56 protein-coding genes and 1 tRNA gene (2 of these 57 running past the window's edge) are annotated in these 54651 nt (G+C 65.3%); 24 read left to right on the top strand and 33 right to left on the bottom strand.

Features of this window, described 5'->3' with window-relative positions:
- The 14 genes from ssb to VH88_RS04605 form a co-directional block, all read right to left on the bottom strand.
- On the bottom strand, window positions 1–483 hold the 5' portion of the coding sequence (gene ssb / locus VH88_RS04540; protein WP_045810203.1) for a single-stranded DNA-binding protein. Its footprint begins 30 nt before the window's first position; only the first 483 of its 513 coding nucleotides appear in the window; its start codon is at window positions 481–483; its stop codon lies off the left edge, out of view.
- A gap of 168 nt (window positions 484–651) precedes the next feature.
- Window positions 652–1074, bottom strand: coding sequence for a hypothetical protein (locus tag VH88_RS04545; protein WP_045810204.1), 423 nt, complete (start codon window positions 1072–1074; stop codon window positions 652–654).
- Window positions 1074–1745 (bottom strand): hypothetical protein, encoded by a 672-nt coding sequence (locus VH88_RS04550; RefSeq protein WP_045810205.1) that lies wholly within the window; start codon window positions 1743–1745, stop codon window positions 1074–1076. The genes VH88_RS04545 and VH88_RS04550 overlap by 1 nt, the downstream gene beginning before the upstream one ends.
- Window positions 1746–1826: 81 nt before the next feature.
- On the bottom strand, window positions 1827–4535 hold the full coding sequence (locus VH88_RS04555; protein ID WP_045810206.1) for a hypothetical protein: 2709 nt from the start codon (window positions 4533–4535) through the stop codon (window positions 1827–1829).
- Between the two features lie 60 nt (window positions 4536–4595).
- Complete coding sequence (locus VH88_RS04560; protein ID WP_045810207.1) at window positions 4596–5474, bottom strand: flagellin; 879 nt, start codon at window positions 5472–5474, stop codon at window positions 4596–4598.
- A gap of 135 nt (window positions 5475–5609) precedes the next feature.
- A complete protein-coding gene (locus tag VH88_RS04565) occupies window positions 5610–5891 on the bottom strand; it encodes a hypothetical protein (protein WP_045810208.1) in 282 nt (93 codons plus the stop codon).
- Between the two features lie 84 nt (window positions 5892–5975).
- Window positions 5976–6707: a flagellin gene (locus VH88_RS04570; protein WP_045810209.1), complete on the bottom strand. Its 732-nt coding sequence runs from the start codon at window positions 6705–6707 to the stop codon at window positions 5976–5978.
- A 111-nt stretch (window positions 6708–6818) separates the two neighbouring features.
- On the bottom strand, window positions 6819–7637 hold the full coding sequence (locus tag VH88_RS04575) for a flagellin (protein WP_045810210.1): 819 nt from the start codon (window positions 7635–7637) through the stop codon (window positions 6819–6821).
- 286 nt (window positions 7638–7923) lie between these two features.
- Window positions 7924–8745, bottom strand: coding sequence for a flagellin (locus VH88_RS04580; RefSeq protein WP_045810211.1), 822 nt, complete (start codon window positions 8743–8745; stop codon window positions 7924–7926).
- 360 nt (window positions 8746–9105) lie between these two features.
- A complete protein-coding gene (locus VH88_RS04590) occupies window positions 9106–9585 on the bottom strand; it encodes a hypothetical protein (RefSeq protein ID WP_045810213.1) in 480 nt (159 codons plus the stop codon).
- The gene (locus VH88_RS04595) at window positions 9582–9965 is read right to left on the bottom strand and encodes a M15 family metallopeptidase (protein ID WP_045810214.1); all 384 of its coding nucleotides are present in this window, start codon (window positions 9963–9965) and stop codon (window positions 9582–9584) included. Before VH88_RS04595 ends, VH88_RS04590 begins: the two co-directional genes overlap by 4 nt.
- Window positions 9962–10231 carry a hypothetical protein gene (locus tag VH88_RS04600; RefSeq protein WP_045810215.1) on the bottom strand — a complete coding sequence of 90 codons (270 nt, stop codon included), beginning with the start codon at window positions 10229–10231 and terminating at the stop codon, window positions 9962–9964. The genes VH88_RS04595 and VH88_RS04600 overlap by 4 nt, the downstream gene beginning before the upstream one ends.
- Window positions 10228–10383 (bottom strand): hypothetical protein, encoded by a 156-nt coding sequence (locus tag VH88_RS15945; RefSeq protein WP_017504138.1) that lies wholly within the window; start codon window positions 10381–10383, stop codon window positions 10228–10230. The genes VH88_RS04600 and VH88_RS15945 overlap by 4 nt, the downstream gene beginning before the upstream one ends.
- Window positions 10380–10928 (bottom strand): hypothetical protein, encoded by a 549-nt coding sequence (locus tag VH88_RS04605; RefSeq protein ID WP_197070992.1) that lies wholly within the window; start codon window positions 10926–10928, stop codon window positions 10380–10382. Before VH88_RS04605 ends, VH88_RS15945 begins: the two co-directional genes overlap by 4 nt.
- Before the next feature lie 24 nt (window positions 10929–10952).
- Between VH88_RS04605 and VH88_RS04610 the strand changes: the two genes are divergently transcribed.
- Window positions 10953–12269 carry a phage portal protein gene (locus VH88_RS04610; RefSeq protein WP_052689493.1) on the top strand — a complete coding sequence of 439 codons (1317 nt, stop codon included), beginning with the start codon at window positions 10953–10955 and terminating at the stop codon, window positions 12267–12269.
- A 90-nt stretch (window positions 12270–12359) separates the two neighbouring features.
- Here the strand turns inward: VH88_RS04610 and VH88_RS04615 are convergent, their stop codons facing one another.
- From VH88_RS04615 to VH88_RS15950, 4 genes are all read right to left on the bottom strand, one after another.
- A complete protein-coding gene (locus VH88_RS04615; protein ID WP_156146752.1) occupies window positions 12360–12773 on the bottom strand; it encodes a hypothetical protein in 414 nt (137 codons plus the stop codon).
- 172 nt (window positions 12774–12945) lie between these two features.
- A complete protein-coding gene (locus VH88_RS04620; RefSeq protein WP_045810217.1) occupies window positions 12946–13284 on the bottom strand; it encodes a hypothetical protein in 339 nt (112 codons plus the stop codon).
- On the bottom strand, window positions 13278–13481 hold the full coding sequence (locus VH88_RS04625; protein WP_045810218.1) for a hypothetical protein: 204 nt from the start codon (window positions 13479–13481) through the stop codon (window positions 13278–13280). The genes VH88_RS04620 and VH88_RS04625 overlap by 7 nt, the downstream gene beginning before the upstream one ends.
- On the bottom strand, window positions 13481–13648 hold the full coding sequence (locus tag VH88_RS15950; RefSeq protein ID WP_156146753.1) for a hypothetical protein: 168 nt from the start codon (window positions 13646–13648) through the stop codon (window positions 13481–13483). The genes VH88_RS04625 and VH88_RS15950 overlap by 1 nt, the downstream gene beginning before the upstream one ends.
- 102 nt (window positions 13649–13750) lie before the next feature.
- On the opposite strand from VH88_RS15950, the gene VH88_RS15590 reads away from it, so the two are divergent.
- On the top strand, window positions 13751–13912 hold the full coding sequence (locus VH88_RS15590; RefSeq protein WP_082064378.1) for a ribbon-helix-helix protein, CopG family: 162 nt from the start codon (window positions 13751–13753) through the stop codon (window positions 13910–13912).
- 359 nt (window positions 13913–14271) lie between these two features.
- Here VH88_RS15590 and VH88_RS04630 read toward each other — a convergent pair whose 3' ends face one another.
- Complete coding sequence (locus VH88_RS04630) at window positions 14272–15084, bottom strand: RNA methyltransferase (RefSeq protein ID WP_045810492.1); 813 nt, start codon at window positions 15082–15084, stop codon at window positions 14272–14274.
- Window positions 15085–15149: 65 nt separating this feature from the next.
- Here VH88_RS04630 and VH88_RS04635 point away from each other — a divergent pair.
- From VH88_RS04635 to mnhG, 7 genes are all read left to right on the top strand, one after another.
- Window positions 15150–15224: transfer RNA gene (locus VH88_RS04635), tRNA-Asn, on the top strand.
- A 219-nt stretch (window positions 15225–15443) separates the two neighbouring features.
- Window positions 15444–18362: a monovalent cation/H+ antiporter subunit A gene (locus VH88_RS04640; RefSeq protein ID WP_045810219.1), complete on the top strand. Its 2919-nt coding sequence runs from the start codon at window positions 15444–15446 to the stop codon at window positions 18360–18362.
- Window positions 18362–18703: a Na+/H+ antiporter subunit C gene (locus VH88_RS04645; RefSeq protein ID WP_039246479.1), complete on the top strand. Its 342-nt coding sequence runs from the start codon at window positions 18362–18364 to the stop codon at window positions 18701–18703. Before VH88_RS04640 ends, VH88_RS04645 begins: the two co-directional genes overlap by 1 nt.
- Window positions 18700–20295, top strand: coding sequence for a monovalent cation/H+ antiporter subunit D (locus VH88_RS04650; RefSeq protein ID WP_045810220.1), 1596 nt, complete (start codon window positions 18700–18702; stop codon window positions 20293–20295). The genes VH88_RS04645 and VH88_RS04650 overlap by 4 nt, the downstream gene beginning before the upstream one ends.
- A complete protein-coding gene (locus VH88_RS04655) occupies window positions 20292–20780 on the top strand; it encodes a Na+/H+ antiporter subunit E (RefSeq protein WP_045810221.1) in 489 nt (162 codons plus the stop codon). Before VH88_RS04650 ends, VH88_RS04655 begins: the two co-directional genes overlap by 4 nt.
- Complete coding sequence (locus VH88_RS04660; protein WP_045810222.1) at window positions 20777–21058, top strand: K+/H+ antiporter subunit F; 282 nt, start codon at window positions 20777–20779, stop codon at window positions 21056–21058. Before VH88_RS04655 ends, VH88_RS04660 begins: the two co-directional genes overlap by 4 nt.
- Window positions 21055–21396 (top strand): monovalent cation/H(+) antiporter subunit G, encoded by a 342-nt coding sequence (gene mnhG, locus VH88_RS04665; protein WP_045810223.1) that lies wholly within the window; start codon window positions 21055–21057, stop codon window positions 21394–21396. The genes VH88_RS04660 and mnhG overlap by 4 nt, the downstream gene beginning before the upstream one ends.
- 119 nt (window positions 21397–21515) lie before the next feature.
- On the opposite strand, the gene VH88_RS04670 is transcribed toward mnhG, so the two are convergent.
- Entirely contained in the window at window positions 21516–22238 is a 723-nt protein-coding gene (locus VH88_RS04670) for a hypothetical protein (RefSeq protein WP_197070994.1), read from the bottom strand.
- A 111-nt stretch (window positions 22239–22349) separates the two neighbouring features.
- On the opposite strand from VH88_RS04670, the gene VH88_RS04675 reads away from it, so the two are divergent.
- Complete coding sequence (locus VH88_RS04675) at window positions 22350–22955, top strand: TIGR00730 family Rossman fold protein (RefSeq protein ID WP_039246470.1); 606 nt, start codon at window positions 22350–22352, stop codon at window positions 22953–22955.
- Between the two features lie 105 nt (window positions 22956–23060).
- Complete coding sequence (locus tag VH88_RS04680) at window positions 23061–23354, top strand: hypothetical protein (protein WP_017504618.1); 294 nt, start codon at window positions 23061–23063, stop codon at window positions 23352–23354.
- Between the two features lie 15 nt (window positions 23355–23369).
- Here the strand turns inward: VH88_RS04680 and gltX are convergent, their stop codons facing one another.
- The 3 genes from gltX to VH88_RS04695 all read right to left on the bottom strand — a co-directional run bounded on the left by gltX (window position 23370) and on the right by VH88_RS04695 (window position 25820).
- Window positions 23370–24704 (bottom strand): glutamate--tRNA ligase, encoded by a 1335-nt coding sequence (gene gltX / locus VH88_RS04685; RefSeq protein WP_045810225.1) that lies wholly within the window; start codon window positions 24702–24704, stop codon window positions 23370–23372.
- Window positions 24705–24780: 76 nt separating this feature from the next.
- Window positions 24781–25215 carry an RNA polymerase-binding protein DksA gene (gene dksA / locus VH88_RS04690; RefSeq protein WP_017504616.1) on the bottom strand — a complete coding sequence of 145 codons (435 nt, stop codon included), beginning with the start codon at window positions 25213–25215 and terminating at the stop codon, window positions 24781–24783.
- A 179-nt stretch (window positions 25216–25394) separates the two neighbouring features.
- The gene (locus tag VH88_RS04695; RefSeq protein ID WP_045810226.1) at window positions 25395–25820 is read right to left on the bottom strand and encodes a flagellar assembly protein FliX; all 426 of its coding nucleotides are present in this window, start codon (window positions 25818–25820) and stop codon (window positions 25395–25397) included.
- 183 nt (window positions 25821–26003) lie between these two features.
- Between VH88_RS04695 and VH88_RS04700 the strand changes: the two genes are divergently transcribed.
- The 4 genes from VH88_RS04700 to VH88_RS04715 all read left to right on the top strand — a co-directional run bounded on the left by VH88_RS04700 (window position 26004) and on the right by VH88_RS04715 (window position 29532).
- On the top strand, window positions 26004–27125 hold the full coding sequence (locus VH88_RS04700) for a flagellar basal body P-ring protein FlgI (protein ID WP_156146754.1): 1122 nt from the start codon (window positions 26004–26006) through the stop codon (window positions 27123–27125).
- 2 nt (window positions 27126–27127) lie between these two features.
- The gene (locus tag VH88_RS04705; protein ID WP_045810227.1) at window positions 27128–27430 is read left to right on the top strand and encodes a rod-binding protein; all 303 of its coding nucleotides are present in this window, start codon (window positions 27128–27130) and stop codon (window positions 27428–27430) included.
- Window positions 27427–27864: a hypothetical protein gene (locus VH88_RS04710; RefSeq protein ID WP_045810228.1), complete on the top strand. Its 438-nt coding sequence runs from the start codon at window positions 27427–27429 to the stop codon at window positions 27862–27864. The genes VH88_RS04705 and VH88_RS04710 overlap by 4 nt, the downstream gene beginning before the upstream one ends.
- A gap of 90 nt (window positions 27865–27954) precedes the next feature.
- Window positions 27955–29532 carry an EAL domain-containing protein gene (locus VH88_RS04715; protein WP_045810229.1) on the top strand — a complete coding sequence of 526 codons (1578 nt, stop codon included), beginning with the start codon at window positions 27955–27957 and terminating at the stop codon, window positions 29530–29532.
- Between the two features lie 6 nt (window positions 29533–29538).
- On the opposite strand, the gene VH88_RS04720 is transcribed toward VH88_RS04715, so the two are convergent.
- Window positions 29539–31149, bottom strand: coding sequence for an ABC-F family ATP-binding cassette domain-containing protein (locus VH88_RS04720; RefSeq protein WP_045810230.1), 1611 nt, complete (start codon window positions 31147–31149; stop codon window positions 29539–29541).
- Window positions 31150–31324: 175 nt separating this feature from the next.
- On the opposite strand from VH88_RS04720, the gene VH88_RS04725 reads away from it, so the two are divergent.
- From VH88_RS04725 to uvrA, 3 genes are all read left to right on the top strand, one after another.
- Window positions 31325–31759, top strand: a complete 435-nt coding sequence (locus VH88_RS04725) for a hypothetical protein (protein WP_045810231.1) — start codon at window positions 31325–31327, stop codon at window positions 31757–31759.
- Between the two features lie 25 nt (window positions 31760–31784).
- On the top strand, window positions 31785–32279 hold the full coding sequence (locus tag VH88_RS04730) for a group III truncated hemoglobin (RefSeq protein ID WP_197070995.1): 495 nt from the start codon (window positions 31785–31787) through the stop codon (window positions 32277–32279).
- Between the two features lie 110 nt (window positions 32280–32389).
- Window positions 32390–35335: an excinuclease ABC subunit UvrA gene (uvrA, locus tag VH88_RS04735; protein WP_045810232.1), complete on the top strand. Its 2946-nt coding sequence runs from the start codon at window positions 32390–32392 to the stop codon at window positions 35333–35335.
- Window positions 35336–35353: 18 nt separating this feature from the next.
- On the opposite strand, the gene VH88_RS04740 is transcribed toward uvrA, so the two are convergent.
- The 9 genes from VH88_RS04740 to flgK all read right to left on the bottom strand — a co-directional run bounded on the left by VH88_RS04740 (window position 35354) and on the right by flgK (window position 45866).
- Window positions 35354–36235 carry a hypothetical protein gene (locus VH88_RS04740; RefSeq protein WP_045810233.1) on the bottom strand — a complete coding sequence of 294 codons (882 nt, stop codon included), beginning with the start codon at window positions 36233–36235 and terminating at the stop codon, window positions 35354–35356.
- Window positions 36236–36329: 94 nt separating this feature from the next.
- Window positions 36330–36980 (bottom strand): ABC-type transport auxiliary lipoprotein family protein, encoded by a 651-nt coding sequence (locus VH88_RS04745; RefSeq protein WP_039246449.1) that lies wholly within the window; start codon window positions 36978–36980, stop codon window positions 36330–36332.
- A complete protein-coding gene (locus VH88_RS04750; protein WP_045810234.1) occupies window positions 36977–37915 on the bottom strand; it encodes an MlaD family protein in 939 nt (312 codons plus the stop codon). Before VH88_RS04750 ends, VH88_RS04745 begins: the two co-directional genes overlap by 4 nt.
- Before the next feature lie 12 nt (window positions 37916–37927).
- Window positions 37928–38704 (bottom strand): ABC transporter ATP-binding protein, encoded by a 777-nt coding sequence (locus tag VH88_RS04755; protein ID WP_039246447.1) that lies wholly within the window; start codon window positions 38702–38704, stop codon window positions 37928–37930.
- Complete coding sequence (locus VH88_RS04760; protein ID WP_045810235.1) at window positions 38701–39816, bottom strand: ABC transporter permease; 1116 nt, start codon at window positions 39814–39816, stop codon at window positions 38701–38703. Before VH88_RS04760 ends, VH88_RS04755 begins: the two co-directional genes overlap by 4 nt.
- A 228-nt stretch (window positions 39817–40044) precedes the next feature.
- On the bottom strand, window positions 40045–41499 hold the full coding sequence (locus VH88_RS04765; RefSeq protein ID WP_045810236.1) for a UdgX family uracil-DNA binding protein: 1455 nt from the start codon (window positions 41497–41499) through the stop codon (window positions 40045–40047).
- On the bottom strand, window positions 41499–42737 hold the full coding sequence (locus tag VH88_RS04770; RefSeq protein WP_045810237.1) for a putative DNA modification/repair radical SAM protein: 1239 nt from the start codon (window positions 42735–42737) through the stop codon (window positions 41499–41501). The genes VH88_RS04765 and VH88_RS04770 overlap by 1 nt, the downstream gene beginning before the upstream one ends.
- Before the next feature lie 67 nt (window positions 42738–42804).
- Window positions 42805–43770, bottom strand: coding sequence for a flagellin (locus VH88_RS04775; protein WP_045810238.1), 966 nt, complete (start codon window positions 43768–43770; stop codon window positions 42805–42807).
- Window positions 43767–45866, bottom strand: coding sequence for a flagellar hook-associated protein FlgK (flgK, locus tag VH88_RS04780; protein ID WP_231576577.1), 2100 nt, complete (start codon window positions 45864–45866; stop codon window positions 43767–43769). Before flgK ends, VH88_RS04775 begins: the two co-directional genes overlap by 4 nt.
- 407 nt (window positions 45867–46273) lie before the next feature.
- Here flgK and VH88_RS16405 point away from each other — a divergent pair, with 407 nt between their 5' ends.
- The 6 genes from VH88_RS16405 to VH88_RS04810 all read left to right on the top strand — a co-directional run.
- Window positions 46274–48181: a flagellar hook-length control protein FliK gene (locus VH88_RS16405; RefSeq protein WP_231576578.1), complete on the top strand. Its 1908-nt coding sequence runs from the start codon at window positions 46274–46276 to the stop codon at window positions 48179–48181.
- A gap of 4 nt (window positions 48182–48185) precedes the next feature.
- Entirely contained in the window at window positions 48186–48914 is a 729-nt protein-coding gene (locus VH88_RS04790) for a flagellar hook assembly protein FlgD (protein WP_045810240.1), read from the top strand.
- Between the two features lie 49 nt (window positions 48915–48963).
- Window positions 48964–50721 (top strand): flagellar hook protein FlgE, encoded by a 1758-nt coding sequence (gene flgE, locus VH88_RS04795; RefSeq protein ID WP_045810241.1) that lies wholly within the window; start codon window positions 48964–48966, stop codon window positions 50719–50721.
- A 172-nt stretch (window positions 50722–50893) separates the two neighbouring features.
- A complete protein-coding gene (locus tag VH88_RS04800; RefSeq protein ID WP_026108337.1) occupies window positions 50894–51178 on the top strand; it encodes a DUF1153 domain-containing protein in 285 nt (94 codons plus the stop codon).
- A 91-nt stretch (window positions 51179–51269) separates the two neighbouring features.
- Window positions 51270–52481, top strand: coding sequence for a tRNA 2-thiouridine(34) synthase MnmA (mnmA, locus tag VH88_RS04805; protein ID WP_045810242.1), 1212 nt, complete (start codon window positions 51270–51272; stop codon window positions 52479–52481).
- 159 nt (window positions 52482–52640) lie between these two features.
- A protein-coding gene (locus VH88_RS04810; protein WP_045810243.1) for a TonB-dependent receptor crosses the window boundary here: on the top strand, window positions 52641–54651 show its 5' portion. The gene runs 323 nt beyond the window's last position; the window shows 2011 of its 2334 coding nt (coding positions 1–2011); it begins with the start codon at window positions 52641–52643; its stop codon lies off the right edge, out of view.

Raw genomic sequence — 54651 nt, forward strand, 5'->3', positions numbered from 1 at the left:
GCTTTCCTTGGGGCCGCTCGGCTTGTTGGCGCCGCCGGTGGAGAAGCCCGAGGAATAGTCGTCATCGCCGCGACCACCGCCGTAGCCGCCACCGCCGCCGCCGTAACCGCCGCCCGACGAGCCGCCTTCCGAACGGCCGCCCAGCATGGTCAATTCGCCCTTGAAGCGGCTGACCACGATCTCGGTCGAATATTTCTCGACGCCCTGCTGGTCGGTCCATTTGCGGGTCTGGAGCGCGCCCTCGATGTAGACGGTCGAGCCCTTCTTTACATAGTTCTCGACCACCTTGACGATGTTGTCGTTGAAGATGACGACCCGGTGCCACTCGGTCTTTTCCTTGCGCTCGCCCGAGGACTTGTCGCGCCAGGTTTCCGAAGTGGCGATGGACAGGTTGGCGATCCGGTCGCCGTTGGGCATGGAGCGGATTTCGGGATCGCGACCCAGATTACCGACCAGAATGACCTTGTTGACGCTGCCCGCCATGGAAACTTCCTTCTCGTGTGAGGCGGCGACGACTTCGCCCGCCTCGTCAATTCAGTCCGATGTCTGACCGGGGCGACGGCTCATCGCCAGCCCTTTCGACAGCGAACCCGCTAAATCAGTGGATAAGCGTTAACCAAATGTTCCACTTCCGTTCCAGCTACGCAAGCCTTACTTGGCGCCAGGGTCGGCCGCGATAGCGACGGGACGGCCCGTCTCGTCGCGCTGGATGGCCCCGGGGATAGCCAGACGGCCGTCGCCGGTGCGGGCCATGGCGAAGAAGTGGCTGCCGTTCAGGCTCTTGCCGATCTTGACCCCCTCGCGGTCCACGAAGATGAAGCGGCCCTGATAGGCGCCGGCGATTTCCTGGTTCGATCCGCCCATGCGCAAGAAGCGAAGGCGCATTTCCTCCAGCCGCGCGGCGCATTGTTCCAGCTGGGGCTGGTTGTCGGCGATTTTCTGCAGGCGTGGCGGCGCATTGTCTGGCGTCGCCACGAAGTAGCAGGCGCCCTCGGCGAACTCATATTTGGGTTCGTTGGAGCAGGCGCCCAGCAGAACGGTCCCGGCGATGGCGGCGAGGGCGACGAAACGCATCAGTTCATTCCCGTGAATTGGCAGTTGCGATCCTGCTCGGCCAGGGTCCTGAAACGGTTGTTGTCATTGGACTGTTCCACCCGGCGCGGCACCAGACGCAGGGTCGTGTCGCCCCAGCGGCCGTATTGGGCGTCGCCCGGGCCGACGCAGGTCCCGGCGTAAAGCGCCTGAACACAGGCGTTCAGGCTCATGTTCGGCGACAGGGTGCGCCAGTCGGAGCCGGTGTGGCGCAGGCACGGGCTGCCGCTGGTCACGGGCGTGGGGCGCGGCGCAGGCGTCTGTTCGACGGAGGTCGGCGGCGGGGTTTCGGCCATCTCGACCTTCGGCAATTCGGGCGGCGGGGCGAAGGCGGCCGTCGGGGCGGCGGCCAAGGCGCCCGTCGCGTCCAGCCCCACATCCAGAGCGTCCGTCGCCAGGCCATTGCGCTGGGCGCAGACCGCCAGGGTCGCCATGCCGACGAACTGACCATCGACGAAGCAGCGCAGTTCCCGCGTCGGTTCCAGCGTGGGCGCCTCGGCCAGATTGACGACAAGGCCGCCCTTGGACGCCGGCGGCGCTTCCGTCGTCTTGTCGCCGCCGCCCGTAAAGATCAGGGCGAGCACGACGGCGATGACGATCGCCACGCCGGCGCCGACCAACAGGATGACGCGGTTGTCTTTCGGAAGGGCCATGAACGGGCTTTCGCGGATGAGAAGGTCAATAACTCCGACCCGGCCTCGGGCGTCAACCGCCTTGACCGGTCACGACCCCGATCAGGCCGTCAGGCGGCTCAGCGCAGCCTGATAGTTCGCCAGCTGCGTTTGCTGGTAAGCGGTCGAGGAGCCGTTGCCGGTCTGGGTGTTGGTTATGCCGCCGGTCGACGGCGCCAGGGCGCGGTAGGAGGACCGGACCGCTGTCATCGCCTGGGCCAGCGAATCGATGGCCGCCTTGATCGAGGCCGGATCGTTCAGGTTCAGCTTGTTCGACAGGTTCAGCCCATAGGTCTTGATCGCGTCCTTGTCCGGCTTCACCGGACCGACGAAGCCGGGCGTCAGGCCCAGCGCGCTCAGGGCGTCCTTGCCGATCGCTCCGGCGGAGATGACGGCGCCGTCCTTGTTGGCCGCCGTCTTGATTTCCAGCCGCTGGACGATGGGTTTGGCCTTCAGGTCGGTGATGACCTTCGCTTCAAGCTGGCGGCCAGAGGCGGCGGTGATCTTCTTGGCCAGGCTTTCCAGCGTGTCCTTGGCGTCGATGGTCACTGTTACGGCGCGGCCGCCGGCTGCGGGGCTGATCGAAAACTGATCCCCGACGCGGGCCGAGGTGGCGACGGTCAGCAGCTTGGAGTCCGCCTGCATGATCTGCCCCTGAGGCAGGCCGAGGCGGTCGAGAACGCTGGCGCCGCCCGCTGCGAAGCTCAGGCTGGTCGGCCTGGCCTGATCGCCGTCCGCGCGCCAGGTTCGGTTCGATTGAACCTGGCCGGTGGCGAGATCGATCTGGGCCAGATAGCCGGATGTGGGGTCGTCCTTGCCGGCGCCTTCCGCCCGGTTCGTGCCGGTAATCCAGACCTTTCCGTCCTTGATGGCGACGTCGGCGGCGGTGTCCGCGCCCGCCCCGCCGAAATAAGTCAGTTGGTCGCTTCCCGACGCCTGAAGGTTCGTCGACAAGGTGGCGATGAAGACGTCGCTGCCGCCGGCATGGGCGTTGGTCACCGTGGCGATATCGAGGGCGGTGTTCTCGGTATGGCCGGTCACGACGACCTTGCCGTTCTCGACCGATATGCCGGCGATCGCGCCGCTGGCGTAGCCAAGGTCACGCGTCGAAGCCAGGCTCGGTACGCCCTCGGCATCCAGGGTGAAGCGGCGCACGACCGCTTTCCCGTTTTCGACGCCCGCCGTGTAGAGGTCGTTTCCCGACACCGTCATGGCCTGAACCGAGTCGTCGCCGCTGGTGCCGAACTGCACGGTCGCGACGTTCACGCCCACGTCCGGACCGTTGATCTTGATCGGCTTTTCCTGGAAGGCCTGAAGATAGGAATCCCAGCCGCCCAGGGCCGCATTGCCCGGCATGGCTGATTTCGACCGTCCGGCGACATAGACCATGCCGTCGGCGCCGAAACGAACCTCGGTCGCCTCGTCGGCCGCCTTGGCGCCGCGCCGCTGGGTCCACAACTCCTGCCCCGACCTGTCGAACACAGAGACGAAACTGTCGGCCACGGACGCGTTTTCGCCGCTCTTGCCAGGTTCAAGCGCCCCGGTCACCGATCCGGCCAGGGCGACCCGGCCGTCGTCGTCGATAGCGATGGAGAAGCCGTTGGCGCTGGAGGCGGCGCCGAGCAGCTTGGTCTGCATCAGATTGCCGGCGGAATCGTATTTCATCAGGGCGACGTCGCGCGCGCCCTTGATCGGCTGACTGGCGTCGCCCGCCGTCAGTTCGGCGACGACCCAGACTGAGCCATCCGGCGCCACGGCGCTGGCCTTCACCGCTGCAACCCCCTCGGGAAGGTCGGCGTGCCCCACCCTGCCCTCGACCCAGAACGGATCGTCGACGCCCTGCTGGGCGGCCGGCGCCGCGCCGCCGTCGGCCTGGAACTTCAGCAGTTGGCCCGCCGTGCCGGTCTTGCCGACCCCTTGCGTCACATAGACGGCGTCGGAGGTGTCGACGGCCTGGAAGCTGATGGCTTCGCCGGTCCCGCCATTGACCTTCAACGCCCACTGATCCGGTCCGGCCGGCAGGGTGATGGTCTTGGTGCCGCTTTTGACCGTCTTCGGCTCGGCGGGGATCAACTGAGCGCTGATGCGCGTCGCGACGCCCGCGTCCTCCAGCTTGCCGTTCATATAGGCGGTGACATTGGCCAACGACCGATCGGTTGCGCCCATTTCGGACAGGTCCATGGCGATCGCCTGCTCCCCGGCCGCCGTCTTGACGGTCACGGAGAACTTCACGTCACCCTCGAACGCCTTGACCGAGGCGGTGGGGTCGCCGTCGTGGATGGGGGCGGTGACGAAACTGGTCGGCGCCCGTTCCAGCGCATAGGTGCTCTTGACCGAGGTCTGGGCCACACCCTGCACCAGTCGCATGTCTTCGAAACTGGCGGTGCTGAGATAGGTCGACAGTTCGGCCAGGCCTTCGCCGAACCGCTTGGACACCAGAGCGGCTTCCGACGCGCTCAGCCCCTTAACGCCAGCACGGTCGGCCAGGGCGCCCAACGTGTTCAGGCCCTGATACAGGGCGAACATCTTGCGGTAGTCGGTGGAGGCGCCGGCCAGATCCAGGCTGACATTGGCTTCATCGATCAGTCGACGGCCGCCCAGAGCTGCACGGACCAGATCGCTGGCCTTCGTCGGCGTCGCGTTGGACGACCAGGGGGCCGTCGGTTGCGTTTTCTTGGTTTTGACAGCCGGGCTGGCGGTCGTGGTCGCGCCTGACGACGACGTCCCCGTCGTCGTTCCGAAAAGACCCAGCAGATAGCTGTTGTTGATCATTCAGACGGCTCCGACCCTATCGTGCGGCGGGCGTCGATAAAGAACCGTTAAGCTGTCGGATCAGCCCTTGAACAGCGACAGGATGACTTGCGGCGCCTGGTTGGCGATCGACAGGGCCTGAACGCCGAGTTGCTGCTGGACCTGCAGGGCCTGAAGGCGGGCGCTTTCCTTGGCCAGGTCCGCGTCCACCAGATTGCCGATCCCCGCTTCCAGCGCGTCCGACAGCTTGCCGACATAGGTGGTGTGGCGTTCCATCTGCTTTGACTGGGCGCCCAGTTCGGAAAGACGGGAGCTTGAGGTCGCGATCGCGTCGTTGATCCGGTTCAGCGCGGCTTTGGCATCGGCTTCAACCAATAAGCTTGGCGCGGTAACAGCAGGCGTGGCCGAAGCGTCGGCCGCAAGCCCCAAGCCTGAAAGTGTCAGGTTTTGACGCTTCAGCTGGATGTTTTCCTGGCCGTCCGCACTAGCGATAAAGTTCAAGTCCCCAAGCGGCGCAGGAGGTGTCGCACCGTCAGTGCGTCCCGCGAGAATGTTTTCACCATCGAAAATGGCGTTGTCTGCAAAAGATTGGATCGACACCAGAAGCGATTGAAACTCCTGATCATACGATTTGCGCGTCGCATCGCTGGCGCTCGGGTCCGCCGCTGCGGTCGCCTTCTGCTTCAACTCGAGCAAGATGTCCGAGATCTGCTCGCCGGCCGCCAACGATACGTCGGCGATGGATGTCGCGCGGTTCAGGCTGGTGGTGACGGCTTCAAGCGACCCCCGATCGGCGCGCTGGCCCTGAGCCACCGCCCAGACCGCGGCGTTGTCGCGCGCGCCCTGAACCTTCAGCCCCGTGTTCACCCGGCTCTGCGTCGCCGCCAACTGGTCGTTGGTGCGGTTCAGATTCTGCAAGGCGATCATCGCCGAGGTGTTGGTGTGGATGCTGGTGGTCATGGCTTCAAGCCCCCGGACGTTCTGTGGGCTACAGCATTAACCATGAGTCGTAATCACATGGTTAACGCGCCGGAAACCATGATTGCGCCGTCCTGCGAGCCGGCGGCGTTAAGGAGTTTGAGCCCTCGCCTGTGCTTAGACGGCGGTATCGACCAGACGACCGCCGCGATAGGTCGGGTCGCTGTTCAGCTTTTCGACATCCTCGCGCGGCAACTGACGGATCACCTCCCCCGTCACCCGGTCCAGGACCTTATAGACGAAGCGGTTGTCGCCGACGGCCTCGATGGTCAAGCGAAAGCGGCTGGCGTCGTTGTTGTCGTTTTTCGCAACCGGCGCCGGCGTCGCCGGCTGCACGGCGATCGGAGCGACGGGAGGAATCTGGGGTAAGCTTACTGATCTCGCGACATTGTCTGTCATGGCTCCATGCGCAGGTCAGCCCACGCCCTCTAGAGAAACAAACGATCAGCCGGAGCGGTCGCGAAACCGCTCCGGCTGCGCGTCTTAGCGGAACAGGCCCAGCAGGATCGAGCTGCCCTGGTTGGCGATCGACAACGCCTGCACGCCCAGCTGTTGCTTGGTTTGCAGGGCGGTCAGCTTGGCGCTTTCCTTGGCCAGATCGGCGTCCACCAGATTGCCCACGCCGGCTTCAAGAGCGTCCTGAAGCTTGTTGACGAAGGTGATCTGACGGCCCAGCGACTTGGACTGGGTGCCCAAGGTGGCCAGGGCGCCGGTCACCGTACCGATCGCCGTGTCCACCGCAGTTGTGGAGGCGGCGGTGGCATCCAGGTTGCCGGCCGTCAGAGTGGACAAGCTGGCCAACGGCGCCGTCAGGCTGTTGACGCTGTCGAACGAGGCGCCGGTGATCGCCGAGGCGATTTCCGTGCCCAAGGCGTTGAAGTCAGCCAAGTAAGCCGTCTGCGCCGAACCGGTCGACGAGGCGATGCTGACGGACAGCGACTTCATCTCTTCCAGGGCGGAGGTGATGGTGTCGCCGGCGGCCAGAGCCACGTCGATGATCGACTGGGTGCGTTGCAGACCCGCGCGAACGGCGTCCTGCGAGGCGGCGTTGGCGCGTTGCGACGTGGCGATCGCGAAGATCGCACCGTTGTCCTTCGCCGACGAGACCTTCATCCCGGTGTTGATCCGGTTTTGGGTCATTTCCAGTTGAGCGTTGGTCTTGTTCAGGCTCTGCAGAGCGACTGCGGCGCCGTAGTTCGTATTGATGCTGGGCATTTCTAGCCCTCCTTTTCACTTCGTGAGAGCCCCGGCGTTTTGCCGGGGTGAGCGTTTTGCTCGGGGTTCAAGGCCACGACCCCGCCGCCGGGACGGCGAGGTCTCCGGGCCTTAGCGGAAGAGGCTCAGCAGGATCGAGCTGCCCTGGTTGGCGATCGACAGCGCCTGCACGCCCAGCTGTTGCTTGGTTTGCAGGGCGGTCAATTTGGCGCTTTCCTTGGCCAGATCGGCGTCCACCAGATTGCCCACGCCAGCTTCCATCGCATCCTGAAGCTTGTTGACGAAGGTGATCGAACGTCCAACCGATTTTGATTGCGTACCGAGCGTCGCTAGCGCGGTGGTGACCTCTTTGATCGCGTCATCGACGTTGGTGCTCGTGAAGTCTGTAATTGTGGTTCCTAAATATTTCGCAAGAGCAGTTTCATCTTTGAGCGCATTAGCCGTGCCAATCGTCTTCGTTTCAGTGGCACCCGTTCCCGTTTGCACGTTCACTGCGGTGCCGCCTGTAGAATCTGTCGTCAGCAAATTGACATTATCGAAAGAAGCTCCGTCGATCGCCGCCTTAATTTCCGCTCCGAGCGCTGAAAAGTCCGCTTGATACGAAGCCAAGGCGGTGCTGCCAGTAGCCGATGACGCGATATTGACGGCGAGCGACTTCATCTCCTCCAAAGCGGAGGTGATCGTGTCGCCAGCAGCCAGGGCCACATCAATGATGGACTGACCGCGTTGCAACGAGTTGCGCACGGCGTCTTGCGCCCCAACGTTGGCGCGCTGCGTTGTGGCGATCGCGAAGATCGCGCCATTGTCCTTGGCCGAAGACACCTTCATGCCGGTGTTAATCCGGCTCTGGGTGGTTTCCAGCTGGGCGTTGGTCTTGTTCAGGCTCTGCAGGGCGACTGCGGCGCCGTAGTTCGTATTGATGCTGGGCATTTCTGGCCCTCCTTGTTCACTTCAGTGATTTCCGGCGTCGTTTTGCCGCCGGGAGCTTTTTGCTCGGTGAGTAAGAAGCAATTGCCGGGCCATTTCTGATCCGCACAAAAGCCCACAACTAACTGATTTTACTGGTTTACCTTTGATTTACCCTCCTTCCTACCCGGCAGCTCTTGCCGGGCTGATCCGCGCACAGGGCAAGATTTGCCGGGTCCACGTCGAGTTGGTCTGCGCCTCCGCGGGTCCCCACACGGCGAAAGGCGAAACGTTCAGCCCTGTATCGGGCTTAGTTGCGGAACAGGCTCAGCAGGATCGAGCTGCCCTGGTTGGCGATGGACAGCGCCTGGACGCCCAGCTGTTGCTTGGTTTGCAGGGCGGTCAGCTTGGCGCTTTCCTTGGCCAGATCGGCGTCGACCAGGTTGCCGATGCCGGCTTCGGTCGCGTCCTGCAGCTTGTTGACGAAGGTCAGTTGACGCCCGACCGACTTGGACTGGGTGCCTAGAGTGGAAAGCGAGGATGTAACCTTCGCGATAGCGTCATCCACCAAGTCAACTGTGACATCAGCCGCTACGATCGTTTGATCTGTGACCGCAGCGATGTCCGTGTCTGCGGCCATTCCACCAGTGGCGGTGAAGCCGACCGACGTCGTTCCGCCAGCGATGTCCGAGACAAGCGCCGTCGGCGTCGCCTCAGTCCAAAGGTTGACGCTGTCGAAACTTGCGCCCTTTAGCGCCTCGTCGATTTCTTTACCCAAGGCTTTGAAATCGGCCAGATAAGAGGTTTCGGCGGCCGAGCTGGCGACGGAGGACTGAATGCTGACGGCCAGCGACTTCATTTCTTCGAGGGCGGCGGTGACGGTGTCGCCGGCGGCCAGGGCCACATCGACGATCGACTGTCCGCGCTGAAGCGAATTCCGAACCGCATCCATGGCGCCCATGTTGGCGCGCTGGGTCGTCGCGATAGCGTAGATCGCGCCGTTGTCCTTGGCCGAGCCCACCTTCAGGCCCGTCGAGACACGGTTTTGCGTGCGCTCCAACATAGCGTTGGTCGCATTGAGGTTTTGCAGGGCGACAGCTGCGCCGTAGTTCGTATTGATGCTCGTAGCCATTTTGGCTTTCCTGTTCACTTCGTGTGATGTCCGACGCCATTTTGGCATCAGGAGCGTTTTGCTCGGTCTTCAGGAGAGCAAGGGCGAGGCCAGTCCGAAAGGCGATGTCAGCCAGACGTCGACACTGATTTCATTGAACTTATCTCGACGGTTTGCGAAACGACCCGGCAAGCCTGCACACCAGGCGGCAGAAGTTGCCGAGTCGTTTTTGCAGGGCGTCAGTCGCGGCGTCGCACCTGCGCGTCCTGCATCGCGCGTTCGGCCAACAAGGTCTCGACCGCGAGCCGCCGAGCCCCATCGCAGGCCACGATCTGGTCGCCGCGCAGCAGATAGGCCGCGTCCAGATCGCCGGCCGTGGGTTCAGCCGGCAGGGTCGCCAGCGCGCACGGTCGTGTCGCCGCCTCCGGCAAGACCAGCCGCGCCGGCGCAACCGTCGAGAGCGGGGGCGATGCGGCACAGTTCGCCGTCATGGTCGCGCAGGCGATCAGCGCGGCGGGTCTCCAAGGGTTGATCGGCATCGACGGCGCTCCTGGCCTGGGCGACGGCGGCCGTGGTCGCCCGGTCCGCCGTCCCCGTCATGTGGTGATAGTGATCGACGCGCCGGGCCTGAGCCGCGGCGCCTTCGGCTTCAATCCGCCGGGCGTCGGCCTGCGCCGCCGCCACGGCGGTCACATCCCGCGCCTGGGTGCGGGCGGCCTCTAGACGCTTGTGCTGCAAGTTCAGCGGATCCCAGCGAAAGCCGAGCCCGCCCAGCAGGACGACCCCCAGCGCCACCACCGCCGCAGCGGCCGCCAACCAGCCGAGCGGCGTCAGCGCCCGCAGTATGGATCCAGCGCTCATGGAAAGGCCTTTCGATCCAGCTCGAAATGCGGACCGTCCCGCAGCGTCTTCCAGTCGCCGCCCCAGATCAGCGGCGTCTTCAGATCCAGCGCCGCCGCCTTGAACGCCTCGGCGATCCGGCCATACAGCGGCCAGTCCCATCGCACCTGGCCTTCGACCAGGGCGGCGACATCGACGGCGTGGCCCGTCAGATGGCGCGAGCGCGTCGTGCGGCTGGCCCCGACCTTGACCAGAGCCGCCTGACGTTCGGCCGTGCGCAGGCCCTCGGTGATCATGAAGTCCACCGGCGTGCGGGTGATGGCCGCCTCAACCACCGCGATCAGGGCCGGATGCACGCCGATCAGCCGCGCACGCGACCGGCTGGACAGACGAAAGCTCATGGTCGGCCTCCGCTGATCCGCAGCCGCGCTGTGGCGATCAGGGTGATCAACTGCTGAGCGGTCGGCGCCACCAGATAGAGCACCAGGATCAAGGCCAGCAGGCCCATCAGCCCGTCCGTGATCCGGGGCAGCATCTCAGGCGGCATCCGCCCGACCGTGCGCATCAACAGCACCCACAGCCCCGCGCTGACAGCGAAGACGTAGAGGCGACGAAACAGCCACCGCCCCTCCGCCAAGGGGATCGCCCCCTGCTTGTGTCGGGTCATCGTTCGTCCTCCTCGTCATAGGTTTCGACGGCGCAGCGACCGTCCCAGCCGGACTGGGCGCGCCATTCCCCGTCGCTGAGGCTGTCGGGCGCTTCCCACGCCTCGGCCTCCAGCACCTCGACCGGCTCGGCCGGATGTCCGCGCCGGCTCATCCGACGACCGTGATCAGAACCGCGCCCGAAGCGCCCGAACCGCCCTGACCGCCGAAGGTCAGGCCCGCGCCGCCTCCCCCGCCCCCGGCCCCGAACAGCGCGCCTGAGCCGCCGGGACTGCCGGCTCCGCTCGCTGATGCATCGCCGCCCCCGCCGCCGCCGCCGACGATCGACAACAGCGGCTTGGGCGAGGCCTGTCCCGCAGCGCCCGCGACGCCGCCGGCCGCGCGAAGGCCCGACCAGCCGCCCACACCGCCCGCGCCTCCGGCATAGGCGACATCCGCTGCACTCAGACCGCCCCCTGCCCCGCCGCCGCCCGGCCCGTCCGAGCAAAGGGTTTCTGCGCCCGTCGCCGCCGTTGCGGTTGTCGAAGAGCTGCCGCCGGAGTTGGCGAGCCGTTGGCCGATACCGCCTGCTCCACCGACGCCAGAGCCGCCTGCGGCCCCGCCCGTCGCGCGTAACAGGACCATGTCGCCTGTCGCGACCTCGCTATCGCCGCCCGAAACGCCACTGATGGCGAACGGGGGCGTGGATATGAACGACATTCTCGTCAACGCAGTGTTCGCCTGATGCGCCTGTGGCAACGCCTGCTAGGGCGCAAGCTCACCGCCCGCGACGGCGAGCTGTACGAAGTCTTCTCCGGTGGTGACACCTGGTCTGGTGAGGCCGTCTCCGCTCACGCTGCGATGAATCTTTCGGCCTTCTGGGCTGGAACGCGCATCACGGCCGAGACGGTGGCGAGCCTTTCTGTTGAGGTTCTGGAGCGCCGTGAGGACGGCGCGCGGGTGCGAGTATCGGACCACCCCCTGCAAGCCCTGCTGGACGACAGCCCCAACGCCGATCAGACATCCATGGAGTTCTGGGAAGGGCGCGTGTTCGGCATGTGCACGACCGGAAACGGGTTCGCCGAAAAGGTCTTCAACAGCCGTGGCGGTCTTCTCGCGCTAAACCCAATGCCGGCGACGACGATGGTTGAGCGCTTGCGGGACGGGGCTTTGAGATATCGGTTCGATGATCGCGGCAAGCTGATCGATCTGCCCGAGGAGAAAGTCTTTCACCTCAAGGCATTTGGTGACGGCGACGTTGGTATGTCTCCCGTCGAGTACGCGCGGCAGACCCTCGGCCTGGCCATCGCGTCGGAAAAAGCCGCCGGTCAGATGTTTAGTAAGGGGCTCCGAACCAAGGGCTTCTTCACCTTCCCGAACCAACTGACGGCGGAGCAACGCGCCGAGGCCCGCAAGAATTTCGCGGAACGCTACAGCCGACCGGATGCGCCAAGCGTCGGACTGCTGGAAGGCGGGATCGATTTCAAGTCGGTCAACATTACGCCCCGAGACGCCGAACTGATCACGTCGCGACGCTTCAACGTCGAGGAGGTCTGCCGTTGGGTCGGTGTTCCGCCCATCGTCATCGGTCACGCGGCTGAAGGTCAGACCATGTGGGGCACCGGCGTCAGTTCGATCATGCAGAGTTGGCTCACGCTGGGCTTGAGGTCTCGTCTGAAGCGTATCGAGAAGGCCATCGCAAAACGCGTGATGACACCTGCTGAACGCGAGAGATTCAAGGTCCGCTTCAACTACGAGGACCTGCTGAGGACCGACACCGAGAGCCGATACAAGGCCCATGAAATCGCCCTGCGCGCCGGTTTCAAGAGCCGGAATGAGGTCCGCCGGATTGAGGGCGACGCCCCGGTCGAGGGCGGTGACACCATCATGACCCAGATGCAGAACGTCCCGATCACGCAGACCCAGGAGGGCGCGCAATACGACAACGCCGTGGAAGCCTGGGGCGAGGAAGGCTGGGCGCGAGTGTCGCGGCTCTGTCGGTTCTTTGAGACGATGGGGATGAAGGGGCTGGATTGTCCGCCGCCGCCGCGACCGGGCTAGGCAAAAGAGGGATTATCCCACCTTTCAGCGTCGAGCCTCGGCTCCGCTACCGAGGCCGCTCCGGGAGACCGGGGCGGCCTTTTCTGCGTTCTAGATCGCCGCCCTCGCGATGCGCTGCATCGTGTGAGGGTTGAAGCCGTCGTCATCCGGTTCGATCAACATAATCTCGACAAGGGCGCTTTCGAGCTTGCCCAGTCGCAGAACGGCTTTGTCGTGGTCTGCCTGAAGGTCGGAGGCCCGTTTCTCGGATTCGACTGACCTAACGCAGGCGCTGTGCGGGTCTCCAAGGGCGAGCGGGCAAACCTTGGCATCCGCTTCCTCCGCATCACGCAAAGCCCGGCTGGCGGTGTATCGCAGCCCGTGGATGGTGCCGACCACATCGTAGAGGTCGGACAGAGGGACATACACCTCGCGGCCGCGCACCAGACGAGACGCCGCCATAGACTGGTCGATGATCGTCTCGATGCGCTGTTCAATGGGACGCAGATCGTTCGAAACGCTCATGGTCATTCCTCCTCATCAGCGGCTATGACCTCGGGCCATTCCGCTCGGATGGTGTCTAGGGCTTGAAACAGGTGAATGGCCCGCTGCGTGTCGCCACCCACCTTCGCCTTCGCCCATCGAGAGAGCAGATAACGATAAACGTTCTGCACCTCCGCCCTTGGGTCGGGCGAGGTCACTTGGCTGAGTTCCTAGCATCCCACTCACGAACCTTGGCGATGCCGTCCTCGACTGTGCTGGTGACGTGAAAAATGTCGGCCATGACCTCCGGCGGAACTCGCTCCCGGATGTCTTCGCCTAGCGCGTCCTCCACGTGGGCGCACCAATCGTCGAAAACCTCCCATGCCGCCGCACTGAATGCCCGCTGAGTGGTGTCATCGCGGAAAATGTGGGCGATGTCATTCGCCAGCGCGTAGGCATCCTGAACCCGGTCCATCCGCCCCTGACCTTCAATGATATCCATGCGCCTGACGAGCAGATCAGTCGCGGCGCGAAGCTGGGTCTCTGTCACCATGTCCTGTTTGCCTTCTTGGGGTTGATCTCCCACGCCTTGCATCGGGCGGCGTCGTGGAGAGACTTAAGATTGATGCCAGTGCGCCGGAGCAGTTCCGGATCATCGCAGTCGGCAAGTGCGTCCATTACTTCGGCCATGAGGCCCTTCAGGCGGTTGTCCCGCAGGTCCAGCAAGTCGGGCCGGAAGGGCAGCCCCATTACAGGGCTACCTCCTCGATTTTGCAGTGCGCAGCGCGCCAGTGGGCCTTGCGAAGGCCGAGGTTCACCTCAACCATCTCAACGCCGTCCCGACGGGTATAGAAGCCCACACCGAAACCACCCTTGCCGGTCTTCAGGTTGGTCACATCAATGATCGTGCGGGCCATCTGCTTGTCTCCGTCTATGCACAAGTTACACAACATAATCTTGCTCATGTCAAGCGACTTGTGTAACTTGCATGTGTGCCGCCGTTGAGGCACGGATGCGTTATGGAGAAAAAGGACGTGCGGGTTCAGTTGGTCATCAGCCCCTCGGAGATCGAGGCGCTGGACGAATGGCGCGCTAAGGAGCGCATCTGGTCGCGATCAGAGGCAATACGCCGCCTGATTGCGGACGGCGTGAAAAAGCCAGCCGAAAAGAACAAGACGTGACGGTCTCACTCGGACACTGGGAACCACGATGGCCCTGCATGGTTGTGGAGTCGGAGCCGGCCTGGGAGGGTGGTGGCCCGGCAATATGCGCCACCCCGCTCGGTGGGCGGTCTATTACGTTCCCTGGGTGAGACCGCCCGCCCCAATCGCCCTCGGTTCACGCCGGGGGCGTTTTTGCTTTAGCGGGGCGGGGAATCTCCGGTTAGGCTGGACCCGAAAAAGCCTATGAATTTCAGTGCTGGTGTGGACCCCGGCAAGACGCTCCAAGCCATTGATATCACGGCATTGCGTGAGTTCCGGTCAGGCCTCCATCGCGACGATACGGACGAAGGCCGCCCCTCGGGGCGGCCTTCGCGTTTTCAGCTACCAGCAAGCGCCGTCGTCGTCAGATGATGAAGGGCAACAGCACTCGTCGCCGCGACATTCAGCGAATCGAACCCGCCCGCCATAGCGATGCCGATCGGCCGGCACCGATCGATCAAATCCCTGGGCAGCCCCGGCCCTTCCGACCCCAGCATCAGAGCGACCGTTCCGACACGCCCGTAGTCCGAAAGCCGCTCGGTCGCCGAAGGCGTCAGCGCCAAGACCTCGACTCCAGCCCGCTGCAGGGCTTCGATAATGTCCGTCGCGCCGGCGACGACGAACGGCGTGCGCAGCACCGCGCCGACCGAAACGCGAATCGCCTTGCGGTAGAAGGGGTCGCAGCAGGTCGGATCAAGCAGCACCGCCCTGGCGCCAAACGCGGCGGCGTTCCTGAACAGGCCGCCGACATTGTCGTGGTTGCCGATCCCGCTGGCCACGACGAACACGTCCTGCGGCCCGATATCCGCCAGCACATCGTCCAACGACAGCGGCTCGGGCTTTTTGCCCAAGGCCAGAATTCCCCGGTGCAGTTCGAAACCCGCAATCCGGTCCAGCACGGCCTGGCCTGCGACATAGACGGGCGTCGCTGGCGGCAGAGACGTAATGACATCGCACAAAGCCGCAAAGCGCTTTTCCGCCAGCAGCAGCGACAGGGGCCGGCAGCGCGACGCCGTCGACGCCAGTCCACGCACCACCACCTCCCCTTCCGCGATGAACAACCCCTGACGCCCCGTTAGATCGCGTTCGCGGATATCGCGATAGGCCGCAACACGCGGGTCGTCAGGGTCGTCGATAAATATCGTTTCGATTGGCTCGTTTTCCCATTGCAAGATCGGAACGGCCGCTGCTATACGCCCGCCTCCCGAGCAGATGTTCCGCAGTAGCTCAGTGGTAGAGCAGCCGACTGTTAATCGGCTGGTCGTAGGTTCGAATCCTACCTGCGGAGCCACTCGGGGTAAAGACTGAGGCCAGACAAGGCGTTAGGTCGAAAACTTTCCTCACAATCTGATCTGTTTCGTACGGCGATCGGGCCATTGGGCGCCGGCGTTCCGCGCTCTGGTGTCGCTTTGACGCACCCGGCTCCTGTCCGTAGATCAAAGCGAACCTTGGCCAACTTTGAGCGTTGGCAAAGTGATCACTCGCGATCCAGGAGAGACGCCCCGCCTCGATGTCCATCAGCTTCCTTCTTGTCGTCATCCTGGTCTTGCCGTTTCTTGGCGCCATCGTCGCGTCCGGCTTGCCGCGTCACGCACGCACCTCGGCCGCCATTCTGTCGTGGGTCGTGTCCTTGGTCAGCCTTGGATGTCTGGCCGCGCTATGGCCGATGTTCCAGGACGGTGAGACGCTGCGCTACGAAATCCCGTGGCTGCCGTCGCTGGGCGTCAATCTGGTGCTGCGACTGGATGGACTGTCGTGGCTGTTCAGCGCCCTGATCTTGGGGATCGGCGCCTTGGTGGTGCTGTATGCCCGCTATTACATGTCGCCGAAGGATCCGGTGCCGCGGTTCTTCTCCTTCCTGCTGGCCTTCATGGGCGCGATGCAGGGCGTGGTGCTGTCGGGCAATCTGATTCAGCTGGTGGTCTTCTGGGAGCTAACTAGCCTCTTTTCCTTCCTGTTGATCGGCTACTGGCACCAGAACCCCGCCGCGCGCGAAGGGTCGCGCATGGCGCTGACGGTGACGGCCACGGGCGGCATCGCCCTGCTGGTCGGCATGATCTTGATCGGGCGAATCGTCGGCAGCTACGACCTCGACGTCGTCCTGGCGTCACGAGAGGCGACCCAGACCAGCCCGCTTTATCTGCCGGCGCTGATCCTGCTGCTGCTCGGCGCGATGACCAAGAGCGCGCAGTTTCCGTTCCACTTCTGGCTGCCCCGCGCCATGGCCGCCCCGACCCCGGTCAGCGCCTATCTACACTCCGCCACAATGGTGAAGGCGGGCATATTCCTGCTGATCCGCTTCTGGCCCGTCCTGGCGGGGTCCGAGAGCTGGTATCTGATCGTCGGCGGCATGGGCCTGGCGACGCTGCTGCTCGGCGCGTGGTGCGCCATCTTCCAGCATGATCTCAAAGGCCTGCTGGCCTATTCGACGATCAGCCATCTGGGCCTGATCGTGCTGCTGTTGGGATTGGGCAGTCCGCTGGCCTGTATCGCGGCCATTTTCCACACGGTGAACCACGCCACCTTCAAGGCGTCGCTCTTTATGGCCGCCGGCATCATCGACCATGAGGCCGGCACGCGGGACATGCGCAAACTCAGCGGTCTGTTCCGCTTCATGCCCTTTACGGCGACCCTGGCCATGGTGGCCGCAGCCGCAATGGCGGGCGTGCCGCTGCTGAACGGTTTCCTATCCAAGGAAATGTTCCTGGCCGAGGCGGTGGCCAGCGCCCATACGCACGGCCTGAACATGCTGCTGCCCGCCTTGGCCACCTTGGCCAGCGCCTTCAGCGTTCTGTATTCCCTGCGTTTTATCCACGCGACCTTCTTCGGCCCGGCTCCGACCGAGCTGGATCGCATCCCGCACGAGCCGCCCGCCTGGATGCGTCGCCCCGTCGAGGTGCTGGTCGCCCTGTGCCTGGTCGTCGGCATCTTCCCGGCTGTGACGGTGGGGCCGTTCCTGAAGAGCGCCGCCGTTTCGGTGCTGGGCTTTGACCTGCCCTACTACAGTCTGGCCCTGTGGCACGGGTTCAACCTGCCGCTGGTGCTCAGCCTCGTCGCGCTGGCGGGCGGCGTGGGTCTCTATGTCGTCTTCGGCAAACGCATCAACGCCAACCCGCGCGGCGGACCGTGGGGCTGGAAGCGCCTGAACGGCGGCTGGTTGTTCGAGCGAACCATGACCGGCCTGTTCAAGGGATCGGAGGCGATGGTTCGCCTGTTCGGGGCGACACGACAACAGCCACAGCTGCGGGCCATCGTCCTGGTCGCCCTGCTGGCGGGCGGGCTGGCGGCGATCGGCGCGGGATTTGTGATCCGCCCGATCATGCCGACATTCACCCTGTCCAACTGGGCCTTCGCAGGTCTTTGGCTGGTCGGCGCCAGTTGTGCCGTCGCAGCGGTATGGCAGGCGAAATATCACCGGCTGGCGGCCGTGGTTCTGATGGGCGGCGCTGGTCTGGCGAGCTGCCTGTCCTTCGTCTGGCTGTCGGCGCCGGATCTGGCCGTGACTCAGTTGCTGGTCGAGGTCGTGACCACCGTCCTGCTGCTGCTGGGCCTGCGCTGGCTGCCCAAACGGCTGGAGACCATTCGCCTGCCACAGGCCATGGAGAAGCGGTCTCGCCGCCGTCGCCGTATCGACCTGATCATCGCCGCCGCCGCTGGCGCATCCTTGGCGGCCATTTCCTACGCCATCATGACGCGCCCATCGATCGAGGGGATTTCGCGCTTCTTCGTCGAGCACGCCTATAAGGACGCAGGCGGGCGCAACATCGTCAACGTTATCCTGGTCGACTTCCGCGCATTCGACACCTTCGGCGAGATCACGGTTCTGGGCATTGTCGGCCTGACGATCTTCGCCCTGCTGCGCCGCTTCCGCCCCGCCGACGACACCCTGTCCAATCCCAGTCAGCAGAGCGTGCAGGACGCTTCCGACCGCGATCATGAGACGCGATCGGAGGGCGATACGCTGAAGGAGACCATGCTGATCCCCCGCGTGGTGATGCGCTGGATTTTCCCCTTCATCATCCTGCTCGCCGTTCACCTGTTCCTGCGCGGGCATGACCTGCCGGGCGGCGGTTTCGCGGCGGGCGTGGCCCTGTCGATCGCCTTCATCCTTCAGTATATGGCCTCGGGCGCGCGGTGGGTCGAAGAGCGGCTGGCGATCCGGCCCATCGTCTGGATCGGGGCCGGCTTGGTGATCGCCGCCCTCAGCGGGATCGGCTCATGGCTCTTCGGCTATCCCTTCCTGACCTCCTGGTTCCAGTATGCCGACCTGCCGATCCTGGGCCGCGTGCCGCTGGCCAGCGCCGTGCTGTTCGATTTGGGCGTCGTTGTTCTGGTCGTGGGCGCCACGGTCCTGACCCTGGTCGCCCTGGCGCACCAGTCGCTGCGCAAGCCCAAGCAAAGAGACGCCGAAGAAGGAGAGCCGTCATGATGGAGCTGGTTCTCGCCCTCGCCATCGGCGTGCTGTCGGCCTCCGGCGTCTGGTTGCTGCTGCGCCCGCGCACCTTCCAGGTGATCATGGGGCTGTCGCTGCTGTCCTATGCGGTCAACATCTTCATCTTCGCCATGGGACGGCTGAGATCGGGCGCGCCGCCGGTGCTGGCGGGCGAGGTCGCCGATCCCGCGCGCTACACCGACCCGACGCCGCAGGCGCTGGTCCTCACCGCGATCGTCATCAGCTTCGCCCTGACGGCGCTGTTCCTGGTCGTCATCTTGGCGGCACGTGGCATTACCGGCAGCGATCATGTCGATGGCAAGGAGCCGGATGCATGATCAACTGGGACGCCCATCTGATCATCGGCCCCATCGTCCTGCCGATGGTTATCGCCTCCGCCATGCTGTTGCTGGACGAGCGTCGTCGAACGCTGAAGGCGGTGCTCAGCTTGAGCGCAATGGCCGCCATTCTGGTCATGGCCCTGGTTCTGCTGCACGAGAGCGCAAACGGCGCCGTGGGCGGCGGCGATACTGCGCGCGTCTATCGCCTGGGATCGTGGGCTGCGCCCTACGGCATTGTCCTGGTGGCCGACCGTCTGTCGACGATGATGGTCGCGCTGACCAGCGTTCTGGGTGGATGCGCCCTGATCTTCGCCCTGGCGCGATGGGACAGAGCGGGACCGCGCTTCCACGCTCTGTTCCTGCTTCTGATCATGGGCGTGAACGGCGCCCTGCTGACCGGCGACCTGTTCAACCTGTTCGTCTTTTTCGAAATCATGCTGGCCGCCTCATACGGACTGGCGCTGCATGGGTCGGGCGAGGCGCGGGTGCGGGCGGGCGTGATCTATATCGCCGTCAATCTGACCGCATCCCTGCTGTTCCTGATCGGCGTCAGCCTGGTCTACGGGGTGACCGGTACGCTGAACATGGCGGATGTTGCGACGCGGGTTGCGACGGTCTCAGCGGATGACCTGGGACTGTTCCATATCGGAGCGGCGGTGCTGGGCACGGCCTTCCTGATAAAGTGCGCCATGTGGCCCTTGGGCTTCTGGCTGACGCCGACCTATTCGGCGGCCACCGCGCCGGCGGCGGCGGTCTTCGCCATCCTGTCCAAGGTCGGGGTCTATGTCGTCATCCGCCTCAGTCTGCTGCTGTTCGGCGCGGACGCTGGCGCCTCCTCCGGATTTGGCCTGACCTGGCTGTTCGTCGGCGGACTGGCGACCATAGGGTTCGGCACATTCGGCCTGATCGCCTCTCGCGATCTGTCGCGCGCCGCCGGGTTCGGCGTGATGATTTCTTCCGGCACCGTTCTGGCCAGCCTGGGCGTCGGCGACGCGGCGACCCTCAGCGGCGCGCTCTTTTACCTGATCGGCTCCACCCTGGCCTGCGCAGCCCTGTTTCTGCTGGCCGAGATCCTCCAGCGCGGGCGTGAAGCTGATGTCGGCGAGGCGCGCGCTGTTTTCGATGACGAATATCGTGATCCGTTCGACGACGAAGAGCGTAACGAGCCGGGCCTGGTCATCCCGGCGGCCGTCGCGGCCTTGGGCGGCGCCTTTCTGATCTGCACCCTGATGGTCGCCGGCCTGCCGCCCTTGGCCGGCTTCGTTGGAAAACTGTCGATGATCAGCGCCCTGGTGGGCGTTGGCGATGCGGCGGCCTGGACGCTGGTCGCTGTGCTTTCCGTGTCCAGCCTCGGCGCCTTAATCGGGCTGACCCGCCTTGGCGTCGGCGCGATTTGGACGCGCGACGAAGACGCGCCGGCTTTCGTGGTGGGGGCGGCTGAGTTGACGGCGGTCGCAGCCCTGCTTGGCGCGTGCGTGTTCTTGGCCATCTTCGCTGGCTCCGCCCTGATCTACACCGACCACACGGCGGCCTGGCTGGCTGAACCGCAAGGCTACATTCATGCGGTATTGGGCGGAGGCGGTCGATGAGACGCGTCCTTCCCTACCCCATCCTTTCACTCGGCCTGTTCGTCGCCTCAATCCTGCTCAGCGCCTCGGTCGCGCCGCCGTCCCTGGCGCTCGCGGTGCTGCTGGCCCTGCTGGCGCCGATCATCATGCTGGCGTTGGGCGTGGATCGGGTGCGAGTGAAGTCGCCGACGGCGATAATGCGCCTCGCCATCGACGTCGTGGGCGACATCGTGCGCTCCAACTGGGCAGTGTCGCACATCATTCTGGGGCGGCGACGGCATGAGCGCACATCCGGCTTCATCCACATCCCGCTGGACCTGCGCGATCGATATGGTCTGGCGGTACTGGCCATCATCATCACCTCGACGCCCGGCACCCTGTGGGTCGAGTACGAAGCCGCGACCGGCCGTCTGCTGCTGCACGTGCTGGATCTGGTGGATGAAGAAACCTGGGTGCGGCTGATCAAGGATCGCTACGAACGTCGGCTGATGGAGATTTTCGAATGACGGCGGCGGTGCTGACCTGGGGCCTGGGTCTGGCCCAGCTGATGCTGATCTGCGCCATGGGCCTGGCGGCATGGCGGATCATTCACGGTCCGCGCGCCCAGGATCGCGTCCTGGGCATGGACACCCTCTATCTGAACGGCATGCTGCTGGTGGTGGTGTTCGGTATCCGCACCAACAGCCAGCTTTATTTCGAGGCCGCCCTGGTGATCGGCATGTTGGGCTTCGCCGCAACCGTGGCTTTGGCAAAATTCCTGATGCGCGGCGAGGTGATCGAATGACCGAGGCTGACGTTCCCGCATGGGCCGCCATCCTCGTCGTCGCCCTGGTGGTCATCGGATCGACCCTCTCGCTGCTGGGCGCGGTTGGGCTGGTTCGGCTGAAGACCTTCTATGAGCGCGTCCATGCTCCGACGCTCGGGGCCACGCTCGGCATGGCGCTGGTCCTGCTGGCGTCGATCGTTTGGTTCACGACCGTCGAGCGGCGTTTCATGCCCCGCGAAATCCTGATCGGCCTTTTCCTGACGGTCACAACGCCGGTCACCCTGATCCTGCTGGCCCGCGCCGCCCTGTTCCGCGATCGCACCGAGGGCGCCGAAGACACGCCGAGAAAGGGCTGATCGGCCGGCGAAAAAAGAAGCCCGGCGGGGGCGCCGGGCTGCAAGCAGGTTCGGTGATGGTGTCCCTGAGGACGACCCCATTCCTTAACCGAAATGGTTTCCAGATCGTTAAGCGCCCTTCAGTCCGGCAGCCATGTCGTCTGACGCCCCGCTGGATCGACAGGCCAAGTGATCCGCCAGCCTGCCCCCGCCCGCTCGACGATGAAGCTGCCAGCCGCGCCCACGCCCGGATAGTCGAAGCGCTTGCCATTCACCGTGATCGTCGCCGCACCCGACTGTCCGATGACGGCCCGCCAGCGGCCGCGCCCGATCGCTGTCGGCGACATATCTGCGCCGTTGATATTGACCGAGGGAGCCGCCCCATTTGTTCGACCCGACGCCATCAAAGTCGCGCCGTCCGAATCCACCGCATCCAGCCCTTCGCCGCCATCGAGGCGAACCGTCGGCTGGCCAGCGGCAATCAGGGCGACGGGACCGGCCCCGCCCTGGATCACCACCAGGGTCTCGGGCGAGACGGCGGCGTCCTCGCCCACCTGCACCTCGGGCGTGAAGCGCACATCGCCGCTCAGAGGCGGCAGCCGCAGTTCGAAACGCCCCGCGCCGTCCGCCGTCGTCGCCACGGCCGCAGTATCCGGCGCACGCAGCACGACACGCGCATTGGGCCCCGCCCCGCCGCGCAGCACCAGGACGCCGCCGTCGCGCGACACGCCATCGATTTGGGGCGGGCGAACCCAGGGCGAGGCCTCGTCGGCCCCCGTCGGCCCCGCCACGCCGCCCTGCTGATCGGAACAGGCTGCGGCAGCCAGGACCGCGACACACGCGACCATCATCCGACGTTTCATCCTGCGCCTCTACGATATAGGACTGGCGACCCAGCGGCTCGAGCCTGTGTTAGCTTGAGCGCCGTCGGTTTGGCCATGGCCAGGCCGCCTATTCGTTTTCTTCGAGGCTCCATGTCCCTGCCCCCCGTTTCGTTCCTGCCGTTCGACGGCTCTTCCGTCTGCCTGTTCTGCGGCGCCTCCGAGACCGCCGATCCCTCCTATACCGAGGCGGCCTACGCCTTCGGCAAGGCGGCGGCTGAGGCCGGCTGGCGGCTGGTCTATGGCGGCGGAGGCGTGGGTCTGATGGGAGCCTCCGCGCGTGGCGCGCATGAGGCGGGCGGCCGGGTCGTCGGCATCATGCCGGCCTTCCTGCGCAGCCGCGAACGCCTGTTCGACGAGGTCGAAACCGTCGTCGTCACCTCGATGCACGAGCGCAAACAGCTGATGTACGACCAATCCGACGCCTTCGTGGTCGCGCCCGGCGGCATCGGCACCCTGGAAGAGGTCGTGGAGCTGCTGTCCTGGAAGCGGCTGGACCTGCACCACAAGCCGGTCGTCTTCCTGAACCTGAACGGCTTCTGGAACGGCTTCTTCGATCTGATGAAGCACAGCGTCGCAGAAGGAATGACGCCGCCGTCGTTTTTGGACGCCTGGACCGTCGCCGAAACCGTCGAAGAGGCGATGGCGCAGGTTCAGGCCGGCGGCGATGCGCCGCAATTGAAACATGATCATCGATAAGTGATCATCGCTCATAATCCGCTGCGCGCGTCTTGACAGTTTTTATCGAAAACTGACATGGGAGCGCAGCGGCATGACGCCGTTCTTCATTTCGGAGAGTTTTCAATGCGCGCTCTGCTGATCGCCGCCGCCCTGTTCGCCGCCGCCCCTGCGGTCGCCCAAGCCCCCGCCGCCACCAGCCTGACGCTGGCCGACGCCGCCAAGGCGCCCGCACGCGCCACCATTATCGACGGCGCACGTTGGTCCTGCGAAGGCGCGACCTGCACCGCTGCAGGCGGCACGGAACAGCCCGCGACGCGCGCCTGCCGCCGCGTGGTTCAGAAGTTCGGTCCCGTGACCGCCTTCTCGTACAAGGGCGTCGCCCTGAGCGCTGACGAACTGGCTGTCTGCAACGCCTAAAATGCGTGAGGCGGCTTAGGCCGCCTCGCCTCTTAGCCGCCGCTGGATGGTTTCACGACCGATCAGCGGCGCCATGGCCGCCATGTCCGGCCCGTGCTGCTGGCCCGTCAGCGCCAGACGCAGCGGCATGAACAGCGCCTTGCCCTTCGCGCCCGTTTCGGCCTTGACGGCCGAGGTCCACGCCGACCAGGCGTTCTCGTCGATCACTTCCGGCAGCAAACGCAGCGCCGTTTCGATGAAGACCGTATCTTCGATAACGGGTTGGATCGGACCGCGGACGATCTGCGCCATGTCCGCGACGTCGGCGAACTTTGTCAGATTGCCCCGCACCGTATTCCAGAAGGCTTCGCCCAGATCGGCGCCGAGAGCCTGAAGACGCGGCTGCGCCGTCGCATAATCCATGACGTGCAGCGCCTGGGCGTTCAGCCGGTCCAGATCCGCCGTATCGTAACGCGCCGGCGAACGGCCCATCTTGGAGAAGGCGAAGCTCTGACCCAGAGCCTCGACCGAGGCGCCGACTTCCAGCGGATCGGAGGTCCCGATCCGGCCGAGGCGGCTGGTGATGGCGATCGGCTCATAGCCTTGGTCGCGCATGTCGCTGATCGACAGCGATCCCAGGCGTTTGGACAGGGCCGCGCCGTCGGCGCCCACCAGCAACGGCATGTGGGCGAACCCCGGAACCGTCGCGCCCAGCGCTTCGAAGATCTCGATCTGCGCGCCAGTGTTGGTGACGTGATCCTCGCCCCGGATGATGTGGGTGATGGCCATGTCGATGTCATCGACGACCGACGGCAGGGTGTAGAGGAACAGGCCGTCCTCGCGGATCAGCACCGGGTCCGACATCGAGGCGGTGTCCACCTCCGCATGACCGCGCGCCAGGTCTTCCCAGGCGACGCGCTTGCCATCCAGCTTGAAGCGCCAATGGGGACGGCGCCCTTCGGCTTCGTATGCGGCCTTCTGCTCTTCGGTCAGTTCCAGCGCCGCGCGGTCATAGATCGGCGGAAGGCCGCGCGACAGTTGCACCTTGCGCCGACGGTCGAGCTCGTCGGCGGTCTCATAGGCGGGATAAAGCCGCCCCGACGCCTTCAGCCTGGCGGCCGCTTCTTCGTAGCGATCAAACCGTTTGGACTGGTTGTAACGCTCGTCCCACGGCATCCCCAGCCAGGTCAGGTCGTCTTCGATTCCCTGTTCGAACTCGGGCGTGGAGCGCGCCAGGTCGGTATCGTCGATGCGCAGGACGAACGATCCACCCTGCCCCTTGGCGAACATCCAGTTCACCAAGGCGGTACGGACATTGCCGACGTGCAGCTTACCCGTGGGCGACGGGGCGAAACGAACCTTGACGGACATGGATAGACGACCTCGAAAGCGAGGCGGCTAGGTCGCCCCGCAACCCGGCGAAGTCAAGGCGCGGAAGGCTTAAACCTCAGTCGTCGCGGTGAACGCGTTCGCGGCGTTCGTGGCGCTCCTGGGCTTCGACCGACAGTGTCGCCGTCGGACGGGCTTCCAGACGACCCAGGCTGATGGGTTCGCCCGTGTCCTCGCAGTAGCCGTAGGAGCCGTCCTCGATCCGGCGCAGCGCGTCGTCGATCTTGGAGATCAATTTGCGTTGGCGGTCGCGGGTGCGCAACTCCAGCGCGCGATCGGATTCCGAAGACGCCCGGTCCACCAGATCGGGGTGGTTTTCGGTCTCGGCTTTAAGATTGACGACCGTGCCCTTGGACTCGCGAAGGATCTCATCCTTCCAAGCCAGCAGCTTCTTCTTGAAATAGGCTTGCTGCCGTTCGTTCATGAACGGCTCGCTGTCAGACGGCCGATACGGGCCGGTTTCGTCGGACACAACGGACGCCAAGGCGCTCATCGATCTCACGCTCTCTAACACGCCCCCCTGTGGCGTAGATGGCCGTATAGTCAGCCCGTCGAGTCGCGGCAACGCGGTTCTCGATTCCGTGATGAAAATAGGGCGACTAACCGCCTGACAGTGGCAAAAGTCACTCACTGCCGAAGCTTAGCCGCCTGATGTCAGACGATTATTTCGGATCAGGGGCGGTTGCGGCGCATTTCCGCCTTCGCCAGTTCGACTGAAGCGCGCAGGTCGATCTGATCCAGCAGGGCGCCCAAATCCTTGTCGTCATAGTCGGCGCGCTCCTCGCGCAGGCTCCGCGCCAGTCGGTCCAGAGCCCCCTCGTCGGCGTCGCCGTTCAGCAGGGCCAGCTTGATTTCGTCGAGGCGATCCAGAAGACCGCTGCCGCGCCGGATCGCGCGACGACGCTTTTCCAGAGGTCCCTCGACCCCTTGAAGGGCCATCAGGGCCGAGACGTCAGAGACCCCGGCCGTTGCCGCGCTGGCAGTCGCTGCAGCGGGCGCGGACGCAGCGGCAGTCTGCCCCAGCGAAAAGCCGCTGGCGGATCGCGTCGGACGTGTGCTGGCAGGCGTGCTGACGCCGTTGGGGCCGACAACCTTCATGTGCAGGTGCTCCGCGTCATGAAACCATGGATGACGGGCGGCGATGACTGTTTGGTTAACGCCCCGGCAAATCCTGCCGCTGCTCTGCGCGTCAAAGTCCGAACGACATTGAATTCACGTCGTTAATTCGGCGGCATGATCTTCGCACAGACGGCGTCGTAACGTTGCGTGGACGCCTGACCGATGCAAAATCTGCTTGCCCGCCTGATCGCCTCCGTCGCCGCGACGCTCGTCGTCGCCGACGGCGCGACCTCGGCGCTGGCCCAGTCGCAATCACGCATCAAGGACATCGCCGCCGTTGAGGGCGTGCGCGGCAACCAGTTGGTCGGCTACGGCATGGTCATGGGGCTGAACGGGACGGGCGATTCCTTACGCAACTGCCCCTTCACCCGCCAGTCGCTGGAAGGCATGACCGAGCGGCTGGGCGTCAATATTCGCGGGGCCAACGCCAACACCAAGAATATGGCCGCCGTCATGGTCACGGCCGACCTGCCGGCCTTCGCCACGCCCGGCTCGCGCATCGACGTGTCGGTGGCCTCAATGTGCGACGCCAAGAGCTTGCTGGGCGGTTCGCTGGTCGTCACCAGCCTGCAAGGCGCGGACGGTCAGGTCTATGCGGTGGCGCAAGGCTCGGTCCAGACCGGCGCCGTCTCGGCGTCGGGCGGTTCGGGGTCGTCGGTGACGCGCGGCGTGCCGACCGCCGGCCGCATCGCCTCGGGCGCCCTGGTCGAGCGCGAGACCGGCTTCCAGATGGCCAATATGAACGAGGTGCGCCTGAACCTGCGCAACCCCGACTTCACCACCGCCCAGCGCGTCGCCGCCGTCGTCAACGCCACCTATCCAGGTTCGGCCCTGGCCGAGAACGGCACCGTCGTATCCCTGCGCGCGCCCGGCGAACTGGGCATGGCGGGCTTCATAAGCCGGATCGAGAATCTGGCCGTCAGCGTTGATACGCCCGCCAAGGTCATCATCGACGAGGTCAACGGCGTCATCGTCATGGGCGACGCCGTGCGCATCTCTCGCGTCGCCATCGCCCAGGGCAACCTGACCATATCGGTGGACGAGCAGCCGCAGGTCAGTCAGCCGGCGCCCTTCAGCCGGGGCCAGACCGCCGTCGTCCCCTCGACCCAGGTCAACGTCGAAGAGGATCTGGGCACCCAGATGCGACTGGTCGGCGGCGGCGCCAACCTGTCCACCCTGGTCAACGGCCTGAACGCCCTGGGCGTCAGCCCACGCGACATGATCAGCATCCTGCAGGCCATCAAGGCCGCCGGCGCCCTGCAGGCCGACATCGAGGTGATGTGAGTATGCCCGACCTGACCGTCTCCGCCGATCTGCTGCGCCCCGCCGCGGCCGCGCCCACGGCGGCTAACCGAGACAAGATCGCGGAAACCGCCAAGGCCTTCGAGGCCACCTTCATCTCGCAAATGCTGAAGCCGATGTTCGAAGGCCTATCGACCGACGGCCTGTTCGGCGGCGGCCAAGGCGAGGCGACATGGCGCAGCTTCATGCTGGACGAAATGGCCAAGTCCACCGTGAAGGCCGGCGGCATCGGCCTGAGCAACACCGTCATGGCCGAAATGCTGAAGATGCAGGAGGGCCGGCCATGAGCGACACCGAACTGGCCCAGGCGCGCGTTCGTCAGCTGACGACCCTGACCTTGCGTCTCACCGAGCGACTGAAGGCCGAAACAGCCGCTTTCGCCGATGGCCGTCCTCAGGATGTGGCGGCCGGTCTATCGGAAACCCAGGAGATGGCCAATCTCTACCGTCGCGATTCCGCCCATGTGAAGGCCAATCCGGCGCTGCTGAGCGGCGCTCCGCTCGAAGATCGAAAGACCTTGATCGACGCCACGCGTGAGTTCGACGCGGCCCTGACGCGACACAGCCGCGCCGTCGATGCCGCGCGCCAGATCTCCGAGGGTCTGGTCCGCGCCATCGCAGCGGAGGTCACCGCCGCCCGCACCCCCGCCTCCGCCTATGCCTCCGACGGCCGCGCCTCGCTGGGCGACGGACGCGCTGTGGCCCTCAATCGGACGGCCTGAACCGGACACCCCTTCATCGTTCGCCGATCACGGTTCGCGTCCTAAGGATCATTGCCTATTTTTTAAGCGACTGTGTGCCAGCATGGCCTCATGACGCTGACCACCCGCCTCCTAGGCCTGGCCTTCGCTTCTGCCGACACGCTGGTGGAGGTGGATCCGAAGGGCGTGGTCTCGTTTGCGATCGGCGCGGGCGCCGTGGCCGGCGAGGACGCAGGCGCGACCTGGACGGGCCGTCCTCTGCTCGACTTGCTGCACGACGGCGCCTCCACCCTGACAGCCCTGCAAGGCATGAAGGCCGGCGTGCGCATTCCGGCGACGTCGATCCTTGTGGCGGCAGGTCCCGACCGCGTGCGCCGCGCCTCGTTCCGCGCCTTCGTCCTGCCGCAGATGGCGCCGGCCGTCTCCTGCGCCATCTCCTACGAAGGCCCGGCCTTTGCGCTGGAGCATCTGGAAACACGCCCGCTTCTGGAACCGGAGGATTTCCTGGCCGACGCCGGGCGTGTGCTGGAGTCCAATCCCGACTTGGCCCTGTCCTTCCTCGATATCACGGGGTTGGAGAATGTCACCGGCGAAGCCGCCGATCGTCTGAACCGCCGCATCGAGGCCACGCTTCAGTCCGCCGCCGTCGAGGGATCGAGCGCGTCGCAGGTCACCGGCGTCCGCTATGCCCTTCTCCGCCCCGCCAACGACCGTCGCGACATCGCCGCCGAAATCGTGGAAGCCGGTCGCGCCGAAGGCCTGTCGCTGGGTGCGGAGGCGTTCAGCTCGCCCGTGCCGCCGGGATCGGATTCCCTGTGCGTGCTGCGCGCCATGCGGTTCGCCATCGAAGGCTGCCTGAAGGGCGACGGCCTCGCCAATCCGCAGATCGCCTTCGCAGACTCCCTGAAGCGCACCTTCCGCGACGCCGAGACCTTCCGCAGTCTGGTCAAATCACGCGAGTTCCAGGTCCACTATCAGCCCATCGTCCATCTGGATTCCCGAGCCGTCCATCACTTCGAGGCCCTGACCCGATTCAGCGGCAACAGCGGTCCTGCCGAAGCCATTCGCATGGCCGAGGAGCTGGACATGATCGAGTCATTCGATCTCGCCGTGGCGGAGAAGGTGCTGAAGCGGATGCGCCAGCCCGGCGCCGGCCTGCTGAAGATGGCGATCAATGTCTCGGGCGCCTCGCTGGGCGACGACACCTATGTCGAGCAGTTGCTGCGCATGACCGCTGGCGCGCCCGAAGAACGTCGTCGCCTGATGGTCGAGGTGACCGAAACCTCCGCCGTCGCAGACATCGAAGCCGCCGACCGTCGCCTGGCTGCGCTGCGCGAAGCCGGCATCAAGGTCTGCATCGACGATTTCGGCGCGGGAGCCGCCGCCTTCGACTATCTGCGCAAACTGTCGGTGGACTCGGTCAAGATCGACGGGGCCATCGTTCGCGATATCCAGACCGACCAACGCTCCAAGGCTATGCTGCACAGCATCGTCGAAATGTGCCGTTCGATGAGGCTGGAAACCATCGCCGAGATGATCGAAACCGACGGCGTCGCCGCAGAACTCAAGGCGGCGGGCGTCGAATACGGCCAAGGCTGGCTGTTCGGCCGCGCCGAAGCCGAGCCGCGCACCCAACTGTCCAGCCCGTCGATGGTCCGTCGCAAGGGCGCCGTCGAGGCCTGGGGCTGACCGACCTCAGAGCTGGACCGTGCGCGTGATCTTCAGCGCCGCCAGGAAATCCACGTCGTGGCTCACCACGATCAAGGCGCCGTCATAGGCGTTCAGCGCCTCTTCGACCGCCGCGATGGCGTCCAGGTCGAGGTGGTTCGTCGGCTCGTCCAGAACCAGCAACTGCGGCGGCGTCGCGCCTGTCATGACGCAGGCCAGGCCCGCCCTCAGCCGCTCTCCGCCCGAAAGTTCGCCGACCCGGCGCTGCGCCGCCGTATTGCGAAACAGGAACCGCGCCAGCGCCGCCTGTGCGTCATTGACCGAGCCTTTCGGGTTCAACCGTCGCCACGCCTCCACCAGCGTTTCGTCCGGGCTCAGGATCTTGACCTCCTGATCCAGCAGCACCGCCCGCACAGGCCGCTCGACGCGCCCTGTCGTCGGTTGCAGATCGCCGGTGATCAGCCGCAACAGGGTCGTCTTGCCCGCGCCGTTCGGCCCCGTGATCGCGACCCGTTCCGGCCCGACCAGCCTCAAATCAATCGGCCCGACGATCGCCCGCCCCACAGCTGTCGCCCAGCCTGCCTGGTCCAATGTGAGCACCGCCCGTCCCGCTGGCAGGCCGGTCGTCGGCATCGGGATCGCCAGCGTCCGCGTCCGCTCCACGCGCGCCTGGGCTGAGGCCAAGGCATCCTTCGCGGCTTCGGCCTGTCGTTCGGCCAACAACCGGCCGCGCCCGCCCGTGTTTTCAGCGCGCTCGGCCCGTGCGCCCAGCAGGATTTTCGGCATGTCCCCCTTGGCGGCCTTGCGGCGGCCGGCGGCGTCGCGGCGTGACTGGGCCTCCGCGCGCTGCTGAGCCTCGCCGCCGACACGGGCGAGGTCTCGCTGGGCTTCGGCCAGATACCGCGTCGCCGCCTCGCGCTCCACCGCCTTTTGCTCGACATAGGCGTCATAGCCGCCGCCGTAGCTGGCGACGCCCAGGCTCGAAACCTCAAGAATTCGGTCCATGCGGCGCAACAGGTTGCGATCATGGCTGACCACCACGACCCCGCCGCCCCAACGCGCGATGACATCGGCGACCAGCGCCCGCGCTTGGGCATCCAGATGATTGGTCGGCTCATCCAGCAGGATCAGATCGGGCCGGCACAGCCTCAATCCCGCAAGGCGCAACCGCGTCTGCTCGCCCCCGCTGAGACTGGACGTCGGGCGTTCGTAGTCCAGGTCCGGCAGCCCGACGTCGCGCAAGGCCTCGTCCAGACGCGTCTCCAGCGTCCAATCCGCCTCGGCCAGATCGTCAGCTGTTCCCTGCCCCGCCAAAACCCGCGCCAAAACAGCCAGCGACGCTCCGACGCCCAGGGTTTGAGCGACGGTTTCATCTGGTGTCGGCTCATAGCGCTGGTCCAGCACGCCGATCGTGCCGGTTCGCGCGACAGCCCCTTCGGCCGGCGCGGCTTCGCCCGAGATCAGGCGCAGCAGCGTGGTCTTGCCCGCGCCATTTCGACCGACGACACCGGTGCGCTCAGGCCCGAACGTCAGGCTCAGATTGTCGAAGAGTGTGGCGCCGTCGGGTGTCCTAGCGGCGACCTTGTCGAGTGTCGCGAGTGCGGACGGGAACGCGTTTCTGCTTGGGCTGATTGGCATTGAGGATCACGAGCAGCATGGCGGACAGGGCGGAACCGGTGGCCAATGCGATGATCATGATCGTCATACCTTCTGCAAAGCGCGTCAGAACAAGGAGGATGGGTCGTAATCCCGCAATGCGCAAGTCTGGCGTCGAACACGGCCGCGTGAGAAGCTTGGCGTTAAGGAGACCACCATGAAGACCGCTATCACCCTCGCCGTCGTCTCCGTCCTCGCTTGCGCCGCCTGCGCCACCGCGCCGAACGCGCCGCCATCACCGCCAAACTACAGCGCCGTGCCGACCCAGGCGCCGACGCCCAACGCGCGGCTCTATGCCGCCTGCCTGCATCAGGCCGCTGCGGCCGACGCCTATCGCCGCGCGGACAACGGGGACGGCGCGGAATATATTCTGTTCACCTGCACGGGTGCGCCGGCCGCCGCCTTTGCTACGGCCTTGATCCCGTGGAGCGAGAAGATCGGATCGACATTCCAGCGTGAAGGCCGCACGTTCCGCTCGACCGCAAAGGTCGAGGCCGACCTGTACCGCGTCGATTCCTGCTCGACCGATGCGACGGGTGGTGACGCCATCTGCATCCTGTCGTTCAACGCCGGCGACTTCCTCGACCAATAGGTTGGCGGCGGCTAGACCTGCCGTCATGCAAAGCCGTTTCCGCATCGAAGACCCCGCCGGCGCCGCCGCGCGGCGCGAGGTCGCCGTCCAGCGCCTGCGGGACCAGACAGGCATAGACGAGGCCATGATCGACGCCCTTGTCGAAGGCTTTTACGCCCGCGTCCGCGACGATGCCCTGATCGGCCCGATCTTCGCGGACCGGATCACCGACTGGGCGCCGCATCTGGCGCAGATGAAGCTGTTCTGGTCGTCGGTCGCCCTGTCCACCGGCGTCTATCAGGGCCGGCCGATGCCGAAACACCTGCCCCTTCCCATAGATTCGCGGCATTTCGATCGCTGGCTTGAGCTGTTCGCCGAAACCGCGCGCACCCTGTGTCCATCCGTCGCCGCCGACCACTTCGTCGAACGCGCCCGCCGCATCGCCGAAAGCCTGGAATTAGGCGTCGCCAACGCCAGAGGCGTGCTTCTGGCCAAGGGCGAGCGTTTCGTGCGGCCCACACAGGCGTGGACGCCGGAATGATGCGCCGGCTGCAATGTTCCTACATTGTTCTTGCTTCAATCCCGCAATTCGTCCCCATATAGCGATGTCGCGCCGGACCCGCCGGCCCTCCTCCGCGTTCTCCGGACAGCATGACCGAAAAGCATAACTTCATCCGCGTTCGCGGCGCCCGCGAGCACAACCTCAAGGGTGTGGATCTCGACATTCCGCGTGAGCAGCTGGTGGTGATGACCGGCCTGTCGGGGTCGGGCAAGTCCTCGCTGGCGTTCGACACCATCTACGCCGAGGGCCAGCGGCGCTACGTCGAGAGCCTGTCGGCCTATGCCCGCCAGTTCCTGGAGCTGATGGGCAAGCCGGACGTGGACCTGATCGAAGGCTTGTCCCCGGCCATCTCCATCGAACAAAAGACCACCTCCAAGAACCCGCGCTCGACCGTCGGCACGGTGACGGAAATCCACGACTATATGCGTCTGCTGTGGGCGCGGGTCGGCGTGCCCTATTCGCCGGCGACCGGCCTGCCCATCGAGAGCCAGACCGTCAGCCAGATGGTCGACAAGCTGGTCGCCCTGCCCGATGGCGAGCGCATCCTGCTGCTCGCCCCTGTCGTTCGCGGCCGTAAGGGCGAGTACAAGAAGGAAATCGCCGAGTGGCAGCGACAGGGCTTCCAGCGGCTGAAGATCGACGGCCAGTTCTATCCGATCGACGAAGCGCCCACGCTGGACAAGAAGTTCAAGCACGACATCGACATCGTCGTGGACCGGATCGTCACCAAACCGGATCAGGAAGCGCGCTACGCCGACAGCCTGCAGACGGCGCTGGGTCTGGCCGACGGCATCGCCAACGCCGAATGGGCCTCGACGGCGGAAGGCGAGACGGCGCCGCGCTCCATCCTGTTTTCCGAACGGTTCGCCTGCCCAGTGTCGGGTTTCACGATCAGCGAGATCGAGCCGCGGCTGTTCTCGTTCAACAACCCCTTCGGCGCCTGCCCGGTCTGCGACGGCCTGGGGGTCAAGCTGGCGTTCGACGCCGATCTGGTGATCCCGGACCGCGACAAGACCCTGCACAAGGGCGCCGTGGCGCCATGGGCGCGTGGGCCGTCGCCGCTCTACACCCAAACCTTGCAGTCGCTGAGCCTCCACTACGGCTTCTCGATGGACAAGCCATGGCGCGACCTGCCCGCCCAGGCGCACAAGGCCATCCTGCACGGCACGGGGTCCGAGAAGATCAAGTTCGTCTATGACGACAACGCCCGCAAATACGAGGTCTCCAAGCCGTTCGAGGGGGTGCTGCCGAACCTGGAGCGCCGCTGGCGCGAGACCGACAGCGCCTGGGTGCGCGAGGAACTGGCCCGCTATCAGTCCGAGACGCCCTGCGACGCCTGCCACGGCAAGCGGCTGAAGCCCGAAGCCCTGGCGGTCAAGGTCGGCGGCGAGGACATCGCCGACATCTCCACCCTGTCGATCTCCAAGGCCTATCTGTGGTTCTCGACCCTGGAAGAGAATCTGACCGAAAAGCAGATGGAGATCGCCCGGCGCATCCTGAAGGAAATCTGCGACCGGCTGCGGTTCCTGAACAACGTCGGCCTGGACTATCTGAACCTGTCCCGGTCCTCCGGCACCCTGTCGGGCGGCGAGAGCCAGCGTATCCGCCTGGCGTCGCAGATCGGCTCTGGTCTGACCGGCGTCCTCTATGTGCTGGACGAGCCGTCCATCGGCCTGCACCAGCGCGACAACACCCGCCTGCTGGAAAGCCTGAAGGGCCTGCGCGACCTCGGCAACTCGGTTCTCGTGGTCGAGCATGATGAAGAAGCCATCCTGACCGCGGACTACGTCATCGACATGGGCCCCGCCGCCGGGGTTCACGGGGGACAGGTGTGCGCCGAGGGTACGCCGGCCCAGGTCATGGCCAACCCCAAGTCCCTGACCGGCAAATACCTGACTGGCGAGCGTGAGATCGAAATCCCCGCCGAGGGCCGTCGCCCCATCAACCGCAAGCGGATGCTGAAAATCAGCGGCGCCAGCGGCAACAATCTGAAGAGCGTCACCGGCGAAATCCCGGTCGGCGTCTTCACCTGCATCACCGGCGTCTCGGGCGGCGGCAAGTCCACCTTCACCATCGAAACCCTGTACAAGGCCGCCGCGCGTCGGCTGAACAATGCATCGGAGGCCCCTGCCCCCTTCGACCTGATCGAAGGCCTGGAGCATTTCGACAAGGTCATCGACATCGACCAGTCGCCCATCGGCCGCACCCCGCGCTCGAACCCCGCGACCTACACCGGCGCCTTTGGCCCCATCCGCGACTGGTACGCCGGCCTGCCTGAATCCAAGGCGCGCGGCTACGGCCCCGGCCGGTTTAGCTTCAACGTCAAGGGCGGTCGCTGCGAGGCCTGCCAGGGCGACGGCGTCATCAAGATCGAGATGCACTTCCTGCCGGACGTCTATGTCACCTGCGACGTCTGCAAGGGCAAACGCTACAACCGCGAGACGCTGGAGATCGTGTTCAAGGGCAAGTCCATTTCGGACGTGCTGGACATGACGGTCGAGGAGGCCGCCAGCTTCTTCAAGGCCGTGCCGCCGATCCGCGACAAGATGCTGACGCTGGAACGCGTGGGCCTAGGTTACGTCAAGGTCGGCCAGCCGGCGACCACCCTGTCGGGCGGCGAGGCCCAACGGGTCAAACTGTCCAAGGAGCTGTCCAAGCGCGCCACCGGGCGCACCCTCTACATCCTAGACGAGCCGACCACCGGCCTGCACTTCGAGGACACGCGCAAGCTGCTGGAGGTTCTTCAGGAACTGGTCGAGGCCGGAAACACGATCGTAGTCATCGAGCACAACCTCGATGTCATCAAGGTCGCCGACTATCTGCTCGACTTCGGCCCTGAGGGCGGCGACGGCGGCGGCGAGATCGTCGCGGTCGGCACGCCCGAACAGGTTGCAGACAACAAGGCCAGCTGGACCGGCAAATACCTCAAGGAGGTGCTGGATCGGCACGAGGACCGCCGCAAGGCGCGCGTGGCGGCCTTGGGCGGGTCTGTCGATGCTCCGGCCAAGAAGAAAAGGGTGAAGGCGTCGGCTTGAGCCGACGCCACTTTTTCCTTAGCGCGGCTTCAGCGCCGCCCAGGCCGCTGCGAACGGGGCATATAGGACCGCGAGTTGCAGCGCGGCCAGGAAGGCGTTGACGATCGACGACACCAGGATCGCAGGCCAGGCCTGTATCAGGATTTGACCCAATCCCTCGCCGTCGGAGCGCGCCAGCGTCTGGATGCCGCCGGTGGCGAGATCGGCCGCTGCGCCGATGATCATGCCCAGGATGCTGACGATCAGGGACATGATGATGGCGATCACGGCCATGCCCAGCAGCGACCAGAAATGTCCTTTGGTGGCGGCGAACGATTCCACGATGGTGATCTTGCGGCGATCGATCGTCATCGGCACCGCAAGGCTGAACTTTATCGCCAGCCATACGATCAGGGCGAAGACGGCGAAGATCAGCAGCACGCCGGCCAAAATCAGCAGCGCCTGACCTGACGCCGCGCCGAAACCGATGGCCGCGCCGACCACCATCATACCGACGCCAGACGCCAGACCGACAGCCAGGCTGACGATCAGGCTGACCGCAAGAACACGGACCTCATCCATACCGAGCCGCAGATAGCCCCACGACGACTCGTCCGGCCGCAAGACCGAGCGCGCCACCGCCGCGCTCAGCACCGCGCCGACCAACAGGCCGATGGGCGCGGCCCAGATCAGGGCTCCGGCGTAGGTCTGACCCAGGGCCTGAAACTCCGCCATCGACGGGTTGGCCGACTGTTCCAGCGCTTCGCCTGCCGCCATCAGGCTGGCCCACTTGTCGGCGCCCAGGCCGAACATGGCGACATAGACGGACAGATAGACCAGGCCCCAGGCGACCGCGACAATCGGATGCCGACGGACGACCCGGAAGCCTTCGAAGGCCGCGTCGGTGGCGGAAAAACTCATGACAACTCCGGGGGCAGATTCGCGGCGCACCCTAGCGCATCCGCAAGCCTACGTCCCGCACCGCCGCCGGACCGGCATCACGCGTTTGATCGCCTCAGTTTGCGGAGGCGATCGTCCAGTCCGCGATCTGGGTGTTGATGTCGCGCGTCGCCGTGTCGAAGGCTGCGACGATGGCGGACACGCGGTTGTCGCCCGCAGGTTGGGTCACGGTGAACACCCGCTCGACCGAGCGGCCTTCCTCGGGACGAATGGTCCCGCCGCCAGCGCGCCGTTCCGGGGTGGAGCGGAGCTGCGCCCGTGCGGTCACGACAACATCCGGCACAGCGCCCGGCGCGGCGTAACGCGCCTCGAACGTCGTGACCGTGACCTGCAGGATCAGCGGCGGCGTACCCGGCTCACGGCGACCCAGCACACGAATGCGATCGGCGCGGTTGGCGAAGGCAGCCTTCAGGCTGTCGTCGAACAGGGTCGAGGCCGGCGAGACCCAGCGTGCGCCGCCGATATAGGCCGTCTCCAGACCCGTCACGCCCAGGATCTTGTCGTCGCCGGTCGCATCAGGGAACTCGATACGGCGGATGGATACCGTAAGGGGCGCAGGCGTGTCGCCCACCACCGACGGCGCAGCCATTGGCAGGCCGAACCGATAGTTCTGCACCGGATCCGGCGAGGACAGCAGGGCGCATCCGCTCAGCGCGGTCAGGACAGCGGCGGACGCCGCCAGTCGAAGGACAGGACGAAGGATCACGGCTGCACCTCCAGCTCTTTGGATTTGGGACGACCGATGAAGTCGCGCGGGCTGGCGCGGACGTCGTCGATCAGGGATTGCAGAGACCGGGTGGCGTCCTGCAGTTCTTCGATCGTGCCGGTCAGTTGCGGCAGGCTGGTCGTCGCGAAGTCACCCAGCGGACGCTCCAGACCCGTGATCGAACGGTTGGCCGAGGCGATCGCCGTGCGGGCCTCCGCCGTCGCCGAGTTGATGTTGGCGATGGCCTGGCGACCATCCGTATTGATGATCTGACGCGTGTCGACGGCCAGGGCCTGGTATTCCTTCACCGCCGCGTTGGCGTTGGTCACGGCCTCTTCCAGCTGCTGGAAGATGGCCTTGCGGGCTTCCAGTTCGGTCGTCAGGGCTTCGACGTTCTTCACGCTGGTGGAGAAGCTGCGGATATTGTCGTCGGACATGACGCGGTTGATCCGGTTCAGCGCATCCACGGTCTGCGCCAGCACCGTGCCCGAACCACTCAGCAGTTCAGCGATCGGCGACGGCTGGCTTTGCAGCACGGGCACGACATTGTCCGGATACTGATCCTTCAGCAGGGCGCTGTTGGGCGAGCCGGCGGTGATCTGGATGTAGTTCAGGCCGGTGATGCCTTGCGGCTCCAGCTGCGCGCGCGAGGTCACGCGCACTGGCGTCGTGCCGTCCACGCGGACACGGGCGATAACCTGATCGCCGCGCTTGGTGTCGATGTTCAGGTCGGTGACCTCGCCGACGCGGATGCCGTTGAAATGCACCTCGCCACCTTCGGACAGGCCGTTCACCGGCCCGTAGAAGACGATGTCGTACATGTCGTAGTCGCTGTTGAACTGCAGCCGGGCCAGCCAGATTGTGAACACCGCCAGGGCCGCCAGAAGGGCGACGGTGGCGATGCCGACGGCGGCGTAATGTGCGTCTCTTTCCATGATCCGCTCTCCTCAGGCGGCAGACTTGGTGGCTGCGCGTCCGCGCGGCCCCAGGAAATATTCTTTGATCCACGGATGGTCGGAGCCTTCCAACTCCTGCACCGTGGCCTTTTCCACGACCCGCTTGTCCGCCAGCACCGCCACCTTGTCACAGATGGCGTAGAGCGTATCGAGGTCGTGGGTGATCATGAAGACAGACAGACCGAGGTCGTCCGCCAGTTGCCGGATCAGATCGTCGAACGCGGCCGCGCCGATGGGATCCAGGCCCGCCGTCGGCTCGTCCAGAAACACTAGCTCGGGATCCAGAGCGAGCGCGCGCGCCAGGCCGGCCCGCTTCTTCATGCCGCCTGACAGTTCGGCCGGCTTCAGATGGTGATGCTCGGGCTTCAAACCGACCATGGCGATCTTGAGCTCGGCCAGCTCATAGATGACCGACTTGGGCAGTTTGGTGTGTTCGACCAAAGGTGAAGCCACGTTCTCCAGCACGCTCAGCGAAGAGAACAGCGCACCCTGCTGGAACAGGATGCCGGTGCGTTTCTCGATGTCGGCCGCCTCAGCCTTGGTCAGGTTCGCCCGGTCGTAGCCCAGCACCTTCACCGATCCGCCTTCCGGCTCCTTCAAGCCGATGATGGTGTTCAGCAGCACGGTCTTGCCCGCGCCCGATCCGCCGACGACGCCCAGGACTTCGCCGCGCACCAGGTCGAGGTCGAGGTTCTCGTGGATGGTGCGCTCGCCGAACTGACTCAGCAGGCCGCGCACCTCGATCAGGTTTTCTGGCGCCTCGGTCATATGTTCAGCTCCAGGAAGACCAGGGCGAACACGGCGTCCAGGAAGATGATGGCGAAGATGGCCTGCACCACGGCGGCCGTCACGCGGCGGCCCAGACTTTCGACATCGCCGGCGACGGCCATGCCCTGACGGCATCCGATGGCGGCGATCACCAGGGCGAAGACGGGCGCCTTCACCAGACCCACCATCAGATGTTGGGCCATGGTGCCGTCCTCGACCAGACGCTGGAAGAAGAAGGACGGACCGAGATTCAGCGAGCTCCAGCACACGACCAGACCGCCGATAAGACCGCCGATCATGCCCATGAAGGTCAGCAGCGGCAGCATGATCACCAGCGAAGCGACCCTTGGGATCACCAGGGCCTGGAACGGATTGACGCCCATGACCTGCATGGCGTCGACCTCCTGGTTCATCCGCATCGACCCGATTTCAGCCGCGAAGGCCGAGGCCGAACGTCCCGCCAGAAGGACCGAGGCGATGACCACGGCGAATTCGCGGAACATGGCGACACCGATCAGCTGAACCGCGAACACCTGGGCGCCGAAGTCGGTCAGCAGGTCCACGCCGATGAAGGCGATCACGGCCCCGATGAAGAAGTTGGTGATCATGACGATCGGAATGGCGTCCAGCCCGGCGCGCTCCGCCTGACTGACCCAGGCCGGCCAGCGGATGCCCCCGGGGCGTTTGGCGGCTTCGACCACGGCGGCCATCAGCCGACCCAGGAAGGCCAGCGACAACATGGCCTCGCCGCCGAAATCGTACACGCCTCGCCCGATCTTGGCGAAGGTGCGAACGAAGGCGCTGGGGCGTTTGGGCGCCGGGGCGCTCTGCCGCTCCAGCAGTTCGATCATGTGGTAGATGCGACCCGCCTCGGGTCGATCCTTCCACTGGCTCTTCGACAGACGACCGCTTGACGCCTGCACCAGGGCCAGCGCGCCTGCGGTATCGAAGCGACCGAGATCGGAGGTGTCGATACTGGCGATGTCGCGGCCTTCCAGATCGCGGCTCAGTTCCGTCGGCAGACGGCCCAGCGCCGTGGTCGTCCAGTCGCCGGTCAGGCGCAGACGGGCCTCGCCATTACGATCGACGATTTCGTATGCGGCCTGATTCATCGGGCCTCTGATGACCGGTCTGACATCGCGATTTTCCCCTGACCCTCTGAACAGACAGCCGAAATCCCTGCCGCGCTAATGGTCAAGCCGGCACTCGATGTCAACGCGCGATGACATTCGCGCGGATGTTTGTCGATCGATCGCGTCGAGATCGCCTCCCCCGATAAAACGTCCAACGGTCACGCTGGCGCTGATGCCTAACGCGGCCGAACGGGATTCGTTCTCGCGTCACCTCATATGACGTTGCACGGCCGCCAGATCCTCGATGAACAACCGTCTCGCCTCGGCCTTGGCGGCCTCGTCCGGCAGACGCAACAAATAGGAGGGGTGGACCGTCAGCACGGCGGTCGATCCATCGCTCAGGTCGATCGGCGCGCCGCGTTCCTGCATCACGGCCGGCTTTCGACCCAGCAACGCCAGACCCGCCGTCGCCCCAAGGGCCAGCACGACTTGCGGCTTGATCAGCCTTCGCTCCGAGTCCAGCCACCAGCGGCAGGCCTGAACCTCGCCCCCGTTCGGCGTCTTGTGCAGGCGACGCTTGCCGCGCGGCTCGTGTTTGAAGTGTTTGACAGCATTGGTGACATAGACGTCGGATCGATCAATGCCGGCCTCGGCCAGGGCGGCGTTCAGCACCTGTCCCGCCGGCCCGATAAAGGCGCGCCCTGCCAGATCCTCCTGATCGCCCGGCTGTTCGCCGACGATCATCAGACGCGCCGACTTCGGCCCCTCTCCGCACACGCCCTGCGTCGCGTCGCGGTAAAGCGGGCAACGGCGGCAGGCCTGAACGCCGCTGGCGACATCGTCGAGGTTTTCGGGCACGGCCTCGGCGTCGGGACGCGCCGAATGAAGGTCTGGCGCGACGGCGCGCGCGAAACGCGGATTGGGTTGAGGCGACGGCGCAGCGACCATGGTCTCGGTTCGAACCGACGAGGCCGCGACCAGTTCCGGTATCAAGGCGGCTTCCGGCAGGTTCTTCCAATAGGACTTGGCCATCTCGCCCTGCATCGTCTTCACCTTCAACCGCGCAGGATTGAAGGTCGAGGCGTAGTAGGTCTTCCAGAAATCCTCGATCTCGTCTTCGGCTGGCGCCATGTCGCGGGTGGCGGGCGGCCCGAACCGTAGGGCGTCGCCATCCCAGAAGGCCGACCCATCCGGCGTCAGGATCGACCAGCGCATGGTCGTGAACCGCCGTTGGAAGAAGGGCGCGGTCTTTTCCAGAACCCGATGCGGCGGCTCGAACCACGCCACCCAGGCCTCGCCCAGATCGTCATGCACCTGGCGAAAGCGAACGAAGGCCTTCATCTTGTGCGAAGCCCGGCTGACGTTCTTGACCCGCTCCAGCGCGTCGGCGACGTCCCGGTCCGAAATGACCTTGATCAGGTCCGGCTCATCCTTCAGCCGCCACAGCAGCCGGTACATCAGATCGAAACGGTCAGCGGATCGATGCAGGATCAGGTTCTGGGCCAAATCCACGAACTCTTTCGGGACGTTGAAGGCTCTGCGGTCATCAGGCGTCGGCCACGTTTCTTCGGCAATCGGGTGATCGAACAGCCCGCCCTGTTCCACCGCCCCCGCCACGACGAACCGCGCCGCCGCGGGCTCCACACCCGCCAATCGAAACGCGCGCGCCGCCTTCCGCCAGCCGTCGAAGTCGGTCTCACCGTCCAGCGTCGCCACCGCCATCAGAACAGGCTCAACTGCTCGGGCGTGCGGCTGGTCACGCGCGCCTTCAGGTCCGCCGCATCCGTCAGTCCGCCAGGCGTCCAGTCCAGCGCCGTGATGAAGGGCCGAATCTTGGCCACCGATCGCGTCAGCCGTCCGACATCCTCCAACCGCAGGGTCCGATAGCGGCGCACCGCGACGATCCGGTCCACAGCTTTCACGCCCAGCCCCGGCACCCGCAGCAGCATCTCTCGCGGCGCGCGGTTCACATCGACGGGAAACTGCTCGCGCTTGTTCAGCGCCCAGGCCAGTTTGGGATCAACCGCCAGATCAAGCATGCCATTCGATGCCCCCTCGCCGATCTCCGGCGCGGAGAAGCCATAGAACCGCATCAGCCAATCGGCCTGATACAGCCGATGCTCGCGCATCAGCGGCGGCTTGGACAGCGGCAGGATCGAACTGGAATCCGGGATCGGGCTGAACGCCGAATAGTAGACGCGGCGCAGGCCGTAACCGCCGTAGAGCGAGGCGCTGCGATCCAGGATTTCCGTATCCGGCGCGCCGTCGGCGCCGATAATCAGTTGAGTGCTCTGGCCGCCCGGCGCGAACTTCGGCGGTTTGATCTTTTCACGTTTGGCCGGCCTGGCCGCCTCGACGCCCAAGCGCACCTGGCTCATCGCCTTCTTGATGACACCAACATCCTTTTGCGGCGCCAGTCGCGCCAGCGCCTCGTCGCGCGGAAGTTCGATATTCGCTGACAGGCGGTCGGCGTACAGACCCGCCATCTCCACCAGCTTCGGGTCCGCCTCCGGGATCAGCTTCAGATGAATATAGCCCCGGAAGTCGTGGACTTCGCGCAGCGTCTTGGCAACCAGGACCAGCTGCTCCATCGTATAGTCGCCGGATCGAATAATGCCCGACGACAGGAACAGGCCCTCGATATAGTTGCGCTTGTAGAAGTTGAGCGTCAGGTCGACCACCTCGTCGACATCGAACCGCGCGCGCTCCACATTCGACGACACGCGATTGATGCAATAGGCGCAATCGTAGATGCAGAAGTTGGTCAGCAGGATCTTGAGCAGACTGATGCACCGACCGTCCGGTGTATAGGCGTGGCAGATGCCCATCCCCTCGGTCGAGCCGATCCCCTTGCCGCCGACGGAGTTTCGTTTCGACGTTCCGGACGACGAACACGAAGCGTCGTATTTGGCGGCGTCAGCCAGAACGGAAAGTTTTCGACGCAGATCGAGACGGGCCATCGTTCTTGATACGTTCCAGAACGATGTTTGGTCCAGCGTTGCCGTTTTCTTTTTTTGAAACGATAACTTAGCGCAGCAGATTAAGCAGCGACGTGCTCTTCAACGAGTTGATGATCTGGGCCGAAGCCTCGATCGCCACCTGCGCCATCTGCAGGTCGGTAATCGCCCGTGCCGGATCATAGCCGGACTTGTCCTGCATCATCTTCTGCAGGGCGGTCTTCTGATTTTCCTGGGAGTCCAGCGCGGTTTCGACGTGGTTCTGGATCAGGCCGTTCTTGGCCGTCTGGTTCGTCAGGCCCGCATTCGCCTTGTCCAGCTCACCCATCTGCGCCTTCAGAAAAGCGGTGACGTTGGCGTCGGGCTGTCCCGTCAGCGTGCCCGCGCCGGCTGGCGTATAGGTCACGCCGCCTACGGTGACCGCCGTGCCGTTCTGGAAGGCCTGAATGTTGCGGAACACCTCAGTCAGCGGTCCGCCGATCTCGCTGGCCAGAAAGCCGGTCTCGACCGTGGTCTTCTCGTCGATGCGCGACTTCTGCTTCAAGGTGTCGTTGGCGAAGGTCGCGGCGGTGGACGGCGCCGTCGTCAAATCGGCCATGGTTGCAGCCGTGGCGGGCGCGATATCGCTCTGGCCGCCCGCAAACAGATAGGAGCCCTGATGTTCCGCATTCAGTCCACCCTGCACCGTCTGATAGTTCAGACCGAGCTCGACCATCAGATTGTCGATCCGCCCGGCCGCCAGGCTGTTTGCAATGGCCTCGCGCGCCGCATTACCGCCTTCGTATATGCGGCTCATGGCAAGATCCTGGGCGCTCAGCCGCGCCTTCACGGCCTCACCGGTGGAGATGAAGCCCTCCAGCCGCGCCTGTGTCGATGTCAGGCTGGTCAGCTGTTCGGCGCCTCGACCATAGCCAGACATATCGGTGGCGATCTTCTCGCTATCGATCCGCTCCTGCGCCTGCTGCGCGCGGCCCTGCGCGTTCATCAGGCTGAGCAAGGCCGACTGGTAGTTCCCGTGGGTCGCGACGCGCGTCATTGCAGGATTCCGATCAGTACGTCGTACATGTCCTTGCTCGCCTGGATCAGGCGCGCAGAGGCGTTATAGGCTTGCTGGAAGGTGGTCATATTGACCAGTTCCTCGTCCATGTTCACGCCTTCGGCCGAGGTGCGGCGGCTGTCCGCCTCCTTGGCCAGGGCGCTTGCCGTTTCGCTGCGGGTCTTGGCAGCCGAGGCCTTGCCGCCGATCTCGCCGGCGAAGTCCGCCGCATAGGACGACAGGGTCTTGGTCCCGCCGGCATTTCCGCCGGCTGCGGCGAAGGCGACGTTCTTCTTGCCCACATCCCCCAGCGCCAGGCCGCCGCGCCCATCGTTCTTGCTCAGCGCTGGCGTCCCCGCCGCGGCCGACAGGTTCAGCTGCGCCAAGGCCAGCTTTCCGGGGTCCTGCTGGATGTCGCTACGCACCGCATAGGCGCCCGCCCGCGTCGATCCCGTCGCGCCCAGGCCGAACAGTTGCGACATCGAAACGCCGGACGGATCCTGGGTCGTATTGTCCTTCACGACGCTCATCGACGTCGCCGACGGGTCGTAAGCCTTGAAGGACAGCTTGCCTACCGCATCCAGGCTGAAGGCGCCATAGCGGCCAACGCCGGTGACGGGGTCGTTCAGCGCGCCCAGCATCTCGCCCATCGTGCCCGTCCCGGCGGGTACGGACACGGTGATGTCGCGAAGGCGCGCGCCGGAAGGACCGGCAAAGCGCAAGGTCAGACTCTCGCCCGGATCGAACCCATGCTGAGATGTCAGGGTCAGGCCCGTCTCGTAGAAGGTCGGCGTGGTCGTGGTCACCAGGTCGTTCAGGCCGAACCAGTGCGAAAATCCTCGACCGCCCTTCGTACTGGGCGAGGTCGCATCGTCGGCGATGGCCACGCCGTTTCCACCCGCCCCGTCCAGACGCAGTTGGCCGTCCGAGAAGCTCGCCGTCGCCGCGCCGCCCAGTTGAGCGTTCAGCACGCTGAGGAAGGTGGTCGGATCGGCGGCGGCCCCGTTGATCGTCATCGTCCCGCCGGAAAAGACGATCCGGGCCGAGGTCTGCACCACGCCCGACGCATTGACCGTCGAGATGGTGGTCGTGCCGGTGAAGCCGGTCAGAGCGTTCGCCAGCGACTGTCCAACGTTGCGCCCCATCAGGGTGGTCGGCGCGGGGACGCTGCTGTTGGCGTTGTGGGCGCGGTTCAGTTCGTCCGCGAGTTTGGCCGTCAACTCACCCAGGCGCGCGGCGGCGGCAGGCGCATCGACATCGCGCATCTCGACCAGACCCCGGATCTGACCGGACGACACGCCGTCCAGCAGCGGCCAGCGCGTGCCGCTGGGTTCGGTGATCATGATGTCGGAAAAGGCCGTCATGGCGTCCACGGTGCCTGCCGCCTGGTACGACAGCGTCGCCGCCCCCTCGCCCACCAGGGTGGTGCCTGTGTTGGTGCGCAGCGTCACGCCGCCGTTGGAGCGGGCCTCGACCTTCACATCCATATATTTGGACAGTTCGTTGATCAGGCCCAGCTGGGCGTTCTGGGCCCCGGTCACATCCTCGTTCGTCACCGTTCCGGCGGCGATGGTCTTGTTCAGCTTGGCGATCTGTTCCAGCAGCGGATTGACCGTTTCGACCGCGCTCAGCAGCCGGCCGTCCGCCTCCTGACGCGCCGACTGGATCTGCGACGCGATGCCGGCGGCCTGATTGAAGATCGCCTGGGTCTTGTAGATCGTGTCCTGACGCCCGGCCGATGATGTCGGGCTTTCGGCCAGGGTCGCATAGGTGGCGAACAGCTTGTCGACCTGGGCGAAGAAGTTGGTGTCGCTGCTGGGATCGCCGAACTGGTTCTGGATCTGGTCGTACAGTTCATAGCGCACGGTCTGGCGCGCGGCGTCCGACCCGGCGCTGAGGCTGGCGGCTTGAAGGAAACGGTCCGTCGCCAACCGCACCCGCGTGACGTCGACACCCGAACCATAGCCATTGGTGACGGCGGCCGACTGATCGGCGACCTTGCGGATGTATCCGGGCGTATCGACGTTGGCGATATTGTCGGCGGTGACGCGCAACTGCGACTGGGCGGTCTTCAGCCCCCACGTCGCAATGTTCATGATCGAGTTCAGCGACATTGACGCGTCTCCCCCGCTCTACCCGGCAACCGCTGCATCGCGACGCGCAGTTCTTGCCCAGCCACGCGCCACGCCCGCTCGCACAAAGCGTTGTTTTTCCACAGGATCGTTGATCGGGCGGCCGTCATGATGGGAAAGACGCGCAAAGGTCGGGCCAATCGGATGCTGACATCTCGCCCGTCGCTGATCGGCAGCGCCGCGAAGCCGGGCAAAAAGTGGCGAGAGCGCGGCAATAACGACCGCCGCGCCTCGAACCTGCAGACCCCGATACTGCGCTTTACCTTGTTTTTATTGGCTTATTTTCTTGGCCCGACCCTTGCGTCGAGCGCGGCGAACTCTTGGGCGCAGCAGGCGCCGTCGTCGCTCCTTACGAAAGCCGCCGCGCTTCCATGTCCACCGCTTCCGCCCTGCTCGCGCCTGCCGCTCCGGTTTCGACCGGAACGTCGGCTGCCGCCCTGGGCGCAGAGGTCGTCGATGCGGGCCTGTTTTCCAGCAAGGTCGCCGACGCGCTGAACGCGGGTGTCCACGGCGCGCCGGTCGAACGGATGACGCCCGGCCGTCTGACGGGCGTTCGGTCGCTGGGCGTCATCATGGCCCAGCCCATGGCGGCCGAGCCTGACGCCAACACGCTGCCCCGGACTGCCGACACCGTCGCCACAATCTCAAGCGAGATCGCAGACTCCGAAGCTCAGCCCGTCCTGTCTGACGGACAGCAGATCGGTACGGACAAAGCCGCGAATGACGACCATACCCCTGGCCTCGTCGCCGCAACGCCGTTCACAGCCGCGCAACCGACGCTGGCCGTTCCGGTCGCCCAATCGCTCGATGTCGCGGGCTCGCCGGCCGTTTCCGAGGACGCGGCGGAAATCCCTGCCGATCCGCAAGCTCCCAAAAATGTTGCGTCAGTCGCATTCGTTGCGCCCGAAGCGATGACGACGACGGTCCCCACGGCTCCCCGCTCTGCAACTGATACGGCGGCCAAGACTGCGTCGGCGCCTGCCGACCGGGACCTTGAAGCGAAGTCCGCCGTGACTGCCGCGACCGCTCAAGCAGTCCTTTCGGAACTCTCCGAAATCCTGACGACCGAAGCGTCGCCCTCTTCTCCCGACGCGGCGAAGCCGGCTGAAGTCGAGGCCGCCGAGGCCTCGGTCACGCCCGCGCAGCCGACGACGACCGACGGTCCGAAGCCGACAGTCGCGCCCAAGCCTGCCGTTACGGTCAAGGGCGACGCAGCGCCTCGTCCGACCGACGCAACGGCGCCGGCGCCTGCCACGTCCGAAAGTGAGGCCAGCACGATCCAGACCGCTGTCGCTAACCCCGACAAACCGGCCGCACCGTCGCCCATCTCTCAATCCCTTGCGGCCGCTCAGATCCCGACCGCCCAAGTCCAGATCGCCGTCACGTCGACGATGCCCAAGCCGTCCTTCATCGCCCCGGCCGGCGTCGTCGCTGCGTCCACTGAAGCGGCGTCGTCTGCGACAGCCGAAACGGCCGACACAGCCGATCAGCCGGCAGAGGCGGCTCCGATCGATACGCCGAAGTCGCCGACCTCGCTTCAACCCGCCTCGCCATTGCGCGGCAATCTCCATGCGGCGGTGGACCAGACCAGCGACGCCGCCGTTCCCGCGATCCAAACGGCTACAACCCAAGACGCCACCCCTTCCAGCGCCGGGATAGAAGTCGCCGCCAAGCCGACGTCGCCATCCGCTAAGGTAGCCGAGGCTGCGACCGGCGGCGTCGCCACGCCGGAGCCGGCCTCGCCTGAATCCACTACCGCAAGCCCTGCGCCGCTCGATGCGCAGCCTGCGCAACAGGCCGCCGTGTCCAGCCATGCTCAGGGCCTGACCACACTGTCGCGCGCCACCGTCGAGACCACCGCCCAACTCGCCGCGCAGATGGCCCGCAAGCTCGAGGGCCGTTCGACCCGGTTCGACATGGTGCTGACGCCCGAAGATCTGGGCCGCGTCGATGTCAGCCTTGAGATCGGCAAGGACGGCCAGTTGTCCGCTCGACTGGCCTTCGACAATCCCGCCGCAGCCGCCGATCTGAAGGGCCGCGCCGACGAACTGCGTCGCCAGCTTCAGGAGGCCGGCTTCCAGGTCGCAGGTGACGCGCTCGACTTCTCGCAACGCGATCCGTCCACGGGCGGCGGCGCCTTCGAGCGTCAGCAGCAGCGCAACGCCCTGTTCGCCGGCGGCTCTCGCCTCGCGGCCCAGGCCGACATGCCCACCGTCCCGGCGCCTGGCGCCTGGATTAACCATTCCCTGACGCCTGACCGCGTCGATCTGAAGGTCTGACCCCATGGTCGACGCCGTCACAACCTCCGCCGCAGCGGGCCGCATCACCGGCGGCACCAAAGCCTTGGCCTCGAACTTCGAGACCTTCCTGACCCTGCTGACCACGCAGATGAAGAACCAGGATCCGCTGTCGCCGCTGGACTCGAACCAGTTCACCGCGCAGCTGACGCAGATGGCCGGCGTGGAGCAACAACTGCTGACGAACGACCTGCTGACCAGCCTGCTGGCCGCCCAGGCCGGCGGCGGTCTGGATAACGCCGCCAACTACATCGGCAAGAGCGTCACCGCCGCCTGGACCGCCACCGAGTTCAACGACGGCAAGGCCACCTGGGCCTACGAACTGGGCGCCGACGCGGACAAGGCCACTTTGCAGGTCGTCGACAGCAAGGGCGTCGTGGTCTGGGAGGGCGCCGCGCCCGACAAGACGTCCGGCCTGCACACCTTCTCCTGGGACGGCAAGCTGAAGGACGGCGGCATGGCCCAAGACGGCGGCGTCTATACGCTGAAGGTCGCCGCCACCGACTCGACCGGCGCCAAGGTCGACGCCCAGGCGCTGATCCAGGGCCGGGTCACCGGCGTCGAGATGTACAACGGCGCGCCGTATCTGGTGATCGGCGACTCCATCCTTCCGCTCTCGACCGTGATCTCGCTGAACGAGATCACGGCCCAGGCGGCCAATGATACCGACGATACGGAGAATCCGAACGTCCCCACCGAGGAGGCGGCCGCATGATGCGATCCGCCGCCTTCCCGATGACCTCTATTTAAGGAGCGTTCTTTCCATGAGCCTCAACAGTGCAATGCTGGCCGGCGTGTCCGGCCTGGCCGCCAACTCCGCCGCCCTGGCGGCGATCTCCCAGAACATCGCCAACGTGAACACCGTCGGCTACAAGCGCACGGCGAGCGAGTTCCAGACCCTGGTCAACAGCCAGACCGCATCGGGCGGCAGCTACTCGGCCGGCGGCGTGACCACCAACACCCGCTCCTACGTCAGCCAGGAAGGTCAGCTTCAGCGCACGACCTCAAGCACCGACCTCGCCGTCAACGGTCAGGGCTTCTTCGTCACGACGACGCAGGCCGAAAACGTCGGCGCGACCGACACCCGCCTGTTCACCCGCGCTGGCGCCTTTACCGTTGACAAGCAGGGCTATCTGAAGAACAGCGCCGGCCTGTATCTCCAAGGCTGGCCAGTGGACTCCAACGGCGAGATCTCGACCGATCCGTCCGATCTGTCGCGTCTGCGCTCGATCAACATCGGCTCAGTCGGCGGCACCGCCGAACCGACCACTCGTGTCCAGATCAACGCCAACCTGCGTTCGAGCCAAGAAGCGTCTTCGGCCGCCAGCGCCCAATCCTACAAGGGCGTGTCTGATACGGCGACGCCGGCCGTGACCCATGACGTGTCGGTCCGCTACACCCGCACCGGCGCCAACAGCCACGATCTGGTGATCAAGTCCGGTTCGCAGAAGATCGACGCCTCGGCGACCTTCGACCCGACCACCGGCGCCATCACCGGGCTGACCATCAACGGCGCGAACGCCGGCTCGGCGACCGCGATCGGCACGCCGCCGACCCAGATCCAGTTCACGCCGGCCAGCGGCCCTGCCTATACGATCAACCTTTCGGACGTCGGCCTGGGCAACGAAAACGTCGCCAAGACGAAATACGACCCGTCGGTCAACTCCATGGCGATGTACAACGCCGACGACGACAACCCCGTCGGCGTGAAGCCCGACTTCAAGATGAACATCCCGGTTTCGGACTCCAAGGGCGGCCAGCGCAATCTGGAAATCCGCTTCCTGAAGAGCGACGAACCGAACATCTGGTACGCGGAAATCGTCTCCGTGCCGGCCAGCGACGTGATCGCGGGCGCGCCCTACGCCAACGGCCAGATCAAGACCGGCAAGATCGCCTTCACGCCGTCGGGTCGCCTGGACGTCGACACGATGAAGGCCTGGCCCGCAGGCACGGGCCTGTTCGATGACCCGACCATGGCCACGCTGAACTTCGGCAAGTCCGACCCCGCCAATCTGACCATGCCGGCCGGCGAGGTCGCCTGGGCCGACGGTCTGGGCATCGCCGCCCAAGCCGTCACGCTGGACCTCAACACCTCGGCCGGCGGCCTTAGCCAGCTGAACACCGCCTCGGTCGTCCAGTCGACGGTCACCAACGGCACGGCGTTCGGCAATCTGAGCGAAATCAAGATCGACGAGGGCGGCTTCGTCACCGCCATCTTCGACAACGGCGTCATGCGCCGCATCGCCCAGGTCGCGGTCGCCACCTTCCCCAGCCCCGACAGCCTGCGTGAAGTGTCCGGCAACGCCTACGCCGTCAGCCTTCAGTCCGGCACCTTCAACCTGAAGGCGGCGGGAACGGGCGGCGCGGGCGAGATCGCGGCCAAGCAGTTGGAGTCCTCGACCGTCGATCTGTCGGCTGAATTCACCGGCCTGATCACCACTCAGCGCGCCTATTCCGCCTCGTCCAAGATCATCACCACGGCCGATGAAATGCTGGCCGAGCTGATCAACATCAAACGCTGATCGGCGAGTAAGTAAGCGTTAGTCTCGATGAATCGTCGCGCAAGCAAGGTTTACAGAGTCGTTCAGGGAGGGGCGGAAGTTATCCGTTCCTTCACCACGACGCTTAAACGGACCTTAGTCGGGGACGCCTACCTTCATGACACTACGGTGTTGGTGAAAGAGGCATAAGCCCATGTTGCAAGAGCGACGCCTTAATAGCAAAGGCGAACAATACGTGGTCGGACCGACTGGCACGCCCCTGACCCTCAATGACCTGCCGCCGTCCAACACGGACCGGTGGGTGATCCGGCGCAAGGCCGAGGTCGTCGCCGCCGTTCGCGGCGGCCTGCTCAGCCTCGACGACGCCCTGGCGAAATATCGCCTGACGGCCGAAGAGTTCCTGGCCTGGCAGAAGGCCATCGACAAATGGGGCATGCAGGGTCTGCGCACGACGCGGATCCAGAGCTATCGCTCCTGAGGGTTTCCCCGAAGACGTTAAGGGCCGCATCCGGCGACGGGTGCGGCCCTTTTCTTTTGCGGGCCTCGAAATCGCGCCGGTTCCGCACTAAATGGCCGCGATGACCCTGGTCGAAGATTTCTGCCCCGTTCCCGACATCGCCCGCACGGACATGGATGCGGCGGTCGAGAGCGCGCGGGCGGCGGTCGGCCTGCCGGTCGGCGCGCGCGTGGTGGCCGCCATGTCGGGCGGTGTGGACTCTACCGTTGTCGCGGCCCTGCTGCACAAGGCGGGTTACGACGTCGTCGGCGTGACGCTGCAACTCTACGACCACGGCGCGGCGCTGAAGAAGAAGGGCGCCTGCTGCGCGGGCCAGGACATTCACGACGCCCGCCTGGCCGCCGACATGATCGGCATTCCACACTACGTTCTGGACTATGAGAGCCGCTTCAAGGACGCGGTGATCGACCAGTTCGCCGACAGCTATCTGAAGGGCCAGACGCCGGTCCCCTGCATCCGCTGTAATCAGACCGTCAAGTTCCGCGACCTGCTGGACGTGGCGCGCGATCTGGGCGCCGAGGCGATGGCGACGGGCCACTACGTCCGTCGCGCCGTCGCCGGCAACCGCTCGCAGATGCGCAAGGCCATCGACCATTCGCGCGACCAATCCTACTTCCTCTTCGCCACGACCCAGGACCAGTTGGACTATCTGCGCTTCCCGCTGGCCGATCTGGAAAAGCCCCAGGTGCGCGGCGTCGCCGCCGAACTGGGTCTGAAGATCGCCGCAAAGCCGGACAGCCAGGACATCTGTTTTGTGCCTTCCGGCGACTACCGCACCCTGATCGACCGCCTGCGTCCACAAGGGCGTGAGGCCGGCGAGATCGTGCACATGGACGGCCGGGTGCTGGGCCGGCACGCGGGCATCACGGACTATACGATCGGCCAGCGCCGCGGCCTGAACGTCGCCGTGGGCGAACCGCTGTTCGTGACCCGGCTGGAGCCCGAGACCCGTCGCGTCATCGTCGGCCCGCGTGAAGCCCTGCTGACGGCCAGCCTGACGCTGGAAGAAACCAACTGGCTCGGTGACGAAGCGACCATCACTGAAGCTGCCGAGGCCAACATCCGGGTCCTGGCCCGTGTCCGCTCGACCCGCCAGCCCTCGCCTGCCCGCCTCGCCCTGATCGACGGCGATATCCGCGTCGTCTTTGACAATGGCGAAGAGGGTGTCGCGCCGGGCCAGGCCTGCGCCCTGTACGATCCGACGGACACCGAACGCGTCCTGGGCGGCGGCTTCATCCGCGACACGACGGCGGTCGTCGTCTAGCCCCGACCCAAGTGTGGAGACGATGTGGAGACGGGGTGGACGCTGATTGCAGGTTTCTCTCAACCTCGGACATCAAATATGCACCGGCCTGTTGCACGGCTGTAAACTGCGCATCGCAATGACGGCGTAATCCCCGCCCCGACTAAGCAGGGGATAAAAATGCATCGTCAGACCAAACTGCGCCTTCAGCTGCTGCTGGGGACCGCCCTTCTCGCCGCGCCCGTTTCCGCCTTCGCCCAGACCGCTCCGGTCCAGACCGCGCCGACGGCCGCCAGCGCCGAGCCGGCCGGTCTTGACGACATCGTCGTGACCGCGACCAAGCGCGAAACCAACCTGCAAGACACGCCGATTTCGATCTCGGTCGTCAACGCCGAGGCCCTGGCTGATCGCCACGTGCAGAGCCTGATGGACCTGGCCGACGGCAGCGTCCCCAGCCTGCGCATCGCCACCTTCGAGGCCCGTCAGTCCGCCCTGACCATCGGCATCCGCGGCATCGTGCCGAACGACGCCAACCAGCCCGCCCGCGAGCAGGGCGTCGGCGTCTATGTCGACGGCGTCTATCTGGCCCGCCAGCACGGCCTCGCCGCCGCCCTGCTCGACATCGAGCGCGTCGAAGTCCTGAAGGGTCCGCAAGGCACCCTGTTCGGCCGCAACACCGAAGGCGGCGCCCTGTCGCTGGTGACCAAGAAGCCCACGGGCGTGTTCGGCATGCGCGCCATCGCCGGCGTCGGCAATCTGGAGTCCTACAACTCGGAACTGCACGTCGATTTCCCCGCCCTCGGCGACTTCGCCTTCAAGGTCGACGGCATCATTTCGGTCCAGGGGCCGGTGACCGAAAACATCCTGCCGGGACAGACCGGCTTTGGCGAATATGACCGTCGCGGCCTTCGCTTCCAGACGCGCTGGACGCCCGCCGAAAACTTCACCGCCACCCTCGCGGCGGACATCAGCAAGGACAAGAACACCCCGTTCTACAGCCAACTGCTGAACTTCAACCCGAACGGCCTGACCGTCGTGCCGTTCACCTCGGCGACCGTTCCCTCGGGCAGCATTCGCGCCCTGTCGCCCCTGGTGCAGGTCGAAGGCTCCAAGCGCATGACGCAGGCCGACATCGGCGTGCCTCAGCAGTTCAGCGTCGACGATACGCGCGGCATGGATCTGCACCTGTCGTATCGCCCGACCGACTCGCTGGAAATCCGTTCGATCACGGCCTACCGCGATCTGGACGTCGAACAGTACGACAACATCGCCGGCGCCCACCGTCCGCCTGTCGTCGGCCCGAACGGCCGCTTCAGCCGCTATTCGCTGGCCGGCTTCTGGCAGCATCAGTTCAGCCAGGAACTTCAGGCCGTCGGTTCGCTGGGTGACAGCATCGACTATGTCGGCGGCGTCTTCTACTTCAAGGAAACGGTGTCCGACGACGCCGCCACGCCCTCAACCAACCAATGGAACGCCGACGGCACGGGCTACACCATCCTGGACCCCACCCCGACGATCCGCGGCTTCCGCTCGCTGGACCGCAAATCGACCGCACACTCGGAATCCAAGGCCATCTACGGCCAGGCGACCTGGACCCCGGCCAGCATGGACGCCCTGCACCTGACGGTCGGCGGTCGCTACACCTGGGACGACAAGGACGGCAAGCTGGAGGTCGTCAACAACGCCCCCACCAACCTGACCTTCAGCTCCAAGGTCGATCGCTTCGACCCGCTGGTCACCCTGGCCTATGACGTCAGCAACAACATCAACGTCTATGGCAAGTATTCGACCGGCTACCGCGCCGGCGGCGCCTCCTCGCGCTCGCTGACCTACCGCTCGTTCGATCCCGAAGAGGTCAAGGCCTACGAAATCGGCCTGAAGAGCGACCTGTTCGACCGCCGCGTCCGCTTCAATGCGGCCGTCTACGCCATGGACCGCACCGACAGCCAGATCGACTTCAGCCTGGTCACTGTCCAGGGCGCCTCGACCCGCAACACGCTGGAAACGATCAACGCCCCGGGCACCACGAAAATCCGCGGCGTGGAGCTGGAAGGTCAGTTCCGGGCGACCGACAACCTGACCCTGTCGGCGTCTTACGCCTATACGGACGCCAAGGTGCCGGACACGGTCAACCCGTTCAACGGCCAGGTGCAGCAGGTCTTCATCGCCTATACGCCCGAGAATGCAGGCA

The organism is Brevundimonas sp. KM4 (genome assembly GCF_000964075.1).
GTDB classification, from domain to species: Bacteria; Pseudomonadota; Alphaproteobacteria; order Caulobacterales; family Caulobacteraceae; genus Brevundimonas; species Brevundimonas huaxiensis.

Excerpts from the sequence above, each read along its gene's own strand:
- VH88_RS04545 (WP_045810204.1), bottom strand. The coding sequence starts at position 1,074 with ATGCGTTTCGTCGCCCTCGCCGCCATCGCCGGGACCGTTCTGCTGGGC.
- VH88_RS04550 (WP_045810205.1), bottom strand. The coding sequence starts at position 1,745 with ATGGCCCTTCCGAAAGACAACCGCGTCATCCTGTTGGTCGGCGCCGGC.
- VH88_RS04555 (WP_045810206.1), bottom strand. The coding sequence starts at position 4,535 with ATGATCAACAACAGCTATCTGCTGGGTCTTTTCGGAACGACGACGGGG.
- VH88_RS04560 (WP_045810207.1), bottom strand. The coding sequence starts at position 5,474 with ATGACCACCAGCATCCACACCAACACCTCGGCGATGATCGCCTTGCAG.
- VH88_RS04565 (WP_045810208.1), bottom strand. The coding sequence starts at position 5,891 with ATGACAGACAATGTCGCGAGATCAGTAAGCTTACCCCAGATTCCTCCC.
- VH88_RS04570 (WP_045810209.1), bottom strand. The coding sequence starts at position 6,707 with ATGCCCAGCATCAATACGAACTACGGCGCCGCAGTCGCTCTGCAGAGC.
- VH88_RS04575 (WP_045810210.1), bottom strand. The coding sequence starts at position 7,637 with ATGCCCAGCATCAATACGAACTACGGCGCCGCAGTCGCCCTGCAGAGC.
- VH88_RS04580 (WP_045810211.1), bottom strand. The coding sequence starts at position 8,745 with ATGGCTACGAGCATCAATACGAACTACGGCGCAGCTGTCGCCCTGCAA.
- VH88_RS04590 (WP_045810213.1), bottom strand. The coding sequence starts at position 9,585 with ATGAGCGCTGGATCCATACTGCGGGCGCTGACGCCGCTCGGCTGGTTG.
- VH88_RS04595 (WP_045810214.1), bottom strand. The coding sequence starts at position 9,965 with ATGAGCTTTCGTCTGTCCAGCCGGTCGCGTGCGCGGCTGATCGGCGTG.
- VH88_RS04600 (WP_045810215.1), bottom strand. The coding sequence starts at position 10,231 with ATGACCCGACACAAGCAGGGGGCGATCCCCTTGGCGGAGGGGCGGTGG.
- VH88_RS15945 (WP_017504138.1), bottom strand. The coding sequence starts at position 10,383 with ATGAGCCGGCGCGGACATCCGGCCGAGCCGGTCGAGGTGCTGGAGGCC.
- VH88_RS04605 (WP_197070992.1), bottom strand. The coding sequence starts at position 10,928 with ATGTCGTTCATATCCACGCCCCCGTTCGCCATCAGTGGCGTTTCGGGC.
- VH88_RS04610 (WP_052689493.1), top strand. The coding sequence starts at position 10,953 with ATGCGCCTGTGGCAACGCCTGCTAGGGCGCAAGCTCACCGCCCGCGAC.
- VH88_RS04615 (WP_156146752.1), bottom strand. The coding sequence starts at position 12,773 with ATGAGCGTTTCGAACGATCTGCGTCCCATTGAACAGCGCATCGAGACG.
- VH88_RS04620 (WP_045810217.1), bottom strand. The coding sequence starts at position 13,284 with ATGGTGACAGAGACCCAGCTTCGCGCCGCGACTGATCTGCTCGTCAGG.
- VH88_RS04625 (WP_045810218.1), bottom strand. The coding sequence starts at position 13,481 with ATGGGGCTGCCCTTCCGGCCCGACTTGCTGGACCTGCGGGACAACCGC.
- VH88_RS15950 (WP_156146753.1), bottom strand. The coding sequence starts at position 13,648 with ATGGCCCGCACGATCATTGATGTGACCAACCTGAAGACCGGCAAGGGT.
- VH88_RS15590 (WP_082064378.1), top strand. The coding sequence starts at position 13,751 with ATGGAGAAAAAGGACGTGCGGGTTCAGTTGGTCATCAGCCCCTCGGAG.
- VH88_RS04640 (WP_045810219.1), top strand. The coding sequence starts at position 15,444 with ATGTCCATCAGCTTCCTTCTTGTCGTCATCCTGGTCTTGCCGTTTCTT.
- VH88_RS04645 (WP_039246479.1), top strand. The coding sequence starts at position 18,362 with ATGGAGCTGGTTCTCGCCCTCGCCATCGGCGTGCTGTCGGCCTCCGGC.
- VH88_RS04650 (WP_045810220.1), top strand. The coding sequence starts at position 18,700 with ATGATCAACTGGGACGCCCATCTGATCATCGGCCCCATCGTCCTGCCG.
- VH88_RS04655 (WP_045810221.1), top strand. The coding sequence starts at position 20,292 with ATGAGACGCGTCCTTCCCTACCCCATCCTTTCACTCGGCCTGTTCGTC.
- VH88_RS04660 (WP_045810222.1), top strand. The coding sequence starts at position 20,777 with ATGACGGCGGCGGTGCTGACCTGGGGCCTGGGTCTGGCCCAGCTGATG.
- mnhG (WP_045810223.1), top strand. The coding sequence starts at position 21,055 with ATGACCGAGGCTGACGTTCCCGCATGGGCCGCCATCCTCGTCGTCGCC.
- VH88_RS04670 (WP_197070994.1), bottom strand. The coding sequence starts at position 22,238 with ATGAAACGTCGGATGATGGTCGCGTGTGTCGCGGTCCTGGCTGCCGCA.
- VH88_RS04675 (WP_039246470.1), top strand. The coding sequence starts at position 22,350 with ATGTCCCTGCCCCCCGTTTCGTTCCTGCCGTTCGACGGCTCTTCCGTC.
- VH88_RS04680 (WP_017504618.1), top strand. The coding sequence starts at position 23,061 with ATGCGCGCTCTGCTGATCGCCGCCGCCCTGTTCGCCGCCGCCCCTGCG.
- gltX (WP_045810225.1), bottom strand. The coding sequence starts at position 24,704 with ATGTCCGTCAAGGTTCGTTTCGCCCCGTCGCCCACGGGTAAGCTGCAC.
- dksA (WP_017504616.1), bottom strand. The coding sequence starts at position 25,215 with ATGAGCGCCTTGGCGTCCGTTGTGTCCGACGAAACCGGCCCGTATCGG.
- VH88_RS04695 (WP_045810226.1), bottom strand. The coding sequence starts at position 25,820 with ATGAAGGTTGTCGGCCCCAACGGCGTCAGCACGCCTGCCAGCACACGT.
- VH88_RS04700 (WP_156146754.1), top strand. The coding sequence starts at position 26,004 with ATGCAAAATCTGCTTGCCCGCCTGATCGCCTCCGTCGCCGCGACGCTC.
- VH88_RS04705 (WP_045810227.1), top strand. The coding sequence starts at position 27,128 with ATGCCCGACCTGACCGTCTCCGCCGATCTGCTGCGCCCCGCCGCGGCC.
- VH88_RS04710 (WP_045810228.1), top strand. The coding sequence starts at position 27,427 with ATGAGCGACACCGAACTGGCCCAGGCGCGCGTTCGTCAGCTGACGACC.
- VH88_RS04715 (WP_045810229.1), top strand. The coding sequence starts at position 27,955 with ATGACGCTGACCACCCGCCTCCTAGGCCTGGCCTTCGCTTCTGCCGAC.
- VH88_RS04720 (WP_045810230.1), bottom strand. The coding sequence starts at position 31,149 with ATGCCAATCAGCCCAAGCAGAAACGCGTTCCCGTCCGCACTCGCGACA.
- VH88_RS04725 (WP_045810231.1), top strand. The coding sequence starts at position 31,325 with ATGAAGACCGCTATCACCCTCGCCGTCGTCTCCGTCCTCGCTTGCGCC.
- VH88_RS04730 (WP_197070995.1), top strand. The coding sequence starts at position 31,785 with ATGCAAAGCCGTTTCCGCATCGAAGACCCCGCCGGCGCCGCCGCGCGG.
- uvrA (WP_045810232.1), top strand. The coding sequence starts at position 32,390 with ATGACCGAAAAGCATAACTTCATCCGCGTTCGCGGCGCCCGCGAGCAC.
- VH88_RS04740 (WP_045810233.1), bottom strand. The coding sequence starts at position 36,235 with ATGAGTTTTTCCGCCACCGACGCGGCCTTCGAAGGCTTCCGGGTCGTC.
- VH88_RS04750 (WP_045810234.1), bottom strand. The coding sequence starts at position 37,915 with ATGGAAAGAGACGCACATTACGCCGCCGTCGGCATCGCCACCGTCGCC.
- VH88_RS04755 (WP_039246447.1), bottom strand. The coding sequence starts at position 38,704 with ATGACCGAGGCGCCAGAAAACCTGATCGAGGTGCGCGGCCTGCTGAGT.
- VH88_RS04760 (WP_045810235.1), bottom strand. The coding sequence starts at position 39,816 with ATGAATCAGGCCGCATACGAAATCGTCGATCGTAATGGCGAGGCCCGT.
- VH88_RS04765 (WP_045810236.1), bottom strand. The coding sequence starts at position 41,499 with ATGGCGGTGGCGACGCTGGACGGTGAGACCGACTTCGACGGCTGGCGG.
- VH88_RS04770 (WP_045810237.1), bottom strand. The coding sequence starts at position 42,737 with ATGGCCCGTCTCGATCTGCGTCGAAAACTTTCCGTTCTGGCTGACGCC.
- VH88_RS04775 (WP_045810238.1), bottom strand. The coding sequence starts at position 43,770 with ATGACGCGCGTCGCGACCCACGGGAACTACCAGTCGGCCTTGCTCAGC.
- flgK (WP_231576577.1), bottom strand. The coding sequence starts at position 45,866 with ATGAACATTGCGACGTGGGGGCTGAAGACCGCCCAGTCGCAGTTGCGC.
- VH88_RS16405 (WP_231576578.1), top strand. The coding sequence starts at position 46,274 with ATGTCCACCGCTTCCGCCCTGCTCGCGCCTGCCGCTCCGGTTTCGACC.
- VH88_RS04790 (WP_045810240.1), top strand. The coding sequence starts at position 48,186 with ATGGTCGACGCCGTCACAACCTCCGCCGCAGCGGGCCGCATCACCGGC.
- flgE (WP_045810241.1), top strand. The coding sequence starts at position 48,964 with ATGAGCCTCAACAGTGCAATGCTGGCCGGCGTGTCCGGCCTGGCCGCC.
- VH88_RS04800 (WP_026108337.1), top strand. The coding sequence starts at position 50,894 with ATGTTGCAAGAGCGACGCCTTAATAGCAAAGGCGAACAATACGTGGTC.
- mnmA (WP_045810242.1), top strand. The coding sequence starts at position 51,270 with ATGGCCGCGATGACCCTGGTCGAAGATTTCTGCCCCGTTCCCGACATC.